Source organism: Nonomuraea fuscirosea, assembly GCF_035917475.1.
Taxonomy (GTDB): Bacteria; Actinomycetota; Actinomycetes; order Streptosporangiales; family Streptosporangiaceae; genus Nonomuraea; species Nonomuraea fuscirosea.
In genome coordinates this window covers 1769367-1824868 of sequence record NZ_CP109074.1, presented here as the reverse complement: position 1 = coordinate 1824868, position 55502 = coordinate 1769367, and the positions used below count along the sequence as shown (strand labels likewise).

Genomic DNA, 55502 nt, shown 5'->3' with positions numbered 1-55502 from the left:
CCACGGACCTGTCGCCCAAGGGCCGCGCGGCCCGGCACCTGTCGCTGGTCGTCTGGGCCTCCACGATCGGCTCCGTGGCCGGCCCGAACCTGGCCAAGCCCGCCGACCAGATCGGCATGCGGCTCGGGCTGGTGGAGAAGGCGGGGCCGTTCGCGTTCGCGGCGCTCGCCTTCGCGCTGGCGCTGATCGTCGTCATCGGTTTCCTCCGCCCCGACCCGCTCACGCTGGCTCGCGAGGTGAACGGCAGCAAAGACCCCGGCCCCGGACGCAACCGGACGATCAGGACCGCGTGGCTCACCCTGCGCACGACCCCGATGGCCCGCCGCGCCCTGGTCATGATCGCGGTCAGCCACACGGCGATGGTCTCCGTCATGTCGATGACTCCGGTCAAACTGCACCACGACGGCTCGAACCTGGACGTCATCGGCCTCGTGATCAGCCTGCACATCGCCGGCATGTACGTGCTGTCGCCCGTCGTGGGCTGGCTGGCCGACAAGGCGGGCAAGGTGCCGGTGCTGGTGCTCGGCATGGCGCTGCTGCTGAGCGCCGCCGCCCTCGCCGGCACGGCTGGGCACCGGGTGTGGCAGGTCACGGCGGCCCTCGTGCTGCTCGGCCTGGGCTGGTCCTGCGGCCTGGTGGCCGGCTCCGCGCTCGTCTCGGAGTCGGTCCCGCTGGAGGGCCGCCCCGCCGTCCAGGGCCTGTCGGACCTGATCATGAACGTCTGCGGCGCCACCGGGACGATCGTCGCCGGGGCCATCGTCGGCATGCTGGGCTACGGCATGCTCGGTCTGGTCGTGGGCATCATGGTCGCCGCCGCCGGCCTGTGGCTCGTCGCCGTCCGCCGCCACCCCACCCCCGACCACCCCTGACCCAGCCGCCGCCCCACCCCCGACCCAGCCCCCGGCCCTTGGCGCGCCACCCTCGACCGCCGGCCCCGCGCGCCCGGCATCGGCTCTGGGCGGAGCGGCCGGTCCGCGTCCGGGTCAGCTGCCAGGGGTCACTTGGCGTCGGCGTAGGAGGAGACCGCGACCGCCTCCATCGGGAACCGTACCGGCGTCTGCCCGAACAGCAGCCGGCTCGCCTCGGCGGCCGACTCTGTCACCGCCGCCATCACCTCCCCCGCCTGCTCCGCCGGGCAGTGCACCATCACCTCGTCGTGCTGGAAGAACACCAGCCGGGCCGGCTCGGGCAGCCGCCCGCGCAGCACCGCCAGCAGCGCCAGCGCCCACTCCGCCGCCGTGCCCTGCACCACGAAGTTGCGGGTGAAGCGGCCCCGGTCCCTGGCCGCGCGCGCACCCTCGGGCCCGGACACCAGCTCCTTCCATTTCGCCGACGGCGGCGGGCTGGTGCGGCCCAGCCAGGAGCGGACGATCCGGCCCTCCTCCCCAGCCTTGGCCGCGTCCTCGACGAACTGGTAGGCCTTCGGGAAGCGCTGGCGCATCACGGCCAGCAGTTTGGCGGCGTCGCCACTGGTGCCGCCGTACATGGCGGACAGCATCGCGATCTTGGCGTGGTCGCGCTCGCCCCCGAACGCCTGCGCCAGCGCGGAGTAGAGGTCGATCTCCCCGGCCGCCCTGGCCAGCCCCCCGTCGCCGGCCATCGCGGCGAGCACCCTGGGCTCCAGCTGCGCCGCGTCGGCGACGACCAGCACCCATCCGTCGTCGGCCATCACCACGCGCCGCATCACCTTGGGGATCTGCAGCGCCCCTCCCCCGCTGGTGGCCCACCGCCCGGACACGACCCCGCCCACCACGTATTCGGGCCTGAACCGCCCGCCGCGCACCCACTGGTCGGCCCACGCCCACCCGTGCGCGCTGAACAGCCGGGCCAGCTCCTTGTAGGCGAGCAGCGGCGCGACCGCCGGATGGTCGATCCGCTTCAGCTCCCACGACCGGGTCGTCTTCAGCGCCACCCCCGCGCCCTTGAACGCCTTGACCAGCTGCTGCACCGAGTCGGGGTTGACCGGATGACCGAACGCCGCCGCCACCTCGTCGGCCAGCGCCTGCAGCTTGGCCGGGCGCATGCCGTGGACGGGACGCGGCCCGAGCAGCTCGGTCAGCAGCGCGTCGTGCACGTCACGGCGCCAGGGCATGCCCGCCTGCGACATCTCGGCCGCCACCAGCGCGCCCGCCGACTCGGCCGCCACCAGCAGCCGGAACCTGCCCGGCTCGGGCAGCGCGGCGATCCGCCCGAGCTGGTCGGCCAGCACCTCGGCGACCGCCTCCGCGCCGAGCGGCTCGGGCGCGAACAGCGTGCCGGGCGCGTCCGGCTGATCGTCCGGCACGGGCAGGCCGTGCAGCCTGGCGTGGGCGGCCCTGGCCGAGCGGGGCTCGCCGTAGCGGCCCTCGAAGGCCAGCAGCAGCCCCTCGGTGAGCGCGAGGTCGTGGCAGCGCGCCACCCGCACACCGCGCTCCAGCAGCGGCGGGTACGCCTCGCGCGTGTCGGCCCACACCCACCGGGGCCCCCGCGCCGCCTCGACCTCCCGCACGACCCCGGCCATCCCATCCGGACCGCCGGCGGGCACCTCGGCGAGATCACCGGCCCGGCCACCCGCGGAATCACCGTCGGGAACGCCGGCCCGGCCACCGGCGGGACCGGCCGCGGGAGGACCCGGCGTCTCCCCGACCGGCAGCAGCCTCTCCCCCGCGACCACGACGTACACGAGGTCAAGAGTGCCAAACGCCTCCGACAGAACGGCCGCCAGGTGGCCGTCAGACGGTCAGCGGGATGCGCACTTCGTCCTCCAGCGGCGGCTCCAGCTCCTGCGCCAGGCACCCCGTGGCCCCGAAGCAGCGCAGGGTGAGCGCGTCGGAGGTGACCGTGACGTGCAGGAACTGCTTGAAGAACGGCGGCGTGTCCCAGTCGGACAGCTCGGACAGGAACCGGTGGAACACCTTGTCCACCGGCAGCCGCAGCGGCCACGGCCAGGCCCCCAGCAGCCGGGCCGCCCACCGCATCCGCCGGGTGATCCGCACGGGCCCTGCCATGGTCCTGACCGGCTCGTTCCTGATGCGCTCCGACATGATGCAGGCCGCCTCGGACGGCGTCAGGTAGAGCCATCTCATCCGCAGCCGCTTGGCGTAGAGCTGGCTGTAGAAGGACAGGGAGTCGCCGCGCAGCGGGTAGCACCTGAAGTCGTCCTCGTGGACGCCGGCCACGTCGACCCGGTCGATGATGTGGGTGGCGTGCATGAACGCGCCGCCGCCTCCGGTCACGACGTACTGGATCATCCTGCCGTCGTCCAGCCTGACCGGATAGCGCTGGTAGTTGTGCACGTCGCCGCCGATGGCCGCGACGTACCGGTGCGCCGGGTCGCGCACGATGTCGTCGATCGTCCCGCCGCCCTCCAGCCGCGACGGCTTGTACACGTTGCCGGTGTAGATCGGCTTGCCGGTGACGAGGATCTTCGGCCTCGGGTCGCGGGAGACGCGGCGCAGCCACTCGGTCTGGGCCCGGTCGATCTCGTTGCGGATGCCGGTGTCGACGCCCACGATCAGCAGGCTGTCGCTCTCGATCGCCCAGTACGGCCCCGGCTGCGCCGCCGGCGGGCCCGCCTGCTGCGACGTCTTGCCCCGCAGCTTGCGCGCCTCGGCCAGCGCGGCCTCGTCGATCGTCTCCGGCTTGCGCCACAGCACGCCGCGCAGCCCCCGGTCCGGCTTCGGCTTCAGCGGCGGCGCGTCGCAGAAGACGCGCATGAAGCCGCCGAGGCCGTCGTACCAGTCGTGGTTGCCGGGGATGGCGTAGATCGGGGCGTCATAGTCCTGGTACGGGCGGAAGAACTTGTCGCCGTATTCGTTGCCCGATCCCGTCGGATAGATCACGTCGCTGGCGATGACCGCGAAGGACGTCTTTTCCCCTATTTTCAGCAGGCCCGGAACAACGGAGTACTGCGACGCGTCTCCCTCACCCGTATCGCCCAGCAACAGGAAAGTGAAATCTCCCCCTACCGGCGGCTTGATGCGAAATTCCTGGTCAATCCCCCGCGCTTCCTGCGCCTCCACCCAGCGCGCCCGGACCTGTCCGGAAGGATCACCGAACAATCCCGCGAGGATCTCGTTGCGCGAGCGCCAGAGCGTCCCTAAATTGAGCCAGGAGAAACCACGGCGATCCGGTCTGAGCTGCGCGAACGTCCCCGTCTGCGCACAGGCCCAGCCGGCCCCCTCCTCGGAGATCCGGGACGACGACTGCTTTCCGCGTTCGGCCGCAACTTCCACCATGACCACATCTTTACGGTGATCTACCATTCGCGCATCCTGAACGCTCCGTACCGTAAGGAACACACAAGGTGCGCAATGGTGTAGCCTCACCCCCCAAGCAAGCGGTTGGGACCGCCCAGGGAGGCTCCCATGACGCGTAACGGCCCGGACGACGCGACCCGGAAGGGCACTTCGGAAATGGACGCCATCGTCGGCCTGCTCGCCTTCGCCCAGACCCGGCCGCGCTGGAGCGGCAGCACCGCCCTGGACAGCGCGAGCCAGGCGATCGCGAGGAGCAGGGCGCTGGCCAGGAAGTCCCCCGGCGAGTACACCGAACTGCTCGCCCGCTGCCTGCGCACGACCGCCAAGCTGCAACTGCGGTGGGGCCGGGCGACCGAGGCGCTGCCGCTCGCGCAGGAGGCGGTGGCCGTCGCCCGCCCGATCGGCGGCGGCCCCCTGGTGCTCTCGCTGGTCTGCCTGGCCACGGCGCTTGAGGCCCTGCACCGCTACAGCGAGGCCGCCGCCACCATGGCCGAGGCCGAACAGGTCCCCAGGACCGACTGAACCGCCCAGGAGACCTGGTGGAGAACTACGGCGGGGGGATGAGGGCGCCGGGGTTGAGGATGCCGGCCGGGTCGAGCTCGGCCTTGACCGCGCGCAGGACCGCCGCGCCGAGCGGACCGATCTCGGCGCCGTACGCGTCGCGGTGGTCGCGGCCCACCCCGTGGTGGTGGGTGATGGTGCCGCCCGCCTCGACGATGGCCGCGTTCACCGCCGTCTTGGCCCGCTCCCACTGCGCGACGGGGTCGGAGCCCTGCGGGGTGACGACGGTGAAGTACAGCGAGGCGCCGGTCTCGTACACGTGCGAGATGTGGCACATGACGAGCGGCGGGTGCGCCGGATCCAGCGCGCCGAGCAGCGCGAGCCTGACCGCGTCGTAGAGCCGGGGCAGGTTCGCCCAGAACCCGGCCGTCTCCAGCGTCTCCACGGTGGCTCCGGCCGCGAGCAGGGAGTCGCGCAGGTACGGCGCGGAGAAGCGGCCGTGCTCCCACGCCCGCCCAGGCTCGGGCCCGAGCGGCTCCCCGCCCATCCGCGCCAGCACGGCCGAGGCGGCGGCGTGCCGCTGCCCGATCGCTGCCCCTTCATACCCGGCGATCAGCAGACACCCGGAACCGCCCGATCCACCCGATCCACCCGGACCGCCGGGATCATCCGACCCACCCGAGCCGCCCGAGCCCTCCGAAGGGCCGGAGCCGCCCGAGGCGCCGGAGCCGCCTGAGCCGATCGAGTCGGGCTTGGCCAGGCCGATCAGGGTCTCGGTCTCGTCCGAGAGCCGGAGCACCGCCGGCAGCGGCCCCTCCTGGGCGAGCGCCCGCACGGCGGCGGAGCCGGCCGTGAAGGACGGGAACCGCCAGCCCTCGTAGCGGCGCTCGGCCGGCGACCGCCGCACGCGCAGCCGCAGCGACGTGATGACCCCGAAGGCGCCCTCCGAGCCGAGCACGAGCTGGCGCAGGTCGGGCCCGGCCGCCGACTTGGGCGCCCGGCCGAGGTCGAGGGTGCCCGACGGGGTGGCCAGGGTGAGGCCGACGACCATGTCGTCGAAGCGCCCGTAGCCGGCGGAGGCCTGGCCGCTGGAGCGGGCCGCGGCGAAGCCGCCGAGCGTGGCGTACTCGTACGACTGGGGGAAGTGACCGAGGGTCAGCCCGTGCCCGGCCAGCAGCCGCTCGGCGTCGGGAGCCCGCACTCCCGGCTCGAACTCGGCCACCATCGACTCGGTGTCCACCGACCGCAGCCGGTCGAGCCGGCCGAGGTCGAGCGCGATCACCCCGGTGAAGCCGGAACGCGCGGCGGCGAGCCCGCCGACGACCGAGGTGCCGCCGCCGAAGGGCACGACCGCGATCCGCTCCCGCGAGCAGAGCCGCAGCAGCTCGGCCACCTCCTCGTGCGAGCCGGGCAGCACGACCGCGTCGGGCGCGGCCGAGCCGTCGCCGGCGCGCATGAGCAGCAGGTCGGGGGTGGACTTGCCGCGCGTGTGCCGGACGCGGTCCTCGTGCCCGGTCCGCACGTGCCCGGCTCCGGCGATCTCGGCGAGCGCGCCGAGCAGCGGCTCGGGCAGGGCGACCGGCGCGAGCCGCACCGACTCCAGGCCGGCGGCGGGCGTGGCGGGCGCGCGCACGCCGAGCAGGTCGCGCAGCAGCCCGCGGACGCTCTCCGGAAGCTCGCGCGCCTGGGCGGGGTCGCCCCAGCCGGACCACAGCATCGGTTCTCCAGTCACGCATACACTGTGACACATGACGTCGATTCGTCACAACGACGAGGTTCTGGACGCGGCCCGCGACTGCGTGCTCGCCTACGGGGTGCGCAGGACGACGCTCACGGACGTGGCGCGCAGGGCGGGGGTGTCGCGGATGACGCTCTACCGCCGCTGGCCCGACGTGCGCACGCTGGTGGCCGACGTGATGACCAGGGAGTGGGTACGGGTGGTGGAGGGGCTGGACACCTCCGACCCGGTACGCGCGGTCGTGTCGGGCGTCAGAGGGCTGCGCGGTCACCCGCTGTGGCGCAAGATCGTGGAGGCGGACCCTGAACTGCTCGTGCCGTACCTGCTCGACCGGCGCGGCGCCACCCACGAGGCGGTGCTGGAGGTGCTGGAGCCGGTGGTCGGCGACGCGCGCAGGGCCAGGGCGGTGCTGCTGGTCGCCCAGTCGTTCCTGCTGTCCGCCCCGACCATGCTCGACCCCGTGACGCTCGACGAGCTCGACGACGAGCTCGCCGCCCTGCTGGAGGCCTACCTTGGATAGCTCGCTGAACGCCGCAAGAAGGTCCCTGGAGCTGCGCCGGGTGGCCGGCGAACGGGTGGACGTGCTGGTGGTGGGGCTGGGCGCGACGGGCGCGGGCGCCGCGCTCGATGCCGCCTCACGAGGGCTGAGCGTAGCGGCGATCGACGCGCACGACCTGGCGTTCGGCACGTCCAGGTGGAGCTCCAAGATGGCGCACGGCGGGCTGCGCTATCTGGCCAAGGGGCAGGTGGACGTCGCGTACGAGAGCGCGGTCGAGCGCGGGATCCTGCTCCGCAGGACGGCTCCGCACCTGGTGAAGGCGCATCCGTACCTGCTGCCGCTGACCCGGGCGGTGTCGCGCAGGCAGGCGGCGCTGGTGATGGCCGGCTACCGGCTCGGCGACGGGCTGCGGGCCGCCGCGCGCACCTCCCGCCGCCTCCTGCCGGGCCCGTCCCGGCTGAGCGCGGCCCGCGCCCACACGCTGTCGCCCGTGCTGGCCGTGGACGGGCTGCGCGGCGCGCTGCTGTCGTGGGACGGGCGGCTGCTCGACGACGCCCGCCTCGTGGTGGCCCTGGCGCGGACCGCCGCCGGGCACGGCGCCCGCGTGCTGACCAGGTGCCGCGCGCTGCGGCTGACCGGCGGGGGCGCGGACGTGCGCGACGAGCTGACCGGCGAGGAGTTCACGATCCGCGCCAGGGTGGTGATCAACGCCACCGGGGTGTGGGCGGGCACGCTCGACCCGGCGGTGGAGCTGCGCCCGTCCCGCGGCACGCACCTGGTGCTCGGACCCGGCACGCTGCCGGGGCAGATCGCGGGCATGCACCTGCCGATCCCCGGCGAGACCAACCGGTTCGCGCTCGTGCTGCCGCAGCGCGACGGCCGCGTCCACGTCGGGCTGACGGACGAGCCGGTGGAGGGACCGGTCCCCGATGTGCCCGAGGCGCCCGAGAAGGACGTCAGAGCGCTTCTGGAGGTGTTGAACGGGGTTCTTGAGGTTCCGGTGACCAGAGAGGCGGTCGCGGGCGTCTACGCGGGCCTCAGGCCCCTTCTGGCGGCCGACGGGAGGACGGCCGACCTGTCCAGGAGGCACGCGGTGCTCACGGACGGCGGCGTGGTGACCGTCGTGGGAGGCAAGCTGACGACATATCGGCGCATGGCCGAGGACGCGGTGGATCGAGCGATCTCGTACGGGAACCTCCGGGCCGGACGGTGCCGCACCCGAAAGATCCCGCTCGTGGGAGCGGGCCCGGTGCCGTCAGGGGTGCCGGCGAGCCTGGCCGAGCGCTACGGCGCGGAGGCCGGAGCCGTGCACGAGCTCGTCAAGAGACACCCGGAGGAGGTCGGGCTCGGCCTCACCGAGGGCGACCTGCTCTGGTCCCTGCTGCACGAGGGGGCGCTCGACGAGGGCGACCTGCTGGACCGGCGGACCAGGATCGGCCTGGTCGGGCGGGACAGGGACCGTGCCCTGCCCGCGACACGGGCCGTGCTCGACCGGATCTCGTCCGCCTGACCCATCCGATCCGTTAGGTTAGTCTTACCTAAGTCGGATCGGGGAGAGGGCAGGCACGTTGGCGAGGGGCTGCGAACATCCCGCGGGATGTCACACAGGGGAGGTGCCCACGCTGGCCAGCGCCACCGTGGGAGCCAGGCTGTGGCTGCTCATCGAATACACCGGAGCCTGGCCTTCGCGCCTGGAAACGCTCGAACTTCCGGGAAAAATCTCAGAACTCGTCCGCCGGGCCCTCGAACGCGGTATCAGGCCCCAGCTGATCCGCCGTCCAGGCAGGCGAACCCGCCCGCAGGAGCAGGGGATCCGTGTGCTAGTGGGCTACGCGGCGGGGCCGAACCCCTGGTTGGCCTCGGGTGTCGTCGCAGGTCCCGACGATCTTGACCTGGACGCGCTGGTGGCCGGAGTGGTCCCGGAGTCCTGCATACTTGAAGACGAGCCGGTATTTCTGGTCTGCACGCACGCCAAGCGCAATGTGTGCTGCGCCCGCATTGGACTACCCCTCGCTCGGTCGCTGGCGGAAAACCTGCCGGACAGAGTATGGGAAACGTCACACGTTGGCGGCGATCGGTACGCCGCCAACCTCGTGTGCTTGCCACACGGAATTTTCTACGGCAGCATGTCTCAGGCTGCTGCGTTGGCAGCGGCTAACGCGTACCGGTCGGGCGAGGTCATTCTCGACCGCTACCGGGGACGCGCAGGCATCCCTGAGCCATTGCAGGCCGTCGAGCACTTCGCCCGAGCCCATACGGGAGAGTGCTCCGTCGGCGCGGTGGCCGTGGAATCCTCCAGGACGGACGGCGACGTCACCGAAGCCATTGTGCGCATCGGGGACGTCCGGCTCCAGGTTGTGGTCGAGCCATCGGCGTTCACGGCGCCGTGTGGCACCGCTTCGGCTTGCGCCGAGACGATCACCACCTACCGGCTGGTTTCGCTGGACAGGCTCACGCCTGTGCGGTACGCCACGCCCGCTCTCGCCTGAGCAGGGAACATCACGGCCCTACGTTGCGTTGGAACAGTGACGCCAAAAGCGTCCAATGCGGCTCAATTACCGAAATACCTCTCACGAAGGTGGTTTTCTCATGTCTCAGGTACGTCGGCAGCTCGCCCGCCCGCGCCCCAGCTGGGGTTGGCAGGATGATGCCGCGTGCCGGGGTGAGGACCTCGTGCTCTTCTTCGGCCCCGACGGGGAGCGGCAGCCCGAGCGTGACGTACGAGAGCGGAAGGCCAAGGCGATCTGCGCCCAGTGCCCTGTCCGCAACGAGTGCCTAGATTACGCGCTCTCGCGGCCCGAGAAGTACGGCACGTGGGGCGGTCTCAACGAGGACGAGCGGGCGAGCGAGCGTCGCCGTCGCATGCGCCGCGCGGCCAGCGCCGGCATCTCCGCCGCCTGACACACCCGGCAGCGTCACCATCGCGTGATCACGCAGTTGTCCCGATGAACCAGAGCCTGGCCAGCCAAGCACAGGCTCTGGCGAACCCGGTCGGGACAACTGCCTGATCAGGCGACCACAATCATCAACCCCCCGCTTCACGTGCCGAATCGGCGGCGAGCGGGAGGGAGCACATGAATCGGACCGCGGGCGCCAGCCGCGGTCCGAAGTCATTTCCAGGGTCGTCTCCGGCGAGCACGACCGGCTCCGGCGCGGCGGGGCAGGCGGCTAGGGTTCCTGGCATGCCGGCATCAGATACCGCATCCGTGACCGCGGACGACCTGGACGAGATCGTGCGTCTGGCCGTCGAGCTCCTCGCGGACACCACAGAACCCGCCTGGAACGCCAAGGCGGGCGACCTCGAATGGACCTGCTGGGAGACCGCCGAGCACCTGGCCGACGACCTGTTCGCCTACGCGGTCCAGCTCGGCCTCAGCACGGGGCCGCTGGACGTCTACGTCCCCTTCGCCGCCGAGAGCCGCCGGCCCGGCGGACCGCGCAACTCCGTGCACGCCGACCGGGCCTCGGGTGTCAGCGGGCTGATGCAGGTGCTGCAGGCGAGCGGCGCGCTGCTGAGCGCGATGGTGCGCACGGCCCCTCCGCACGCGCGCGCCCATCACACCTTCGGGCCGGCGGACGCGGCGTCCTCGGCCGCGATGGGCCTGGTGGAGACCCTGGTGCACACGCACGACCTGGCGCGGGGGCTGGGGCTCGACTGGGATCCGCCCGCGGAGATCTGCGCGAGGGTGCTGAACAGGCTCTTCCCCGACGCTCCGCGCGGCACCGAGCCATGGGCCACGCTGCTGTGGGTCACGGGCCGCGCCGAGCTGCCCGGGCGTCCGCGCCTGACACGGTGGCGCTGGTACAACGAGCCGCCGTCACAGACTCCGTGACCGAAACCCGCCGCCGGTACGACCGTAACCGGGCGACGGCGTTGCTCCGTCAGACGATGAGATCGTCGAACTCGCCGTCCTTGGCTCCCAGGACGAACGCGGTGATCTCGGCCTGGGTGTAGACCAGGGCGGGCCCTTCGGGGAAGCGCGAGTTGCGCATGGCGATCTCCCCGGTGGGCAGGTTCGCGACCTCGACGCAGTTCCCGTTGGGATTGCTCCGCTTGCTCTTGCGCCAGACGACGGGAAGGCGGCCGGCGGACGTTCCGTTGTGGAACTCATGCATGGGGACGGCTCCTCGCGATCTTACGGATGCACGTGCATCCGCGTTTGCGAGCTGACAATACGGCAGCACGGAGAGCTCCATATACCGGACGACCAAAAATCACGGTATGGAGTGGATCACAGGGATATCCAGGACCTCATCCAGATATGAGCCGCTCCAGGAAGCGCCTGGTCGCCTTCGGCTCCTCCGCCTGGATGCTGAGCCGGTCCATGACCTCCATGTACTGGTCAGAGTCGGCGGGTTTGTCCAGGTAGAGGGCGCTGGTGAGCTGCTCCATGTAGACGACGTCGGGCAGCTCGCGCTCGGGGAAGCGCAGGATGCTGAACGGCCCGCCGGCCGCCGCGTGACCACCGCGCTCGAACGGCATGATCTGCACGGTGATGTTCCGCTCGGCCGTCATGTCGAGCAGATGGGCGATCTGCCCCCGCATCGTCTCCGAGCCGCCCAGGGTCCGGCGCACGACGGCCTCGTCGATCACCGCCCAGATCGTCAGGCCGCTCTCCAGCCGCTTCTGCCGCGTCGTGCGCAGCGTCACCCGGCGGTCCAGCTCGGCTCTGGACGCCTTCTCGTGGGCCAGCTCGATCACCGCCCTGGCGTAGGCGGGCGTCTGCAGCAGGCCGGGCACGAACTGGTTCTCATACGTACGGATGCTCGACGCGGCCCCCTCCAGGCCGATGTAGACCTCGAACCAGGAGGGCAGCAGGTCGCCGTACTGGTGCCACCAGCCGGGGGCGTTGGCCTGCTTGGCCAGGGCGAGCAGGGGCTCACGCTCGGCCGGGTCGGTGACGCCGTAGAGGGTCAGCAGGTCGGCCACGTCGCGCTGCTTGAAGCTGACCTGGCCGAGCTCCAGCCGGCTGATCTTCGCGTGAGATGCGCGAATCGAGTATCCGGCGTCCTCCCGCGAGATACCCTGCTCCGTACGGAGCCTGCGCAGTTGGGTCCCGAGCAGGATCCGCAGCACTGTCGGGCTTCCCGGCGAATGGCGGAGAAGCTGCCCTTCCGCGCTCTGTGCGCTCACTGCACCGCTCCTAGGTCATCTGCACGTGCAGATGCGATTCGCATCCGTAAACGATGAAAAGTCTTGCATCGGTAAGCGCTCCCCGTAAAGATGGGCATTGGATCACCAGACCGCGCTTCGGGGGCCAGAATGACGACTTTCGACGCTCGGCCGCAAGCCGCCACCGGCACCCGGCCACCCGTGTGGCTTACGCCCATCCTGGTGGAAGGGCGTGCCGGGGAGTGTGATGCCGTCTTCCCCTTCCACCAGCGCACCGCTCTCGAACCCGCCTGCGTGGCCATGGCGCGGCGCTTCGTCGACCAGACGCTCGGCTCCTGGGGGGCGCTCGAGCTGGCCTTCGATACCCAGCTGGTGGTCTCCGAGCTGGTCACCAACGCGATGCGGCACGGCGGCGGCGCCGCGCAGTTACGGCTGGTCTCGCACGAGGCGCAGCTCGCATGCGTGGTGAACGACCACAGCAGGACCGTCCCCGTGACCTCGGCGCCCGACGTGTTCTCCGAGTACGGACGCGGCCTGCGGCTGGTGGACGCCCTCTGCACGACGTGGGGGTGGCTCTCCCCCGGCGGCTCCGGCAAACTCGTCTGGGCGGTCATCGCCGGCTGACCGGCACGAAAGGACTGAGCGCCGAAGGACCCGGTCTGAAAGGGCCTCAGTCCGTACTGCCTCGGTCCGGACGGCCCCGGTCCAGGCGTTCAGCAGGTCTCAGGCCCGGTCCAGCAGGCGCAGGACGTCGGCGTCGGTGAGCTGTTCGAAGTGCTCGTACCACTGGCCGACCGCCCTGAAGTCGATGGGCGTGAGCAGCACCACCACCTCGTCGGCCTCCGCGCGCAGCGACTCGACGGTCTCCGTGGCCCCGACGGGGACGGCCAGCGTCACCTTCGCCGGCCGGGCCCCGGCGACCGCTCTGAGCGCCGCCCGCGCGGTGCTGCCGGTGGCCAGGCCGTCGTCGACCACGATCACCTCCCGGCCTTCGAGCGCGGGCAGCGGCCGGTCGCCGCGGTAGGCGCGGACGCGGCGGGCCAGCTCGCGCCGTTCGTCCTCCACCACGTGGGCGACGGACTCGGGCGTCAGGCCCAGGCGGCTCAGCAGCGTCAGGTCGAACACCGGCTCGCCGCCCTCGGCTATCGCCCCGACGCCCAGCTCGGGCGTCGGGGGATAGCCGATCTTCCTGGTCACCAGCACGTCGAGCGGCGCGCCGAGGGCCCGCGCGATGGGCGCGGCCACCGCCACGCCGCCGCGCGGCAGGGCCAGGATCACCGGGTCGTGCGCGTCCTGCAAGCGTTCGGCCAGCAGGGCTCCCGCCTCGGCCCGGTCCGCGAAGTACTCCATCAAACTCTCCCGAGGGGACTATCGCCTTCAGGCGACGGGGGAATCGGAAGCGGGAGGGCCGTCAAGCTCCGAGCGTGCAGTGACTTGTCAGGTCTGCGCATCAGAGATCTCCGTTCATTAGATGGATGGCGCTGTCATAGTGATCGTGTGACTCGCCAGGTGTGCACTTCCCCGGGCGTGGCGTACGACCTCGGATATCACGTGGTGTGGTGCCCGAAGTACCGCCGCCCGGTCCTTGAGGGGCGGGTGAAGGACCGCCTGGAGGAGTTGATCCGGGCCAAGGCCGACGAACCCGGGTGGGAGATCGTGGCGCTCGAGGTGATGCCGGAGCACGTGCATCTGTTCGTCAAGTCCCACCCGAAGAACTCGCCGTCGTACGTGGCCAACCAGTTCAAGGGGTTCACCTCCCACCACCTGCGTGCCGAATTCCCTCACCTGCGTTCCCCGTTGCCCACCCTGTGGTCACGGTCCTACTTCGTGGCCACGGTCGGCGCGGTGCCGGCCGAGACGGTCCAGCGCTACATCGACACGCAGGACGAGCGGCCCTCCAAGGGCGGTGGCCGTGCGTAGGTCGTACACGTTCCTGCTGCGTCCCACCGCACGTCAGGCGGCGGCGCTCGCGGCATGCCTCGAGGACCACCGGCAGCTCTACAACGCCGCTCTGGAGCACCGGCGCACCGCCTACGCCAAGGCGGGCGCGAGCGTCCGATACGGAGACCAGTCGGCCGACCTCAAGCACATCCGCGCCGACGACCCGGACGGCCAAGGCCGCTGGTCGTTTTCCTCGCAGCAGGCCACGCTGCGGCGACTTGACAAGGCGTTCCGCGCGTTCTTCGACCGCGTCAAGGCGGGCCGCACGCCGGGCTACCCCCGCTTCAAAGGGCGTGGCTGGTTCGACAGCGTGGAGTGGCCCAAGGACGGCGACGGCTGCCGGTGGGACTCCCAGCCCGAGCACCCCGCCGCGACCTACGTCCGGTTGCAGGGCATCGGGCACGTCCGTGTCCACCAGCACCGCCCCGAACACGGAAGAGTGAAGACGATCAGCGTCAAGCGCGAGGGCCGCCGCTGGTACGTGCTCGTGTCGTGCCAGGACGTACCCGCTCAGCCCCTGCCCGCGACAGGTGCGGTCACCGGTATCGACATGGGCGTGGCGTCGCTGGTCACCACCTCCGACGGCGAACACGTGCTCAACCCGCGTCACCTGGCGGCGACCGCTGACCGTCTCACCGTCGCGCAGCGGGACCTGGCCCGCAAGCAACGCGGATCCAAGCGCCGCCGTAAGGCCGTCGCCCAGGTCGCCGCCCTGCACGCCAAGGCCCGCCGCCAGCGGCTCGACGGGGCACACAAGACCGCGCTGGCGCTGATCCGCAACTACGACGTGATCGTGCACGAGGACCTGCGGATCACCAACATGACCCGCTCGGCGTCCGGCACGATCGAGGCCCCCGGCCGCAACGTCGCCGCCAAGGCCGGTCTCAACCGGAGCATCCTGGACGCGGGTTGGGGGGTGTTCCTGACGATCCTCGCGCACAAGGCTGAAAGCGCCGGTCGAGAGCTGATCGCGGTGAACCCCGCCGGCACCTCCCGCACCTGTGCCCGATGCGGGCACTGCGCGAAAGAGAACCGCGTCACCCAAGCGGAGTTCGCCTGTACGGCGTGCGGGCATGCCGCGCACGCCGACGTGAACGCGGCGGTCAACATCCTCAGGGCAGGGCTTGCCCTTCGCCGGGCTGCGGAAGCGGCTTAGCGAGAAGCCGCTCCCTTCAGGGAACGGAGGAGTCACGACCTGTGCTTACCCGCTGACAGCCGCTCCTCGCCTCCCCCCGGGCCAGCGATCGGCAATCCCTTTCACGGCATCGGTGAAGACGCCGTGAAAGGGAAATACCGTGCCAGCGCCGGACAGCGTCCTGTCGGGGTCGTGACAGAGCACCCTGTCTGAAGCGCCATTTCCGGCCGCCACGCCAGAGAGCGCTCTTTCAGCCCTTCAAGGCGCCTCCTCAGCGGGCTGTCATGGGCGGTTGCGGCCTGAGCGGCGCATCTCCTTGGTGATCACCTTCCACTTGTTCTGCTGCTCCTTACGCAGCCGCGCGTCGGTCCTGGAGGCCATCCAGGCGGCCTCCCGCTGGAGCTTGCGCCAGCTCTCCAGCCGCCGCTCCGGCAGCTCGCCGCTCTCCAGGGCGGCCAGCACCGCGCAGCCGGGCTCGCCGTTGTGGCCGCAGTCGCCGAACCTGCACCGCTCGGCCAGCGCCTCGATGTCGGCGAAGACGAGGTCGACGCCCTGGCCGATGTCGTAGAGGCCCACCCGGCGGATGCCGGGCGTGTCGATGATCAGCCCGCCGCCGGGCAGCGGGATCAGCTCGCGGTGCACCGTGGTGTGCCGGCCGCGCCCGTCGGCCGCGCGTACGTGCTGGGTCTCCATGACGCCGTCGCCGGCCAGCGCGTTGACGAGGGTGGACTTGCCCGCCCCCGACGGGCCCAGGATGACGGCGGTGCGCGAGCCGCCGAGGTAGGAGGCGGCCAGCTCGACGCCGTCGCCGAGCAGCGAGGAGACGGCGTGCACGTCGACGCCTGGAGCGGCGACGCGGACGTCGTCGAGCAGGCCGTCGAGGCCGTCCTCGAACAGGTCGGACTTGGTGATGAGCACGACGGGCGTGCCGCCGGACTCCCAGGCCAGGGCGACCAGGCGCTCGATGCGGCCGAGGTCGGCGAAGTCGGTCGAGTGCATCGACGGCTCGGCCACGAAGACGACGTCGACGTTGGCCGCGAGCACCTGGCCCTGGCCGTCGCCGGACAGACCCCCGACGGAGTCGCGGCTGACGCCGCCGCGGACGAAGGCGGTGGTCCTCGGCAGGACCTCGTCGAGCTCGTAGCGGCCCTCGGGCAGCCATCGGAGCGCGACCCAGTCGCCGACGCACGGCAGTGCGACCGGGTCGGCGGCGGAGGCGCGGCGAACGCGGGCGCCGTATCTGGCGTGATGCTGGCCGTCCGCGGCGATCACCTCGGCGGCGCCGCGGTCGATGCGGGCCACGCGGGCGGGCACGGTTTCGGCCGGCAGCTCGGCGGCGCGCAGGTCGCTCCAGCCGAGCAGGGAAAGGTCGTGAGACAACGCAGTGAACCTTTGTTTCGAGAACGAAGAGGAAAGAAAGGGCTGCTCAGGTGAGCGCCCGGAGGTGGACTGACGGCACGCTGAAAACGGCGACCCGCATAGGTCCTCACCTCCTCGATCTCGAACTGTCGTCGGGGCGACTCTACGCAGACTGCCGCCGCCGATGCAATCGCATTAACTTCGGCGATTCGTTGAACCGCGGCCTGGCCACTGGCCGTACCACCTCCCGACGGACTGAGAAAGGGGAATGATGCGAATCAGCACGTATCCCCCGCCCTCGGCCGAGGAAGCCGCCCCGATGGGGAAGCCGCGCCTACGACACTGGATCCGGCGCGTACGCCCGGACGACGAGGTGGTCGTGTCCGCGCTCTACCGGGAATATCACAGGCCCCTGCTGGCATTCGTGATCCGGCTGACCGCGGGCGATCGGCAGTGGGCGGAAGACGTGGTGCAGGAGACCATGATCAGAGCGTGGCGCAGTGCGGAGCGGCTCGACCCCGATTCCGTCTCGCTGATGCCCTGGCTCGCCACGGTCGCCAGACGTATCGTGATCGATGACCGGCGACGCCGGGATGCCCGGCCGCGGGAGTCGGGCGACGGACCGCTGGAGAGCATGCCCGTGCCGGACGAGATGGAAGGACTGCTGCACCAGGTGGTCGTGTCCGAGGCGCTGAAGGCGTTGTCGCCGGCCCACCGCGAGATCCTCAACGAGACGATCCTGCGGGACCGGTCGGTCAACGACGCCGCCAAGGCGCTCGGCATCCCGGTGGGCACCGTGAAGTCCCGGGTTTACTACGCCGTACGCGCGTTGCGGATCGCACTTGAGGAGAGGGGGGTGACGGCGTGAGTTCGAGAGTCGAGCACACGGATGTGGGGGCGTACGCGCTCGGACTGCTGGACGAGGACGACAGGCTGGCCTTCGAGGCCCACCTCCTCGGCTGCTCGCAGTGCCGGTACGAACTGTCCGACTTGGCCGGCGTGGCCAACGTGCTGCACGGGATCGGGCCGGTCCATGATCTCGGCCCCCCTACCGTTGACCTCCCCTCCGGCGGGGAGGACGACGTGGTCGGCCTGCTCCGGCGCAAGAAGGCGGCCGACAGGCGGACGCGCAGGGGGACGTTCGTGATCGGGATGGCGGCCGCGGTCACGCTGGTGGCGGGCGGCCTGACGATCGGCACGCAGCTCGACGCGGGTGAGGCGGCGCCGGTCGCGCAGGGCCACGGCGGCCACATGGGCACCGACATGGGCCCGGCCGAGCAGTTCTACACCGAGGGCCGGCCCATCGAGGGCAAGGGCGTCGACGGGGTCACCGGCGGGCTCGTCGTGGAGTCCAAGGGGTGGGGCACGCACGCGGCGCTCAAGCTCTCCGGGGTGAAGGGGCCGCTGGAGTGCGAGCTGATCTCCGTCGGCAAGTCGGGTGAGCGCCGGGTGATGACCGGGTGGTCCGTACCTCCAGCCGGGTACGGAGTGCCGGGATCGCCCACGCCGCTCTACATGCACGGCGGCAGCGCGACGCCGCTGAAGGACATCGACCACTTCGAGGTGGTCACCTCGGCCGGTAAGAAGTTGCTCACCGTCCAGGCCTGACCGGTTCTCGGGAAGCCCTTCCACCGCTGGTGGGAGGGCTTTCTCGATTTATCGGCAGAAATCGCGAAATATCCGCTCGACGGGGTGAACCTTCCCGGCTTCGGGCGCGTACTGCCTGCCGTACTGACCGGAATATCAGAGTCCTTGACGAGGTGCCGTAATGTCCAAGCGAAGAATCCTGGTTCCCGCGCTGCTGGCGGCGGGAGCGCTGCTCACGGGGCCCGTGAGCCCGGCGCAGGCCGCCGACGACGTCTATCTCGCGGCCGGCCTGCGTGGCGCGAGCGAGGTCGGAGCCCCCGGCGACGCGGACGGCTCCTCGACGGTCGTGCTCAAGGTCAGCGGGAACCAGGTGACGTTCGCGGCCCGGTGGAACGGGATCGGCGTGCCCACCGCGGGCCGCGTGCACGCGGGCGCCAAGGGCACGGAGGGCGACGTCCGGCTCGACTTACTTCCCGGTTCACTGCCCGCCTCCGCGCTGGGCGTGACCGGCACCGTCACCGCGAGCGCCGACGTGGTGGACGCGCTCGTCGGGAACCCGGGCGGCTTCTACGCCAACCTGTCCGACGCCGCCCACCCCAAGGGCGCCGTACGCGACCAGTTCCACCGTCTCAGCAGGCCGATCGACCTCAACGGCGTCCTGCACGGCGGCGACCAGGCCACGATCTCCGCGAGCACCGGCACCCAGGCGGGCGGCCGGGCGACCTGGTGGCTGCGTCCCGGCGGCTCCTCGATCGCCTACACCGTCACCTGGTCGGGCCTCGGCCGGGTGACGGCCGGGCACCTGCACAAGGGCGCGCCGGGACGGCACGGCGCCGTGGCGGCGGAGCTGTTCACCGTCCCCCGGGGCCTGCCCGCGAACGTGACCGGCGTCACCGGGGAGACGCCGGTCGCCCCGAAGGTGGCCAAGCACATCGCCGCCGGACCCGGCGGGTACCACGCCGACCTGCGTACCGCCGAATCCGGCGACGGCGGGGCGGCGGCCCGGCTGTCGGGCGCGGCCTTCACCCATCCGCGCGGATTCACCGCCGAGGTGCTGCGCGGCAGCCAGATCTACGCCTGCACGGAGCTTCCTGCGGGCGGCTACGGCTTCACCCAGCTCGGCGTGACGGCCACGCTCAAGCGCGGCATCGAGCACACGTTCGTCACACCCGCCTCCGGGCCGCCGCAGTGGGTCGCCCCCGACGGCAGCGCGGTGCGCGGCGCGGTGTTCTCCAGGACGCCGAACGGCGCGCACATTCCCGAGCTGGTCCTCGACGCCACGCAGGCGGGCGCGGGCGCCGGGCTGCTGGCGCAGGCCACGCAGATCCTGCGGCTGAACACCACGGGCGGCGTCGCCCCCGCCGGCACCTGCGAGCCGGGCGCCGAGGTGAGCGTCCCGTACGGGGCCGACTACGTCTTCCTCGGCTGAGTCGAGGCCGTGGCGGGGACGGTTCTGTCCCGTGCCCGCCGACGGCCGTTCCGGCCGAACCGGCCTGGTCAGCCGGTCGGCCGCCGCGACGGGGTGACTCCGGCCAAACCCCGGTCGCGACCAGCGCCCCGCCGCACACGGAGCCCGTGCGGCGGGGCGCTCCGCCGTTCCAGGGCCGGAATTCCCGGCGCAGGGTCAGACGAGGCCCGGAGATCCGGCGCCGGGCCGGACCAGGCCGGAGGTCCGGCGCCGGGTCAGACCAGGGCGGAGGCGTCCGCGACCGGGAAGAGGCAGGCGGCCGTGTGGCCGGGGTCCTCCTGGGCGGCCAGCGGCGGGCGGGTGTGCGCGCACTCGTCGCGGGCCGCCGGGCACCGGGTGCGGAAGCTGCATCCCGACGGCGGGTCGGCGGGCGACGGCGGGTCGCCCCTGAGCACGATGCGCCGCCGCGTCCGCTCCACCTGGGGATCGGCGACGGGCGCCGCCGACAGCAGACTGTGCGTGTACGGGTGCCGCGGCGCGGTGAACAGCGTCTCGGTGTCGGCCAGCTCGACGATCCGGCCCAGGTTCATCACGGCGACGCGGGTGGCGATCTGCCGCATGATCGACAGGTCGTGGGAGACGAACAGGTACGTCAGCCCCCGCTCGGCCTGCAGCCGCTTCATCAGGTTGACGATCTGCGCCTGGATGGAGACGTCGAGCGCGCTGACCGGCTCGTCGCAGATGACCAGCTTGGGCTCCAGCGCGAGAGCTCTGGCGATGCCGATGCGCTGCCGCTGCCCGCCGGAGAACTCGTGCGGGAACCGGTCCTGGCTGCCCGCCTCCAGCCCGACGGCGTCGAGCAGCTCGGCCACGCGGTCGCGGGCGGCGGCCGAGCGGCGGCGCACCCGGCCGTGGGTGATCAGGGGCTCGGCGACGATGTCGCCCACGCGCATGCGGGGGTTCAGGCTGGCGTACGGGTCCTGGAGGACGATCTGCATGTCCTCGCGCACGGACAGCAGCTCCCGCTGCCGCAGCCCGAGCAGTTCCTTGCCGTCGAACCAGATCTCGCCCCCGCTGGCCTCGACCAGCCGCAGGATGAGCCGGGTCAGCGTGGTCTTGCCGCAGCCCGACTCGCCGACCAGCCCGAGCGTCTCGCCGGGGCGCACGTCGAACGAGACGTCGTCCACGGCGACCACCTTCGAGCGGAACTCCTTGCGCACGCCGCGCAGCGACAGCAGCGGCGGCGGCAGTGGCGGCAGTGGCGGCAGTGGCTCTGCCATTCAGAGACTCCCTTCCAGCAGGCAGGCGGCGCTGTGCCCCGGGGCCCGCTCGGTCAGCGGCGGCACCGTCGAAGAGCACTCGGGCAGGGCCAGCGCGCACCGGGGATGGAACGCGCAGCCGCCCGGCGGCGAGAACAGGTTCGGCGGGCTGCCGGGGATCGGGTCGAGCGGGGCTCCGCCGGGGACGTCGGAGCGGGGCATGGAACGCAGCAGCGCCCTCGTGTACGGCATCCGGGGCGCCGCGAACACCTCGTCCACGGCGGCCAGCTCGACCGGGCGCCCGCCGTACATGACCAGGACGCGGTCCGCGCAGCGGGCCACCACGCCGAGGTCGTGCGTGATGAGCACGATCGCCATCCCGAACCGCTCCTGCAGCCCGGCGAGCAGCTCCATGATCTGCGCCTGGACGGTCACGTCGAGCGCGGTCGTGGGCTCGTCGGCGATCAGCACCTTGGGCCGGCAGGCCAGCGCGATCGCGATCATCACGCGCTGCCGCATGCCGCCGGAGAACTGGTGCGGGTACTCCCCCGCCCGCTGCTCGGGGTTGGGGATGCCGACCTCGCGCAGCGCCTGGACGGCCTGGACGCGGGCCTGCGACCTGGACAGGCCCTGGTGCAGGCGGAGCGACTCGGCGATCTGCGCCCCCACGCTCTTGAGGGGGTTGAGGCTGGTCATCGGGTCCTGGAAGACCATGGCGATCTCGTTGCCGCGGATCGCGCGCATCTCCCGCTCCGGCAGCTTCAGCAGGTCCCGGCCGCCGGCCAGGATCTCGCCGCCGGTGTAGTGGCAGGGCGGGGTGGGGTGCAGGCGCAGGATCGACAGGGCGGTCGCGGTCTTGCCGCTGCCCGACTCGCCGACGACGGCCAGGGTCTCCCCCGCCTCGACCGACAGCGACACGCCGTTGACCGGCTTGACCGTGCCGGCGTCCAGGCGGAACTCGACGTGCAGGTCGTTGATCTCCAGCACGCTGCTCATGCGATCATCGCCTCCGGGCTCGGACGGGACGCGCCGCTCATACCAGGCCCTCCCTGAAGATGCGCAGCAGCTCGGCCGGGTCGGCCTGGACGGTGCCGGCCGGCGGGCGGGCCGCCTGGGCGAGGGCGGAGGGCTGCTTGAGCGCGCCGCCCGTCACCACGCTGACCACCGTGTCGCTCTCCGATACCCAGCCCTGGGCGCGGGCGCGCAGCAGGGCGGCGGTGGAGGCGGCGGCGGACGGCTCGGCCGACACGCCCTCCTCGCCGAGCAGCCGCATGGCCTCGAACAGGTCGTTGTCGTCCACGGCGACCACCCGGCCGCCGGATTCGTACACGGCGCGCAGCACGCGCGAGCCGCCCTGGATGGGGGCGTCGCCGGCGATGCTCTGGGCGACGGTCTTGTTCGCGTCGCCGTGGCGTCCCGCGGCCGTCTTGCCCTCGGCGAACGCGCGCACCAGCGGGGCCGAGGCGGCGGGCTGGACGCCGACCATCTTCGGCAGCCGGTCGATCAGGCCCAGCGCGCGCAGTTCGCGAAAGCCCTTCCAGGCGCCGTAGAGGCCGCCGCCGGTGCCGACGGGGTGCACCATCACGTCGGGCGCGCGCCAGCCGAGCGCCTCGCAGATCTCGTACGCGTACGTCTTCATCCCCTCGTGCCGCACGGGATTGATGAAGTTGACGAAGCAGTAGAAACCCGCCTCCGACAGGGCGCTCACCCCGGCGAAGATCTCCAGGCTGGAGCGGTAGCGCAGCCGCAGCACGCGCGCGCCGGTGAGGCTGATGGCGGCGATCTTGGACTCGTTGGCCACGTCCTCGACCAGGACCGTGGCCTCGATGCCGGCTCTGGCGGCGTAGGCGGCGAAGGAGGCGCCGGCGTTGCCCGAGCTGTAGGTGAACGCCTGCTTGACGTCCAGCGCCCGGGCGAAGCCGACGGCGACGGAGAAGCCGCGGTCCTTGAAGCTGCCCGTGGGCATGAGGGTGTCGTTCTTGATCAGCAGGTTGGGCAGGCCCACGTGGCGGCCGAGCCTCCTGGTGGGCATCAGCGGGGTGTCGCCCTCGCCAAGGTGGAGGGGCTCGGCGCCGCGCGGCAGCGGGAGCAGGTCCGCCCACCGCCACAGGCCGAGGTCGCGGCGGGCGGCGGCCCGGTCCGTGATCCGGCGGGCGTCGGCGGAGCCGAGGTCGTAGCCGATCTCCAGCAGGCCGCCGCACGCCTCGCAGAGGAGGGCGGGCTTGTCCAGCGAGAAGGTGGCGTGGCAGTCGTCGCACTTGTAGTGGGTGGCGAGGTTCATCGGTGGTATGCCTTCGGGTCGGCGACGTCGCGGAGCAGGTCGCCGGTGACGTTGATCGCGAGTGTGGTCATCATGATGGCAGCGCCGCTGAAGACCGCGATCCACCAGGCCCCGCGCAGATAGAGCTGGCCGTCGGCGAGCATGCTGCCCCATGTGGGGACGCTGGGCGGCACGCCGAGCCCCAGATAGCTGAGCGACGCCTCCGCGACGATCATCGCGGCCACCTGGAGGGTGCCGATGGTGGCCAGGGGGGCGACGATGTTCGGCAGGAGGTGACGCACCATGATCTGCGGGCCGGTGTCGCCGATCGCCCTGGCCGCGGTGACGAACTCGCGTTCCCTGAGCGAGAGCACCTCGGCGCGGACCACGCGGGCGTACGACACCCAGCCGGTCAGGCCGAGCACCAGGATGAGGAAGAGCAGGCTCGGGCCGAGCACCGCGATAATGGCCAGGGCCAGCAGGATCGAGGGGAAGGCGAGCTGCACGTCCGCCAGGCGCATGAAGACTTGCTCGCGCCACCCCCGGTAGTAGCCGCTGACGACCCCGACGGCCGCGCCGACCACGCCCGACAGCAGCGTGGCGGCCAGGCCGACGAGGAGGGAGACGCGGGTGCCGTACATGACCCGGCTGAGCACGTCGCGGCCGAGCTTGTCGGTGCCGAGCAGGTAGCCGGGCTCGCTGCCGTCCATCCAGAACGGCGGGCGCAGCTTCAGCTGCAGGTTCTGCAGGTTCGGGTCGTGCGGCGCGATCAGCGGCGCGAAGACCCCGACCAGGACGACGAGCGCGATGACGCCCACGGCGACCTTGGCGGCGTGGTTGCGGCGCAGGGCGCGCAGGGTTGCGGTGAGCATCAGGACAGCCTCACGCGGGGGTCGAGCAGGGCGTAGGACAGGTCCACGATCAGGTTCACGATGACGAACACGGCCGCCAGGAACAGCACCGTGGCCTGCATGAGCGGATAGTCGCGGTAGGTGATCGCCTCGACGGTCAGCCGGCCGATGCCCGGCCAGGAGAAGACCTGCTCGGTCAGGATGGCGCCGCCGAGCAGGCTGCCGACCTCCAGGCCGACCACGGTGACGACCGGCAGCGAGGCGTTGCGCAGCCCGTGCGCGGTGACCGCCTTGACGCCGGACAGGCCCTTGGCCCTGGCGGTGCGGATGTAGTCCTCCCCGAGCACGTCGATCAGCGACGAGCGGAGCAGCCGGGCGATCATCGCGGCCGAGTAGAGGCCGAGCGTGATCGCGGGCAGCACCAGGTGGGCCGGCGAGCCGGTGCCCGAGGCGGGCAGCCACTGCAGGTTCACCGCGAAGATCAGGATGAGCAGGATGCCGACCCAGAACGCCGGGGTGGACTGGCCGACCAGGACCGAGGCCATGACCGAGGTGTCGGTCGCGCTGCCCCTCCTGACCGCGGCCACGATCCCGGCCGGGATCGAGACGATCAGGGTGAACGCCATCGCGGCCACGGCCAGGTCGATCGTGAGCGGCAGGCGCTCCATGATCACCTCGAACGCGGGGCGGTGGAAGAACACCGACTGGCCGAAGTCCAGGCCGAGCAGGCCGGTCATGTACGAGACGTACTGGTCGAGCAGCGGCCGGTCGAAGCCCAGGCTCGCCCTCAGCGCGCGCTCCTGCTCGATGGTGGCCTCGGGCGGCAGCATCTGCTGCACCGGGTCGCCGGCCAGCCGGACGATGAAGAACGCCACCGTGGCCACGCAGAACAGCACGAGCAGGGTGTGGCCGACCCTCTTGGCGATGAATCCGATCATGAGCCGGCGAGCTTGGCGGTCGCCATGGCGAGGGTGCCGTTGGCGTTCGTCTTCCACTGGACCCGGTCGCTGACGGCGTACAGGATGCTCGCCTGATACAGGTAGAGGAACGGCGACTCCTCGATCATCAGCTTCTGCAACGCGGTGAACGCCTCCTGCCGGGTGTCCGGGTCGACCGACTGCTCTTCGGTGTCGATGAGCTTGTCGGCTTCCGGGTTGTTCCAGCGGCTCTGGCGGCGGTCGTGGCGGACGAACGACTGCAGGTTGCTGGAGGCGTCCATGGTCCAGCCGGAGTTGCCGACGAAGTACATCTCGCCCAGCGCCTTACGGTTGTCCGAAACCAGGCGGCCCTTGAACGTGGCCGGGTCGAGCAGCGACACCTCCGCCTTGACGCCCACCTCGGCGAGCTGGCCGGAGATGGCCTGCGCGATGTCCTTGTCGGCGGTGGAGGACGACAGCTTGAGGGCGAAGCCGCCCGCGTGTCCCGCCTCGGCGAGCAGGCTCTTGGCCTTGGCCACGTCGTGCTGGAACGGCTGCACGGAGGCGTCGAAGCCGAAGGCCTGCTTCGGGATGAGCGTAGGGGTGCGCTCGGCGGCGCCGTTGAGCACCGACTTGATCAGCGTGTCCACGTCGAGGGCGTGGTTGAGCGCCTGCCGCACCCGCTTGTCCTTCAGCGGGCCCTCTTCGGTGTCGAGCGAGACGAAGAACGTGCGCACGCCGGGCGAGGTGACGACCTTGAACCCGGGCGCGTCGCCGAGCTGCTGCGCGGCGTCGGGGGTCAGGCCGGTCACCACGTCCAGCTCCCCTGACTGCAGCGCGGCCAGCGACGACGACGGGTCCGGCATGACCTTGAAGGTGAGCTGCTCGACGGAGGGCTTGCCGTTCCAGTACTTGGGGTTGGCCTTGAGCGTGATCTGGCTGTCGCGCTGCCACTGCTCGAACGTGAACGGCCCGGTACCGACCGGGTGCTCGGCGAAGAACTCGTCGCCCTTGTCCTTGATGTACTTCGGCGGCACGATCACCCCGCCGAACAGCGACAGCTTGGCCGGCAGGATCGGGTCGGGCTCCTTGGTGACCAGGTCCACGGTGTGCGGGTCGATCACCTTCGCGCCGGTGACCAGGCGCAGCTCCACGATCGGGGACTGCGTGGCGGGGTCGATGAGGCGTTCGATGCTGTAGGCCACGGCGGCGGCGTCGCACGGCTCGCCGTTGTGGAAGGTCACGTTCTCGCGCAGGTGGAAGCGCCAGGTCTTGTCGTCCTTCGACTCCCAGCGCTCGGCCAGGCCGCCGACGAGCTGGTCGCTCGTGTCCCTGACGGTGAGCGTGTCGAAGACGTTGATCAGCACGTTCATGGAGGGCAGGTCGCCCTGCTTGTGCGGGTCGAGGGTGGTGGCGTCCGAGGCCAGCGAGACCCGCAGCGCGGTCGCGGCGGCGCCCTGACCGCCGGTCGACGGCTTGGTGCTGGCGCAGGCTCCGAGGGAGAGCGCCGCCGCGGCGAGGCCGCCGAGCTTGAACAGATCCCGGCGGGTCGGCAATTCGCGGACGGACATGAGGTCCCGCCTCCCTTTCGTACGTTTCACATGGTGAAATCTCGTATCACGTGGTTGAATATGGCTCGTTTCGGATATGTCCGTCAAGGCTTTTGGGTCAGGTGACAATGAACTCGGTGGAGAAGACCCTGGTCGTGCTGGGGGCGCTGGCCGGGCACGATCAGCCCCGCCGCCTGGCCGACATCGCCCTGCGGACCGGCATCAACAAGACGACCGTGCACCGGATCCTGCAGATCTTCATCGCGCAGGGGTACGCCGTCTCGCACGGCGACGGCACCTACGCCTCGGGACCGGCCATCCTCGCGCTGGCCGGTGCGGCGCTCACCGATCGCGACATGACCACGCTGGTCCGGCCGATCCTGGAGAACCTGCAGCGCAACACCACGCACACGGTGCACTTCGCGATCCGCAGCGGCTCGTCGGCCGTCTATCTGGCCAAGGTGGAGTCGCAGCAGCCGTACCGGATGGCCTCGCGGGTCGGGACGCAGATCGCGCTGCACTGCACGGCGATCGGCAAGGCGATCCTGGCGCACCTGCCCGAGGAGCAGGTGCGCGCCGTGCTGGCGGCCACCGCGCCGCTGATCAGCAACACGCCGAAGACGATCGTGGACCCCGACCTGCTGATGGCCGAGCTGGAACGGGTGCGTCAACGCGGGTACGCGGTCGACGACGAGGAGAACGAGACCAACGTGCGGTGCGTCGGGGCGGTCGTCCACGACGCGGCCGGCACGGCGGTGGGCGCGGTCAGCGTGGCGGGGCTGACCCTCAACCTGAACGAGGACGACGTGCCGCTGCTCGGCCCGCTGGTGGTGGCCGCCGCCGCCCGGGTCTCGGCGGCGCTGGGGAGGAACACATGACGGTGCCGCGATCCGCAAGCCCGGCGGCAGGAGGTCCATCGCCGGGCCCGGCGCTGAGCACGGCGACGGACTCGACGCCTGGCGCGGGCAATCCGGCCGGCGGGGCGGGGCGGGTGCTGGCGCGGGCGCGGGAGGCGGGCGTGTTCTCGGGGGCCGCGTGGGCGTGGGGCCGTTCGGGCGGTCCGGTCGAGCTCGGCACCCTCGGCACGCTGAGCTGGGACGGCGACCCGGTCGGCGCGGACACCCTGTGGGACCTCGCCTCGGTCACCAAGCCGATCGTCGGCCTCGCGGTCATGGCCCTGGTGGAGTCGGGCGAGCTGACCCTGGACGACCGGGTGGCGCACCACCTGCCGCGCTACGAAGGCACTGACAAGGCGGACATCACCGTGTCCGAACTGCTCACTCACACCTCGCGCATCCCGGGCCGGCAGCCCCTCTACCGCCGCTTCCCGACCCGGGAGGAACTACTGGACGCCCTGGTCGACCTGCCGCTGCGCGCGGAGCCGGGGATGGAGTACAGCTCCCAGGGTTTCATGATTCTCGGGCTGATCGCGGAGAGCGCCTCGGGGACGTCCCTCGACCGGCTCGTACGGGACCGGATCACCGCGCCCCTGGCCATGGACGCCACCACCTTCGTGCTGCCGGAGCGGGACCGGGCCAGGGCGGCGGCCACCGAGGACTGCCCGTGGCGCGGCCGGGTCGTCCAGGGGACGGTGCACGACGAGAACGCCGAGGTGCTCGGCGGCGTGGCCGGTCACGCGGGGATGTTCGGCACGGTGTCCGACCTGGCCCGGCTGGGCCGCTGGCTGTGCCGGGGCGGCGGCGGCCCGCTCGCGCCGCGCACGCTGAGCGTGATGACCGGCACCCGGGTGCTCGGCCGCACGCTGGCCTGGCAGGCGCACGAGCCCCCGCTGAGCAGCGGCGGCGACCTGCTCACCACGGCGGCCTACGGGCACAACGGGTTCACCGGGACGAGCCTGTGGGTGGACCCCGAGCTGGACTTCTTCGCCGTGCTGCTGACCAACCGGGTGCACCCGGCGCGCACCTCGGACGCGATCGGCCGCGTCCGCAGAACCTTCCACAACGCCGCCGTCACGGAGGCACTGTCATGACCCGGGACCGCAACCCGACCGAGGACCTGACGACCACACCCCTGCGCGTGATCGGCTCCCCGTCCCCGGCCCGCCTGACGATCTCCGACGGCACAGCACGCCTGACCCCGCTGCCCGAAGCAGGCGACCGACCGCGCACAGAGCAGGCCGAGGAACGGTGGACCGGGGAACCGTGGGCCGCCGGTCAGGCCCGGGACCAGGACCGGCAGGCCGGGGAGCTGTGGGCCGGGCCGGGATGGGTGGATCTGCACGCGCACGTCTACGACGCGATGACCGAGATCAGCCTGCCGCCCGACCGGGTCGGCCTGGACGCGGGCGTGCACGTGCTGGCCGACGCGGGCAGCGCCGGTCAGGCGACCATCGACGGCCTGGTCCGTTACGTCCTGCCCACGGCCAGGACCCGGGTGCGGGCCTGGCTGAACATCGGCTCCCACGGCCTGGTGCACCTGCGGGAGACCGCCGACCCGTCGTTCATCGACGTGGACGCCACCCTGGCCGCGATCGAGCGGCACCGGGACGTGGTGTGCGGGGTGAAGGTGCGTTCCAGCGGCGCGATCGTGGGCGCGATGGGCCTGCAGCCGCTCCAGCTCGGCCGCCTGGTCGCCAGGGAGGCGGGCCTGCCGCTGCTGGTGCACGTGGGTGAGGCGCCGCCGCTGATCGGCGACGTGCTCGACCTGCTGGAGGCCGGCGACGTGGTCACCCACTGCTACCACGGCAAGACCGGCACGCCGTGGACCTCCGGCGGCGCTCCGGCCCCGGCGCTGGCCCGCGCCCTCGACCGGGGTGTGCTGCTGGACGTGGGGCACGGGGCGGCCAGTTTCAGCTTCGAGGTGGCGGCCCGCGCGCTCGCGGCCGGCTTCCCGCCGCACACGATCAGCACGGACATCCACGTACGCAACGTCGGCGGCCCGGTGCACGACCTCGCCACCACGATCACGAAGCTGCTGGCCTGCGGGATGCCCCTGGAGGACGCGATCGACGCGGTCACGACGCGACCGCGCGACATCCTGCGGATGCCGGAACCCTGGCTGAGCGCCGACGGCACGATCCACCACGCCACGCTCTTCCGCGTCACCACCACCGCCCCGGAGCACCGCGTCTACCGGGACGCCAAGGGCGACACCCTCACCCCGAAACAGCACGTCATCCCGGTAGCCACGATCAGAAACGGCACCCTCACCAGGACCTCACCGGCGCCCGGGGGGTGAACCACCGTCACGGCCCGCTTTGCGCCGTGACGGCGGCCGACCACGTGCGGGTCAGAGGGCGTCACCCTGGAGGCCCTCAGCCCCGTGCGGCGGGCGGCGCCAGGCCGGCACCGCCGTAACAGATGAAGCTCTTGACCTTAAAGACCCGGCGCGGGGAACTGCGCGGTGAGCTCGCTGACCTCGTGGTGGACGCGCGTGATGACGGACTCGGCATCCCCCTTGGCCAGGGCGGTGACGACCTCGTCCATCCAGGCGCCGATCTGCCGCATCTCGGCCTCGCCCATGCCGCGCGAGGTCACCGACGGCGTGCCGATGCGGATGCCGGACGGGTCGAACGGCTTGCGCGTGTCGAACGGCACCGTGTTGTAGTTGGTCTCCAGGCCCGCGCGGTCGAGCGCCTGGGCGGCCGGCTTGCCGCCGATGCCCTTGGGCGTGAGGTCGAGCAGGATGAGGTGGTTGTCGGTGCCGCCGGAGACCAGGTCGAACCCGCGCGAGGCGAGCTCGTCGGCCAGGGTCTTGGCGTTGGCGACCACCTGGTGGGCGTAGTCGCGGAACGACGGCTGGGCGGCCTCGTGCAGCGCGACCGCGATGGCGGCGGTGGTGTGGTTGTGCGGGCCGCCCTGCAGGCCGGGGAAGACGGCCTTCCTGAGCGCGGTGGCGTGCTCGTCGCTGTCGGCCATGAGCATGGCACCGCGCGGGCCGCGCAGCGTCTTGTGCGTGGTCGTGGAGATGACGTCGGCGTGCCCGACCGGCGACGGGTGGGCGCCGCCCGCGACCAGGCCGGCGATGTGGGCGATGTCGGCGGCCAGCACGGCGCCGACCTCGCGGGCGATCGAGGCGAAGCCTTCGAAGTCGATCGTGCGCGGGATCGCGGTGCCACCGCAGAAGATCAGCTTGGGCCGGTGCTCCAGCGCGAGCTGCCGGACCTCGTCGAGGTCGATGCGGCCGGTGTCCTGGCGCACGCCGTAGCGGACCGGGTTGAACCACTTGCCGGTGGCCGAGACGGACCAGCCGTGGGTGAGGTGGCCGCCGAACGGCAGGCCCATGCCCATCACGGTGTCGCCGGGCGCCAGGAAGGCCATGTAGACGGCGAGGTTGGCGGGCGAGCCGGAGTAGGGCTGCACGTTGGCGTGGTTGACGCCGAACAGGGACTTGGCCCGCTCGATGGCCACGGTCTCGATCTGGTCGATGACCTGCTGGCCCTCGTAGTAGCGCTTGCCCGCGTAGCCCTCGGAGTATTTGTTGGTCAGCACGGTGCCGGTGGCCTCGAGGACGGCCTTCGACACGTAGTTCTCGGACGCGATCAGCTTGACGGTGTCGGACTGACGACGCTCTTCCGCCTTGATGAGCTCGGCGATCTGCGGGTCGACGCTAGCGAGAGAACTCATGACTCTCCTGTCATCGTTGACGAGTTGCGAAGACCCAGGCGCACGGCCTCCGCTCCTTTCGCTCCCCGGTGGTCGATCCCACCCAATGCGCCAGTCGCGTCACGCCCTAGACGATAGCGGATGCGAGCAGGCGCTCATTTCGTGGTGATCAGGAAGTTCTCGAAGCGACCGAGGTTCTTCGAGGTCCAGGTCGACCGTGGTCGCCGTCTTGGGGACGCCGCCGAAGACGGCGAAGAAACGCCGTGTCCGACCGGCCGCCTCCCGGCGGCCGGCTATTTGGCGCGGCCCACGCCCGGCCAGAGCCGGTCGACCTCCGCGTTCAGGATCGCCCCGATGAGCACGGCCAGCGCGGTGATGTAGAGCCACAGCAGCAGCGCGATGGGCGCGGCCAGCGACCCGTACACCGAGACGGGCGAGAACCAGGCGGCCAGGACCGCGCGCAGCACCGCCGCGCAGAGGATCCACAGGAACAGCGCCAGGATGGCCCCGGGCAGCTCGCGGTACCACTTGGTGCGGACGGGCACGCTCACGTGGTAGAGCACGGTGAGGAACAGCACCGAGCCGATGATGACGACCGGCCAGTAGAGCAGGTCGATGAGGCTGCCGTAGTCGGCCGGCAGGGCGTCCTTGATCAGGGTCGGGCCGACGACCAGGATCGGCATGACGATGATCCCGATGATCAGCCCGATGACGTAGAGGCCGAAGGACATCAGCCGGGTGCGGATGATGCCGCGCTCCTCCCCCAGCCCGTAGGCGACGGAGATGAGGTCGACGTAGACGTAGAGCGCCCTGGAGCCGGACCAGAGCGACAGCAGGAAGCCCAGCGAGATGATCGACACCTTGCCGGCGTCGTCGCTCAGCACGTCGGTGATGAGCGGATTGATCACCTTGTCGAGGGCGTCGTCGGTGAACAGCAGCCCGGCCTGGTCGATCACCCAGGTCTTCACCTGGGTGACCACCGTGGGGCCCAGCCAGGTGCCGAGCTTGCCCAGCACGCCGATCAGGCCCAGCACGAACGGCGGCAGCGACAGCAGCGCGAAGAACGCGGCCTCGCCGGCCAGGCCGGTCACCCGGTAGGTGACGCCGGCGTTGGTGGACGCGCGCACGATCGCCCACGACTTGGTGTCGAGCACCCAGTTGAGCCGCGCGCGGGCATGGGAGACCAGGCCGCGCTTGGGCCGGGAAGGCGCATCGGTGGACGTCATGGCACCCAACGGTTATTCGCAGTGACTCTTCGGCACAGCTTACGTCCCCCGGGCCACCTCTAGCCGTCCGGTCGCCGCCGGTCGTGCTCAGTCGTTGTCGACGATGCGCGCGCCCAGGGGCAGGAGGGAGACCGGGATGAGCTTGATGTTGGCCACGCCCATGGGGATGCCGATGATGGAGACGAACAGCGGGATCGAGGTGACGACGTGCCCGATGGCCAGCCAGATGCCGGCCACCACGCACCAGATGATGTTGCCCAGCAGCGAGAAGACGCCCGCGTCGGGGTCGCGCACGACCGTCCGGCCGAACGGCCACAGCGCGTACGCCGCGATCCTGAACGAGGCGATCCCGAACGGGATCGTCACGATGAGGATGCAGCAGATGACGCCGGCCAGGGCGTAGCCCATCGCCAGCCAGACGCCCGCGAACACCAGCCAGATGACGTTGAGGATTGTGCGCATGCTCACAGCATGTCACCGATCATGAGACCGGCGTCATCCGGCGGAACCCTGGCCTCACCCCGACTTGGGCGCCCGGCCCTTGCCAGGGCCGCCGGCGAACGCCTGGGCGATCTCCATCCAGGCCCGCGCCGGGCCGGGGGTGGTCTCCAGGCCGGTGTCCGACAGGTGGATGCGCTGGGTCACGACCAGGCAGAAGTCGAGGATCGTGCCGCGGACGAGGCCGGTGGCCTCCTCCGGCCCCGCCGTCCAGGTGCCGCCGCCCGGCAGGCTCAGCTCCACCCGTACGGGCTCCTCGGGGACGGGCAGCGCGCGTACGGCGAAACTGTAGGGCCGGGCCCTGAACCCGATCGTGGCCACGTGCCTCAGCCGCTCCGTCGGCTCCCTGACCACGCCGAGCGCGTCGGCGACGTCCTGACCGTGCGCCCACGTCTCCATGAGCCGCGCGGTCACGAACGAGGCCGCCGACATAGGCGGCCCGAACCACGGCAGCCGGTCACGGGCGTCCAGCGTCCCGAACACCTCAAGGGAGCGGGCCCTGGAGGCGTCGAACCAGGCGCGCAACTCGCCCGGCGGCATCCCCCGCATCGCCTCGGCCACGTCGTCGACGGAGCCGAACCGGCCGAGCAGCGCCTCGTAGCCGCCCGGGTCGGTGGCGGCGAGCACGGCCGCGTCGTCGAACCAGGCAAGATGGCTCACCTGGTCACGGATCGCCCAGCCCTCGGCGGGGGTGGGCCGCTCCCAGTCGTCGTCCCGCAGGGGCTGGAGCAGTTGTTCGAAGGAGGCGGTCTCGGCGCGCAGGTCGCCGAGCAGCTCGGCCATGAGGTCCATAATGCAAGCGTGATCTGCGAGAGCTGCAAGGACAAGCGTCACGAGGACTGCCGCGGCGGCTCATGGTGCGACTGCCAGCACAAGACCGAGGAGCAGCCTCAGGAGTCGGACCTGGACTGGCCACGTCAGGGGTGAACCATCCCACACTCTGGACCCCGTCTTGGACATCCCGGACAGCCAGAGTAATCTCGAATCATGCCAGCGGACCCCATGCTCGTCGGTCGACGCCACGTCGATCTTCAGCGTGTCCGCAGTGCCATCTGTTGCGACGCCCGCTAACTCACTTGTTTCTCTACCGCTGAGCGCGTCGCACTCTTCCTCTCCAGCCCTGCCCTCGATGACGAGGCCAGGTGGGAACACTGCAGCGCGCCCATGAATCGAAGGACGCGCAATGAGCACCCCTGCCAGCCGCACTCCTGCCAGCCGGCACCACAAACGCCCGCGCGGCGAAGGCCAGTGGGCCCTCGGCTACCGCGAGCCGCTCAACAAGAACGAAGAGAACAAGAAGAACGACGACGGCCTCAACGTCCGCCAACGGATCATCGACATCTACGCCAAGCGGGGCTTCGACTCGATCGACCCGGCCGACCTGCGCGGACGCATGCGCTGGTACGGCCTCTACACCCAGCGCAGGCCCGGCATCGACGGCGGCAAGACCGCCATCCTTGAGCCTGAAGAGCTCGACGACCGCTACTTCATGTTGCGCGTGCGCATCGACGGCGGCCAGCTCGACCTGGCCCAGCTGCGCACGATCGCCGACATCTCCAACGAGTACGCCCGCGGCACCGCCGACATCACCGACCGCCAGAACATCCAGCTGCACTGGATCGAGATCGAGTCGGTGCCCGACATCTGGGAGCGGCTGGAGGCCGTCGGCCTGTCCACCACGGAGGCGTGCGGCGACACACCGCGCGTGATCATGGGGTGCCCGCTCGCCGGGATCGACACCGGCGAGGTGCTCGACGCCTCCGAGCAGATCACGGAGATCTACGACCGGGTCGTCGGCAACCCCGCCTACTCCAACCTGCCGCGCAAGTTCAAGACGGCGCTGAGCGGCTGCCCGGCGCACTGCACGGTGCACGAGATCAACGACGTCGCGTTCGTCGGCGTGGTCAACGAGCGGGGCGAGGCCGGCTTCGACCTGTGGGTCGGCGGCGGGCTGTCCACCAACCCGATGCTGGCCAAGCGGCTCGGCGTGTTCGTCAGCCCGGACAAGGCCGCGGACGTGCACGAGGGCGTCGTCGGGATCTTCCGCGACTACGGCTACCGGCGGCTGCGTCACCGGGCCCGGATCAAGTTCCTGGTCAACGACTGGGGTCCGGAGAAGTTCCGCGACGTCCTGGAGACCGAATACCTCAAGGAGCGGCTGCCCGACGGGCCCGCGCCCGAGCTGCCCCGCGACAACCGGCGCGACCACGTGGGCGTCTACCCGCAGAAGGACGGCAACTTCTACGTCGGCTTCGCGCCCAAAGTGGGCCGGGTCGACGGCGACACCCTGCACCGGATCGCCGACATCGCCGAACGGCACGGCTCCGACCGGGTCCGCACCACCGTCGAGCAGAAGATGGTCGTCCTCGACATCGCGCCCGACCGGGTCGAGTCCGTCGTGGCCGAGCTGGAGGCGGCCGACCTCCAGGTCAACCCGTCCACCTTCCGCCGCCAGACGATGGCCTGCACCGGCATCGAATACTGCAAGCTCGCCATCGTCGAGACCAAGGCCACCGCGATGGACCTGATCGACGAGCTGGAGCGGCGCCTGCCCGACTTCCAGGAGCCGCTGACCATCAACGTCAACGGCTGCCCCAACTCCTGCGCCCGCATCCAGGTGGCCGACATCGGCCTGAAGGGGCAGCTCGTCGTCGACGAGAACGGCGACCAGGTCGAGGGCTACCAGATCCACCTCGGCGGCTCGCTCGGCGTCAACGCCGGGTTCGGCAGGAAGGTCCGCGGCCTCAAGACCACCGCCAAGGCACTGCCCGACTACGTGTCGCGCGTCGTGTCCAACTACGACAGCCAGAAGAAGGAAGGCGAATCGTTCGCCGACTGGGTCCAGCGAGCGGACGAGGCCGACCTGAAATGACCACACGAGCGGTCCCCTTCCACTGCCCCTACTGCGGCGACGAGGACCTTGAGCCCTACCAGGGCGACGGCGGCTGGTACTGCCGCGCCTGCGCTCGTGCCTTCAAGCTGAAATTCCTGGGAATCGGAGTGAAGATATGACGCTGGTCGACATCGAGGTCGGTTTGAGAGAGCAGCGCGACGCGCTCGACCTTCAGGACATCGTCGAGTCCGCCGCGCTGTTCCTGGAGGACGCCCCCGCCCGCGAGATCATCCGCTGGGCGGCGGCCACGTTCGGCGACCGGCTGTGCCTGACCTCCTCGATGAGCGACGCGCTCCTCATCGACCTGGTGAGCAGGGTCAAACCCGGGGTGGACGTGTTGTTCATCGACACCGGCTACCACTTCGCCGAGACGGTCGGCACGCGGGACGCCGTGCGGCAGGTCTATGACGTCAACGTGATCGACGTCAAGCCGTCGCGGACGGTCGAGGAGCAGGACCGCGACCTCGGCCCGCGCCTGTTCGGCCGCAACCCCGACCTGTGCTGCTACCTGCGCAAGGTGGAGCCGCTGAACCGGGCGCTGGAGCCGTACCTGGCCTGGATCTCCGGCATCCGCCGCGACGAGGCGACCAGCAGGACCGACACCAGGGTCGTGGAGTGGGACGCCAAGCGGCAGATGGTGAAGGTCAACCCGATCGCCTCCTGGACGCAGGAGGACGTCGACAACTACATCGCCGACAACGGGGTGCTCATCAACCCGTTGCACTACGACAACTACCCGTCGATCGGCTGCGCCCCGTGCACGCGGCAGGTCGCCGAGGGTGCGGATCCGCGCAGCGGTCGCTGGGCGGGCCTGGGGAAGGTCGAATGCGGCATTCACCTGTGATCCCCAGTGGGGGACCCGTCCCGTTGGCAGGCGGGACGGCCCCCGGCGGCGTGCCACTGGTGGCGGTGGCCCACGGGTCGCGAGACCCGCGCGCCGCCGCCACCGTGGCCGCGTTGCTCGGCCAGGTGCCGCTGGACGTCCGGGTCGCCTATCTCGACCACAGCGCTCCCACGCTCGGCCAGGCGCTGCGCGGCCTGGACCGGGCCGTGGTGCTGCCGCTGCTGCTCACCGAGGCCTACCACAGCCGGGTGGACCTGCCGGCCGCGCTGAACGAGGTGCGCGCCCGCGAGCCGCGCCTGCTCGTCCACTACGGCCGCACGCTCGGGCCGCATCCCGCGCTGCGCCGCGCGCTCGAACGGCGGCTGAGCGAGGCGGGCGTGACCGTGGGCGACCCTGACACGGCGGTGGTGCTGGTCTCGGCGGGTTCCAGCGACGCCAGGGCGAACGGGGTCGTCGCCGCGCTGGCGCGGGGCTGGCGGCGTTCCGGCTGGTGGACCGTCACGGCCGCGTACGCCTCCGCCGCCCGCCCCTCTCCCGCCGAGGCCGTGGCCGCGCTGCGGCGGGCGGGAGCGCCGAGGGTGGTCGTCGCGCCGTACCTGCTGGCTCCCGGTTACTTCGCCGACAAAGTGCGGCGGGAGACGCTGGAGGCGGGCGCCGAGGTGGTGGCGGACGTGCTCGGGCCCGCGCCCGAGCTGGTGGACGTGCTGCTGGAACGGTACGAGGCGGCTCAGCGGCAGCCAGTGCCCCTGGCGGGCTGACTCAGTAGCCTCGGCCCAGGTCGCGGTGGGCGTCGCGGATCTGCCGGTTCAGCTCGCGGGTGTCGGCGCGCAACTGGCGGCTCAGCTCGCGCCAGTCCTCGCCGTGCAGCCGCCGCCAGTGCTCGCGCCAGGCGGTGATGCGGCGCTGCAGCGGCTGGGCGTGCGAGTCGCCGACCACCTTGACGTCACCCATGATCGCGTACGCCTGCACCCGCACCACCGGCACGTTCATGCCGGGAGGCGCCTGGTCGACTTTGACCTTCTTGTCGCCCATGATCGCCATGCCGTCGAGGTCCACGTTCACCCCGTCGGGGACGATGATCTTGACGTCGCCCATCACGGAGACCGCCAGGATCTCCACCCGGTCGGTGCGCACCTCGGCCTCGCGCAGGTCCAGCACGACGTCGCCCATCACCGCGACGGCGCCGAGCTCCTGGTCGATGCGCCACGTGCCGCGCCGCTTGGAGTCGCCCATGACGCCGACGAACCAGCGCCGCTTCCTGCCCTCCGCGGGGGCGGCGGGGACGGGCGCCCGCGTGCCGCCCGCGGGCAGGTCCTGGGTGAGCATGGCCAGCTCGGCGTGGGTGGTGGCGGTGTAGGCCGCCTCCGTCCTGTCCGTCAGCTCGACGAGCGAGAGCCGGCCCTCGACCGAGGCCACCCGGAGCTGCTCGACGACGGCCTCGCGCTCGGCGTCCGACGCGCGGACGTCACCGGGATCAGTCATACTCGCAACATATCGCGTTTCGAGCGCCTTGAAGCTCCTACTTTGGTAGGAAACGCGACATCCAGCGAAGTATGCAGGTTCGGCATCGCGATTGAACCCCGGCGGGGGCCGCGTGCGTACCACGCCATGACACGGGGCCCTGGCTTGGTCCGGGGCGCGGCCGGACCAGGCTAGGGTCCCTGTCATGCATGAGGAACAGCTCTACCGCGCGGCGATGAACGGCGAGATCGAGACCGTCGGCAAGCTGCTCGCCTCCGGCGTCGATCCCAACACGCCCAGCGAGGGCGAGGAGGGCGGGCTGCCGCTGTGCGCGGCCGCCGCCAGGGACCGCACAGAGGTGGCCAGGGCGCTGCTGGAAGCCGGCGCCCAGGTCGACGGCCGGGAGGACGGCGGCTGGACGGCCCTGCTCTGGGCCGCCACCAACGGACAGGCCGCGGTCGCCCAGGTGCTGATCGAGGCGGGCGCCGACGTGGACGTCACCAACGACGACGGCGACACCCCGCTCACCCTGGCCGCCAGGCGGGGCGCGCTGGGCGTGGTGCAGGCGCTGCTGGAGGCCGGGGCCGACCACCAGAAGTACGACGGCGAGGGCGACTCACCGCTGGAGATCGCCGGCGCGTGGGTGGGCGTGCACCTGGAGAGCGCGCTGATGGACCAGTTCGAGCAGGACGACTGGGAATACGTGGTGGCCCGCCAGTACGCCAAGGACGGCACCGAGCTGATCACCGTGGCGGGACGCTCGGCCGACGGCTCCGAGAGCGACCAGGTGCAGGCCCAGCGGGGCCACGCGGCCGTCGCGACGCTCCTGGAGGAGGCGGCGGGCGTCCACACCCCGGTCGAGCGGCTCGTGGCGCGGGCGCTGGCCCACCGCGACATCGACGAGGACGCCGAGACCTGGTGGATCGTGGCCGACACGCTGAACAGGCGGGACGACGAGGAGACGTACGACGCGCTGACCCGGCTGTGCCTGAGCGAGGACGCCAGGGAGCGGGAGTTCGGTGTCGACGCCATCGCCCAGTTCGGGTTCACCGAGGACGGGGAGAAGCCGTACCTCGACCGGACCCTGCCGCTGCTGCAGAAGATGGTCACCACGGAGAGCAACCCGCAGGTGCTGCGCTCGGTGCTCGCCGGGCTGGGGCATCAGGGCGATCCGCGGGCGCTGCCGTACGTGCTCGACGTCATCGGGCGGCCCGGTCACCAGCGCACGATGACCGACCCGATCGCGCTGGCCGACGTGCTGCCGCCGGACGACGAGGAAGCGCTGGCGCTGCTCATCTCGATGACCGAGGACGACGACTCCGAGATCCGCGACTGGGCCACCGCCGGCGTCGCCGGGCTGGCCGCCGACACGCCCGGGATCAGGGAGGCGCTGGCCGCCCGGCTGACCGACACCGACCTGCGCACGGTGGCCGAGGCGACCCGCGGGCTGGCCCTGCGCGGCGACGAACGGGCCGCGCGGGGGGCCGAGCGGGTGCTGGCGGAGAGCGACGACGAGTACGCCAGAGAGCTCGTCACCCGCCCCGCCGGCGAATAAGCCCGGCCGCCGCCGGTACGGCCTGTCAGCGCGCCCCTGGCGCCGCCCGCCCGGTCCTCCACCGGCGAGCCCTGGCGCCGCCTGCCGGGGCCCGTACGGGGGCCGTCGCGTCAGTCGCCGTTGAGCACGCGGACCACCCAGTCGAGGGTCCCCGTGCTCAACGCCTCCTCGGCCAGCCGCTTGCCCGTCGTGGTCGTGAGGGCGGCCAGGGAGCTGTCGATCCACCCCTGCACGTTCTGGTGCCCCTGCTCCCGGTATTCGACGGCCTGGATGAGGCACTCCAGCTTGTCGGCGTCGCGCGCGCAGACGGCCTCCAGGCTGGCCTTCTCCTCGTACTCGCCGACCGCGTCGCCGACCATCTCGGCCACCTCCGCGGGCACGCCCCGCATCTGGTCCGCGGTGACGTCCTCGTTGGAGGGCGGCTTGAGGTAGCGCTTGCCGATGTACGGGATGTCGGTGATGCGGGTTTCCTGCGTGTCGTGGAACAGGCTCATGAACGCGGCCCGCTCCGGGTCGGCCCCTTCGAGCCTGGCGATCACGCTGGCGATGACGGCGGCGCGGAAGGAGTGCTCGGCGATGCTCTCGGGGTCGCGTACGCCCGCCACCAGCCAACCGGTCCGCTTGTAGCGCTTGAGCAGCCCGAACTCGTACAGCAGGCCCGCAAGACCCGTCACTTCGTCCGTCACGAGGACCCCCCTCTCGTCATGGGCCGAGCCTAGACGACGACCTCCACGATCGCCGCGACACGCGTGCTCCCGGCCGGCCTTCGTTCATCCCTCGTCGTCGGCGCCGAAGGGCAGCCAGTCGCCCCAGTCGTCCCGGTCGTCCTTGTCCGGGTTCTCGGGCTTGACCGGCTTGATCGGCCTGACCCGGTCCTCCTTGACCGGCCGCTCGGGCTCCATCCGCACCGGCTCCTCGCGCACGGGCTCCCGGCGTACGGGCTCGCGCCGGTCGACGTGGTGGTGCCTGTTGTGCGACTCGAAGTCGTGGTGGTGGCGGTAGCCGTGGTGGTGGTGATGCCGGTGGCATCTGCCGCCGCACCAGCGGGGACCCCAGTCGCGGCGGCCGCACCAGTGGCCGTACCCGCACAGCACCGGCTTCTCGCCCGAGACCCATCCGACCGCGCTCGGGACCGCGGCCGTGCTCGCGCCGGCGACCCCCTGGCCGACGGGGAGGAGCATGAGTCCGGCGACGGCGCCGGCCGCGGCCAGTGCCGCGATACGCCCGCGGCGCGAGTTATTCGAATAAACGTGCATTTTTTCCGCCCTGGGTAGATCGACCCGGAGTCCTGGAACGCGCATTTCTCGGCGTACTCGGACATGGGTCGGCATACCCAGACGCAGAATCTCCTTTACCTCTACGAACTCCAACAACCCGTCAAATCATCGCCGTTCACCAGGAAGTCGCGATATTCGGAAATCCTGGTTTTGTGGGAAATACGGTAATTGGCGTAGCGGCAATTCGTCCCTTTTGTAGGGTTAAGGGCCGGAAAGGGCGGGGGCCGCATGGAGGATGTCCCTGGCCAGGGGAAGGTCTCCGTCCAGCTCGGCGGGGAACTCCCCCGGATCCCCCCTGCCGCCGAGCAGGAAGCAGAACTTCACCACGTCCGCCGTGATGCGCACGTCCGGTTCGCCCGGTGCCGTGTCGCCGACGCCCAGGGCGACCCGCCACTCGCCGCCACCCTCGCCCGTCAGCGTCACGTGCGCCGTGCGGCCGGTGCCGTCCAGACCGGACAGGAACATCGTGAGAGGCAGCAGGCGGGCGCAGAGGTCGGCCTGGAGGTGGATGTGACCGGCGATGGGGTCGGGCAGCCGGATCTCGGCCATCTGGGCCGCGTCGACCGTGTGGATCCACGTCTCCAGGCTCCTGGCCAGGATGTGGTCGCTCGCCACCACCTCCAGGCCGTCCAGCGTGGTCGGGGTGGCGGGCGGCAGCTCGGCCAGGTGGCGGCAGAGGGCGTCGGCCTGGGCGCGCCAGTCCCGCCTGGTCTGCTCGGGGCTGCGGGCACGTTCGTAGGCCTGGAGGTCGTCCGTCCGGCTCGCCGAGTCGGCCGCGCCGATCGGCGGGCCCAGCACGGGGGCTCCGACAGCGGCGGCCAGCAGGCCGTCCTTGGCGGCCAGGTGGGCGACGAGCTCCTGCAACGTCCAGCCCTCGACGATGACGCGGGACCAGTCGTCCTCCGCGGCCGAGGCCAGCAGGGCGTCCATGGCGGCCACGCGGCCGGCGTACGGCTCGGCCCAGGCGGCGGTGGGGGCCGCGGGCCTGCGCCGGGCCCTGGCCCCGGACAGGAGCTGGGGTCGCAACGAGTGGGCCGGCACCGCCGGGTCCTCCATCATCGCGTCCAGATAGAGACGCTCGACGGGGTCCATCACACCTCTTCCTGCGCGTGCGTGGACGCTGGGCACGTGCGCGGCGGCCCTGCGTCCGTAAGACTGCTTCCCGCGTGCGCGAACACCGGGCTCGCGAACACCGGGCTCGCGTGCGCCGGTCCAGCGTGCGCCGACCGCGCGTGCGGCGGGCCCGCGTCCGGCGTGCCGCTCGCGTGCGCGAACGCCCGCCCGGCGGGCGGCGGCGCGGTGGTCATCACACTTCCTCCTCGGCGAGCGCGTCCGCCAGGCGCCGCAGCGCCAGCCGGATGCGCGATTTGGCCGTGCCCTCCGGCACGCCCAGTTCCTCCCCGACCTGCCGGTAGGTCCTGCCGCCGAAGTACGCCAGCTCGACCGCTTCCCGCAGGCCGTCGGGTAACGACGTGACCGCCTGCCGGACCCGTTCCGCCTCGTCGGCGGCGAGCACGGTGTCCTCCAGCCGCACGGGCTCGCGCTCGAACAGCCGCGGGCCGAGCGCCGAGACCCTCCTGCGCTCCTCGGCGCGTACGTGGTCCACCGCGCGCCGGTGGGCGATCGTGGCCAGCCAGGCGCGCAGCGTGCCCCGCTCCGGGTCGTAGGCCAGCGGGCGCTCCCAGAAGACGAGGAACACCTCCTGTGTGATGTCCTCGGCGATCACCCGGTCCCTGGTGACCCGCAGGGAGAGACCGAAGATCAGCGAGGAGAGCCGATCGTAGACCTCACCCAGAGCGGACTCATCGCCGCCGACCACGCGCTGATGCAGCAGGCGGTCGTCGTACGGTGCCTCCACTGGCACCACACTCCCGTTTGATCCGGACCAAGGCGGCGGGTGCGCCGCGACCCGAGCATGTCATTATTCGCGGCAAATGTGCAGCCGGATGACGGTCGGCGGGCCTGTTTCGCCACGCGATAAGGTCGGAAGTCCATACAGGAGGGAGCACAACGCCATGGCCACCACACGCACCGCGACCACGCAGTGGAAAGGCGCCTTGCTCGACGGTTCGGGCACGGTCTCGCTCGACACCTCGGGAGTCGGCACGTTCGAGGTTTCCTGGCCGTCGAGGGCCGAGGCGGCCAACGGCAAGACCTCGCCGGAGGAGCTGATCGCCGCCGCCCACTCGTCCTGCTTCTCGATGGCGCTGTCCCACGGGCTGGCCGGGGCCGGCACGCCGCCCGAGTCGCTGCGGACGAGTGCCGACGTCACGTTCCAGCCGGGTGAGGGCATCACGGGCATCGTGCTCACGGTGCAGGGTCACGTGCCCGGCCTGACCGCCGAGCAGTTCCAGGAGGCCGCCGAGACGGCCAAGGCCAACTGCCCGGTGAGCAAGGCCCTGGCCGGCACGACGATCACGCTCAAGGCCGAGCTGCTCTAGTCTCCCGTCCGCCACGGAGCCCCTGCCGACGTGGGGTTCCGTGGCCCGGGAGCAGAGCGTTCTCTCCATGACACGACCAAGACCGCTTCAGCGTGCGACAATTGGGCCACATGCGTGAGGTCTGGCCGGGCGAGCCCTATCCACTCGGCGGCACCTGGGATGGCGTGGGCACCAGTTTCTCGGTGTTCTCCGAGGTCGCCGAGCGGGTCGAGCTGTGCCTTTTCCACGATGACGGCTCCGAGGAGCGCGTCGAACTGCCCGAGGTCGACGGGTTCGTCTGGCATGGCTATCTGCCGGGCATCCAGCCGGGCCAGCGCTACGGCTACCGCGTCCACGGGCCCAACGAGCCGTCCCACGGCCACCGGTGCAACCCGGCCAAGCTGCTGCTCGACCCCTACGCCAAGGCCATCGACGGTGAGCTGACCTGGAACCAGGCGCTGTTCCCCTACTACTTCACCGATCCGACCCGGCGTAACACCGAGGACAGCGCGCCCTACATGCCGAAGAACGTGGTGATCAACCCGTTCTTCGAGTGGGGCAACGACCGGTCGCCGCGCATTCCGTACCACGAGACCGTGATCTACGAGGCCCACGTGCGCGGGCTCACCATGCGGCACCCCGACGTGCCGCCCGACCTGCGCGGCACGTACGCCGGCATCGGGCATCCCGCGATCATCGAGCACCTGTTGTCGATCGGGGTCACGGCGGTCGAGCTGATGCCGGTGCACCACTACGTCCCCGAGCACTTCCTGGTGGCGCGCGGGCTGACGAACTACTGGGGCTACAACACCATGGCCTACCTGGCGCCCCACGGCCGCTACTCCAGCTCGGGGACACGGGGGCAGCAGGTGCTGGAGTTCAAGGCCATGGTGCGGGCGCTGCACGAGGCAGGCATCGAGGTCATCCTCGACGTGGTCTACAACCACACGGCCGAGGGCGACCACATGGGGCCCACGCTGGGCTTCAGGGGCATCGACAACGCCGCCTACTACCGGCTGCACGACGGCGACCGGCGCTACTACCTCGACTACACGGGGTGCGGCAACTCGCTCAACGTGCGCTCGCCGCACGCGCTGCAGCTCATCATGGACTCCCTGCGTTACTGGGTGCTGGAGATGCACGTCGACGGGTTCCGCTTCGACCTGGCCTCGGCGCTGGCCAGGGAGTTGCACGACGTCGACCGGCTCAGCGCGTTCTTCGACCTGATCCAGCAGGATCCGGTGATCTCGCAGGTCAAGCTGATCGCCGAGCCGTGGGACGTCGGTCCCGGCGGCTACCAGGTGGGGAACTTCCCGCCCCTGTGGACGGAGTGGAACGGCAAATATCGCGACATCGTACGAGATTTCTGGCGGGGCACTCACTCGGCCCTGCCCGAGTTCGCCTCCCGCCTGACCGGCTCCGCCGACCTGTACGAGTCCTCCGGCCGCCGTCCCGTCGCCTCGATCAACTTCGTCACCTGCCACGACGGCTTCACCCTCGCCGACCTGGTCTCCTACGACCACAAGCACAACGAGGACAACGGCGAGGACAACCGCGACGGCACCAACGACAACCGCTCCTGGAACTGCGGCGCGGAGGGCCCGGTCGAGGACCCGCAGATCGTCACGCTGCGCCGCCGCCAGCGCCGCAACTTCCTGGCCACGCTGTTCCTGTCGCAGGGCGTGCCCATGCTGTCCCACGGCGACGAGATCGGCCGCACCCAGCGCGGCAACAACAACGCCTACTGCCAGGACAACGAGCTGGCCTGGGTGGACTGGTCGATGGTGCGGGCCGAGTCCGACCTGCTCGACTTCGTCCGCGTGCTGTCCAAGCTGCGCCGCGAGCATCCCGTCTTCCAGCGCCGCCGCTTCTTCCACGGCCGCCACCCCGACGACGGCAAGCGGGACCTGGTCTGGCTCACGCCCGGCGGGCGCGAGATGACGGCGAGCGACTGGCACATCAGCTACGCCAAGTCGCTGATGGTCTATCTGAACGGCGAGGCGATCACCGAGCCGGGACCGCGCGGCGAGAAGATCGTCGACGACTCCTTCCTGCTGCTGATCAACGCCCACCACGAGAACATGCCGTTCACGCTGCCGGGCGAGGAGTTCGGCGCGGCGTGGCTGCCGGTGCTCGACACCAACCACGACACGGTGGAGGACGCGTTCCTGGACGAGCGCTGGCTGCCGAACGCCGTGGTGGCCGTCACGGCCCGCTCGCTCCAGGTCCTGCGCCAGCCCCGTCAGTCGAAGCCCTAGCCCAGCCCTGGATCGGCCCTGGATCGGCCCTGGACCAGCCCTTGGCCGGCTCTGGGCTACGGGATCCGCGCCCCCGCAAATCCCTGCGACCGATTGTCGGTGTCGTGTGCCAAGGTAGAGGAGTGCGGCGCATCTATCCCGACATACAGGACAACCCGGACATCGTGCAGGCGTACGCCTATCCCGAGGGCCGTCCGTGGCTGCGGCTCAACATGGTGTCCAGCGCCGACGGCGCGGCCTGGCTCGACGGGCGCTCCGGCGGGCTGTCCAGCAAGGGCGACAAGCGCATCTTCCAGACCCTGCGCGGCCTGGCCGACGTCATCGTCGCGGGCGCCGCGACCGTGCGCAAGGAGCGGTACGGCCCGGTCCCGCCGCGCGAGGCGTGGGCGGAGATCAGGCAGGGCCGGCCCGAGGTGCCGCCGATCGCCGTGATCACCCGCAGCCTCGACCTCGACCTCGACGGCGAGCTGTTCACCGGCGCCCCCAGCCGGACCATCGTGATCACCTGCGAGGCCGCGCCCGGCGACCGGCGCAAGACGGCGGCCGAGCGGTCCGACCTGATCGTGGCCGGCGAGGACGGCGTCGACCTGCGGGCGGCCGTGGCCGCGCTGCACGACCGGGGCCTGACCAGGGTGCTGTGCGAGGGCGGTCCCCGGGTCAACGCCCAGCTGTCCGCCGACGGCCTGGTCGACGAGCTGTGCCTGTCGATCAGCCCGCTGCTGGTCGGAGGCGGCGCCGCGCGCATCCAGAACGGCGAGCCGGCCCAGACGGCACTTGAACTGAGCCAGGTGCTGGAAGAGGCGGGGGTCCTCTTCTGCAAGTACACGAGGGAGCAGAGCCATGACCGAGCCGACGCCTGAGCCTGAAGCGGCCAAGACGCCCGAGCCTGAGCCTGGAGCGGCAGCGAAGCCCGAACCGGAGCCTGAGCCGGAGCCGGTGCCCCATCTGCCGGTGCGGCCGCCGGTGCCGCCGATGCTGGCCAAGCCGGTCAAGGCCATGCCCAAGCAGGACGGCACACTGTTCTACGAGCCGAAGTGGGACGGCTTCCGCTGCATCGTCTTCCGCGACGGCGACGAGGTCTATCTGGGCAGCCGCAACGAGCGGCCGTTCACCCGCTACTTCCCCGAGCTGGTCGAGGCGGTGCGGGCCGAGCTGCCCGACAGGGTCGTCGTGGACGGCGAGATCGTGCTGCCCATGGGGACCCAGCTCGACTTCGACGCGCTGCAGCAGCGCATCCATCCGGCCAAGTCGCGGGTGAGCATGCTGTCGGAGCGGACGCCGGCCCAGTTCATCGCGTTCGACCTGCTGGCGGTGGGCGACGAGTCGCTGCTGGAGGCGCCGTTCGCGGAGCGGCGGGCCCGGCTGGAGAAGCTCTTCCCCGAGGAGAAGGTCGGCTCCGTCCGGCTGACGCCGGTCACGACCAGCGAGGAGCAGGCGGGCGAGTGGTTCGAGATGTTCGAGGGGGCGGGCCTCGACGGCATCATCGTCAAGCCGGGTGACCAGCCGTACGTGCCCGACAAGCGGACGATGTTCAAGGTCAAGCACGAACGTACCGCCGACGTCGTCATCTGCGGCTATCGGGAGCACAAGACGGGGCCGATCGTGGGCTCCCTGCTGCTCGGCCTCTACGGCGACGACGGGCGGCTGCACCACGTGGGGGTGGCGGCCTCGTTCCCGATGAAGCGCAGGGCGGAGCTGGTCGAGGAGATCAGGCCGTACCTCGCGGAGCTGAGCGAGCATCCCTGGGGCCACTGGGCCGAGCAGGCGGCGGCCAACGCCGGCCAGCCTGCCGCCGGGCCCGCGACGGGCGGGCAGCGGGTGCCGGGGGCGGTGTCGCGGTGGAACGCCAAGAAGGACCTGTCGTTCATCCCGCTGCGGCCGGAGCTGGTGATCGAGGTGGCCTACGACCAGATGGAGGGCGACCGGTTCCGGCACACCGCGCAGTTCCGCCGGTGGCGGCCCGACCGCACGCCCGAATCGTGCACTTATGAGCAGTTGGAGCGTCCAGTCAGTTACAACCTCGATGACATCCTTGCCCGATAGCCCATAATCCCGTTATATCTCGACATATGACCACTGGAGATGAACTACGAGCCGCCGTGTCCGCGCGTCGCGACCTCGGGCCGGAGTTCGAGGACGCGGTCGTGGAGTCGTTCCTCGACCGGGTGGGCACCGAGATCGAGCGCCGGGTGGACGAACGCGTCGCCCAGATCACCCCGGAGCAGCCCGCCAAGGTGGCCCGCCCGGGACCGACGGAGGCCCAGCGCCTGGCCCTGGCCATCGTCTCGATGGCCCTGGGCACCATCATGACCCTGGTCCTCGTGTTCGCGGATCGGGCGTACGGGCTCATCTGGATCTGGCTCGGGATCATCGTGGTGAACTCGATCTACAACTCCAACAAGAAGAGCTGACCCGCCACCGGCACCCGGCCCACACGGCCTCAGGTGCCCTCCCGGCCGGCCGTTCTCACGTGGCCGGGCCGGCTCGCTGATCCGGCCGACCGACTCGCCCGGGATGACCGGACACGGACCAATGACAGGACGCACCGGGCAACCGGCCCGTTCCAGCGGCCGGGTCGGGCCGGATGATCCCAGGCGGCTTTCAGCTTGTCGAGTGCGCGCGCGGCCTGGCTGCGCACCGTGCCCCTGGACACCCCCAGCGCTTCGGCGATCTCCTCGTCGGAAAGATCGCAGTAGTGGCACAAGACGATGACCGCGCGCCGGCGCGGGGGCAGTCGCGTCACCAGGCGCCACAGCCCCGGTTCGCCGTCGAAGCGGGCGATGTCCGCGTCGGCGCTACCCTCTTCCGGAATGCTGACGACCAGACGTTCACGCTTGATCCGGCGCCAGGCGCTGATGTGCAGCCGTGCCATGGTGATGCGGACGAAACCCTAGGGGTCGTGCTTCTTCCGCACCCTCGACCAGGAACCGCTGAGCTTCAGCAGCGCCTCCTGGGCGAGGTCGGCGGCGTCGTGCGGGTTTCCGGTGAGCACGAGCGCGCAGCGCAGCAGAGCCGGCCCGCGGATCCGCACGTCGGGTGCGGGCTGGTCAGGCGTCGAGCCAGATGAGACCGGCGAAGCGGCCGCCGGGGTGTTCGCGGCGGTGGGAGTAGAGCTCCTGCGACTCGATCGTGCAGCGGGCGTCGTGGCGTACGTCGGGGACGCCAGCCGCCCGGAGCTGGGACTCGATGCCGGCCCGCAGGTCGAGTGCGGGCGTCTCCCAGGAGGTGGTGGACCAGGTGGCGGGCACCTTCGCGGCGACCTGGTCGCGCAGGTCGGCGGGCACCTCGTAGCAGCGGCCGCACGCGCCCGGGCCGATCAGGGCGGCCATCCTGCCGGGCTCCGCGCCCTTGGCCGCCATCGCCTCCACCAGGGCCGTGGCGATGCCGGCCTCGGTGCCGGGGCGGCCGGAGTGGGCGGCGCCGATCATCCGCGTCACGGGGTCGGCCACCAGCACGGCCGGGCAGTCGGCCCCGAGCGAGGCCAGCGCCAGGCGGGGCTCGGTGGTGAAGACGCCGTCCAGCATGGGCGGGTCGTCGCCGAACGGCTCGCTCACGTAGGCGACGTCGGCGCTGTGGACCTGGCGCATGAAGACGATGGCGCGCACCCCCAGCTCGGCCGCCACGCCCTCGCGGTTGGCCCGCACGGCGGCCGGGTCGTCGCCGACCATGCCGCCGAGGTTGCGCGTGCCGTAGGGAGGAGCGCTGACTCCTCCGTCGCGGTCGGTGATGGCGACGTGGACACCGGGGGCGAGCTGCATGCCTCCGATCTTAGGCCGAGCACAGGGCACGGACCCGCCCCACCGCCCGCGAACCGGCGCGACCCTCCACGGGCCGGGGCGGGCGGTCAGCGGCCCTGCCAGGTGGGCTGCTGCTTGATGAGGAAGGCGGGGACGGCGGTGTGGAAGTCGTCGCTGCCGAAGACCGTGGCCACGAAGCCGGCGGAGTGGGCCTCCTCGGCGGTGAACATGCGGGCCCGGAGCAGCATGTCCAGGGTTCTGGCGGGGCCGAGGTGGTGGACGAGCAGCGAGTACGTGTTCGTGACTCCTCCGTTCCCTGAAGGGAGCGGCTTCTCGCCAAGCCGCTTGCGCAGCCCGGCGAAGGGCAAGCCCTGCCCTGAGGACGTTGACCGCCGCGTTCACGTCGGCGTGCGCGGCATGCCCGCACGCCGTACAGATGAACTCGGCCTGGGTGACGCGGTTCTCTTTCGCGCAGTGCCCGCACCGGGCACAGGTGCGGGAGGTGCCGGCGGGGTTCACCGCGATCAGCTCTCGACCGGCGCTTTCAGCCTTGTGCGCGAGGATCGTCAGGAACACCCCCCAGCCCGCGTCCAGGATGCTCCGATTCAAGCCGGACTTCTGCGCGACGTTCCGGCCGGGGGCCTCGATCGTGCCGGACGCGCTGCGGGTCATGTTCGTGATCCGCAGGTCCTCGTGCACGATCACGTCGTAGTTGCGGATCAGCGCCAGCGCGGTCTTGTGTGCCCCGTCGAGCCGCTGGCGGCGCACCTTGCCGTGCAGCGCGGCAACGCGGGCCACCGCCTTGCGCCGCCGCTTGGAGCCCCGTTTCTTGCGGGCGAGGTCGCGCTGCGCCGTCGCGAGACGTTCGGCGGTTGCGGCCAGGTGGCCGGGGTTGGCCAGGTGTTCCCCGCCGGAAGTGGTGACCAGCCAGGCCACACCCATGTCGATCCCGGCTACCGCGCCCGTGGCGGGAAGCGGCTCGGCGGGCACCTCGTCACACGACAGGACCACATACCAGCGGTTGCCTTCCCGCTTGACCACGATCGTCTTCACCCGGCCCTTGACCGGCCGGTGCTGATGCACCCGGACGTGCCCGACGCCCTGCAACCGGACGTAGGTCGCGGCGGGGTGCTCAGGCTGGGAATCCCACCGGCAGCCGTCGCCGTCCTTCGGCCACTCCACGCTGTCGAACCAGCCCCGGCCCTTGAACCGGGGGTAGCCCGGGGTGCGCCCGGCCTTGACCCGGTCGAAGAACACGCGGAACGCCTTATCCAAGCGGCGCAACGTGGCCTGCTGGGAAGAGAACGACCACCGGCCCTGCCCACCGGGGTCATCGCCGCGGATGTGCTTCAACTCGGCCGACTGGTCTGCGTATCGGACACTCACGCCCGCCCTGGCGTAGGCGGTGCGCCGGTGCTCCAGCGCGGCGTTGTACAACTGCCGGTGCTCCTCCACACACTGCGCGAGCGCGGCGGCCTGCTTGCTGGTGGCGCGCAGCAGGAACTTGAACGACCGGCGCACCCCCACCCCTCACGTTCGGTAACGAGACAACCACGCTATCGCCTTGCACCGACAAAACCCGGAAGGAAATCTGTGATGCGCGGACCTGGCAGGTCAAGGCACACTCGGACCTTGACGGCCCTCCCGCCCCCGATTCCCCCGTCGCCTCAAGGCGACGGCCCCCTCGGGAGGGGCTGATGGACAGGCAGTTGCCGAGCGTCCTCGCGATAGGGACGCCGAAGCTCGATCCCGATACGGCCAGGCGCAGGTCGCAGGCGGCGGCCACGATGAGGCCCGCGCCCACGTAGTAGGCCCTGGACGACGGCCACGGTGGGCCGGACCGCCACGCCTTCGGCGAGCGTCTCGCCGGTGGCGAAATGCTGGCCCGCCTCCCGGATGGCCGACACTTCACTTAAGTCGGGTTTGCTCCATTGTGTACCGAAGCATGGCAGCTGGGTGGTGCGCATGTCGGTGGGCGGGGTGGAGCTGGGATGGTGGGGTGAGGACGACACCGGCCGGCGCACCATGCTCGGCCGCGCTGACGTGATCTATGACGAGGAGGCTCTCTGATGACCACCCTGGCCGAGCTCCACGCGTTGATGGAGCGCCTGGGACACCCGGTGGTGCCCGCGCAGGCGCCCGCCGTTCCGGTAGCGTCCCGGTTCGCGGACGGGGCTCCGTACCGGTTCGAGATTCCCAGCGTCGAGGGACCGGACGTGCTGGAGGCCGTGGTCGCCGAGGCCGACCGGCTCGGCGTGCCGGTCGCGAGGACCTCGCAGGGCAGCGGCGTGATGATGCTGACCGACGACGAGATCGGGCGGATGGCCAGGCTCGGGGCCGAGCGGGGCATCGAGGTCAACCTGTTCCTGGGGCCGAGGGCCGCCTGGGACACCGGTGGCCAGGCCAAGCTCACCCAGGCCGTGGGCGCGGCGGCGCGCGGGAACGCGATGGTCGCGGCCTGCCTGGCGGACGCGCTGCGGGCCTGTTCGCTGGGCATCCGCAGCCTGCTCGTGGGCGATCTCGGCACGCTGGACGTGCTGCGGGAGCTCAAGGCGGACGGGACGCTGCCGCCGAACCTGGTGCTGAAGACGTCCGTGCTGATGCCGCTGACGAACGGGCCGACCGCCGCCGTCTACGAACGGCTCGGCGCGACCACGGTCAACGTGGGCACCGACCTGACCGTGCCGCACCTGGCCGAGATCCGCGCGGCGACCCGGTTGCCGATCGATCTCTATCTGGAGGTGCCGGATGATCAGGGTGGGTTCGTCCGCTTCTATGAGGCGGTGGAGATCGTGCGGGCCGCCGCTCCCGTCTACCTGAAGATGGGGCTGCGTAACGCGCCCAACATCTACCCCTCCGGCGGGCATCTCGGGGTGGTGCCGAAGGAGCTCGGCCGCGAGCGGGTCCGGCGGGCGGCGCTGGTGCAGCGGCTGATCGAGCAGCTCGATCCCGAGCTGGCCAAGCCGTCCCAGACCTCCGACCTCGGGGTGCCGGAGCTGTAGCCGCGTCCCGGCCTCGGCGTGCCGGGACCGTAGGCGCCTCTCCGGCCTCGGCGTGCCGGGACCGTAACCGTCCCCGACCGCGGACCCGGGCGTGCCGGGTCCGCGGCCCGGCACGGCTCAGTCGTGCAGGCGGTGGATCGTGAGGGGGCCGCCTTCCCAGCGGCCGATGGCCTCCTCGTCGGCGAAGGCCAGCACGCGCATCATATTGCCGCCGTCGCTCGCCTCCACGCTGCGCCGCAGCCGGGCGGCGAGGGCGGGCGACAGTTTGGTGGTGCCGGCCTCGACCGTGTCGCCGTAGTGGTGGCTGAAGGCGACGCCGGCGAACCCGGCGCGGGCCAGCAGCGTGCGTACGGTCTGCGAGGAGTAGAACATCAGGTGGTTCTTGGTGAAGCCGCTCCACTTCGACCCGTACGCCTTGAGCAACAGCGAGCGGGCGTTCACCGTCAGGACGAGCAGCACCCCGCCGGGCGCCAGCAGGCTCCTGAACAGCTGGAAGTCCTCCAGCGGCCGGGGCAGATGCGCGAGCACCGACCACAGCGTGATCACGTCGAACCCGCCGGCGGCGATCTCCGGCACGTCCCCCGGCGCGCCGAAGTAGGTGCGGGCCCGGCTCAGCCGTTCGTTGGCCTGGGCCACCGACTCGGGCGACAGGTCCACGCCGTAGGCGTCGAAGCCGCGCCGCTCGGCCAGTTCGAGGAAGAGCCCGACGCCCGAGCCGAAGTCGAGCAGCCGCCGCTCCTTGCCCTCGTCGAACACGGGCGCCAGCGCCTTCATGGTCAGGTCGTAGCGGCGCTGCCGGTTGGCGGCGTACTTGCCGGTCAGGAAGGTGCTGTAGCCGGTGGAGTACAGGTCGCCGAGGCGTTCGGGGCGGACGTTGGGGTTGCGGTAGAGGAAGCCGCAGGAGGGGCAGCGGACGACGTGGTAGCGCCAGCCCTTGCCGCCGGTCGGCTCGAAGAGCGGCTGCTGGCGCGACTCCCCGCACATCATGCAGTCGAGGAACTCCTCGATCTCGCCCAGCGGGCGCAGCCGTTCGTAGGCGGCGCGCGACATGATCGGCGCGCGGGCGATCAGCCGGCGCCACTGCGCCTCGCGGATGAGCCGCTCTCCCGGCCGCACGTAGACCCGCTGTTCCCAGGGGACGCGGTCGTAACGGGAGCCGTACACCAGTCTGGCCAGGATTCTGTTGGTCATCGCCACCACCCTTCGTGCGGTTGTGCCCGAGCCGTCCCCGTCTAAGCGTCCGCGTTCGGCCGCTTTACGTGATCTTTCAGGCTTTCTCCGGCCTGGCCCCTCGAAACGAGCAAGCATATGCTTGGTCGCGTGCCTGACTACCGCAACCTGATCGGCGGCGAGCTCGTCCCCGCCGCACGCCAGATGGACACCGTCAACCCCGCCACCGGCGAGCCCTGGGCGCGCATCCCGGCCGGCGGGGCCGCCGAGGCCGAGGCGGCCGTCGCCGCGGCCACCCGCGCCTTCCCCGCCTGGTCGGCACTGCCCGCGGCGGCCAGGGCGCACGTCCTGCGCAAGGTGTCGGAGCTGTTCGGCCGGCACGCCAAGGAGCTGGCCGAGCTGGAGACGCGCGACAACGGCCGGATCCTGCGCGACACGCTGAAGCGGGACCTGCCGGGCATGGCGTACCTGTGGCAGCTGGCCGCCGGGCAGTGCCTCGACGCGGTCAAGGGCGACACGGTCGTGCTGGGGCCGGACGCCCTCGGGCTGACGCGGCGCGAGCCGTACGGGGTGGCGGTCTGCATCATCCCGTGGAACTCCCCCATCTCGACCTTCTCGGCCAAGGCCGCGTACGCGCTGGCCGCCGGGAACACGGTGATCGTCAAGCCGGCCGAACAGGCGAGCGCGTCGGTGCTGCGGCTGGGCGAGCTGCTCGCCGACGTCTTCCCGCCCGGCGTGCTGAACATCGTCAGCGGCCTGGGCGAGGAGGTCGGCGACGCCCTCGTCCGCCACCGCGGCGTGCACAAGGTCAGCCTCACCGGCTCGACCGAGACCGGCCAGGCCATCACCAGGGCCTCGGCCGACGCGCTGAAGCCGCTGACGTTCGAGCTGGGCGGCAAGTCCCCCAACATCGTCTTCCCCGACGCCGACCTGGACGCCGCCACCCTGGGCGTCACGGTGAACTCCGTCTACACGGGCAACGCCGGACAGGTGTGCGTGGCGGGCTCACGCATCCTCATCCACCGCTCGATCTGGTCGGAGATGCTCGGCCGGATCGAGCGCGCCTGCGCGGACCTGGTCCTCGGCGACCCGCTGGACCTGGCGACGACGATGGGACCGATCGTGTCGGCGGGGCAGTACGAGCGGGTGACGTCGTACCTGGAGCTGGCCGAGAAGGAGGGCGCGCGGCTCGTCTTCGGCGGGCGGAGCGGCGCCGAGGTGGTGCCGGCGCTGCCCGGCGGCTACTGGGTGGCGCCCACGCTCTACACGGCCGAGGACAACGCGCTGCGGGTGTGCCAGGAGGAGATCTTCGGGCCGGTGGCGGTGGCGCTGCCGTTCTCGACCGACGAGGAGGCGCTGGCGATCGCGAACGACTCCCCGTACGGGCTGGCGGCCGGTGTCTGGACCCGCGACCTGGGCCGGGCCCACCGGTTCGTCCGCGATCTTCGCAGCGGCACGGTGTGGGTGAACACCTTCCGCCAGATGCCTCCGGGGCTGCCGTTCGGCGGGGTCAAGGACAGCGGGTACGGCCACGATTCGGTCCTGGAGTACACCCGGGAAAAGGCAGCCATTATCCAGATCTAGTCGGATACATTTACCCCTCATGAGCGAGGGGATCAAGGACACGTCAGGGCTGTCGGAAGCCGCCGCGCAGTCCCGGGCATCGGTGCTGCGCAGCCGGGCCGAATCGTACATCGCCCTGTCACGGCACGACGCCGCGATCGCGGATCTGACCGAGTCGATCGCGCTGGTGCCGGACAACGCGAGGGCCTGGCGGCTGCGCGGGGAGAGCCATCGGGTGATCGAACGGTACGACACCGCGCTCGACGACTTCGACGAGGCGCTGAAGCTGGAGCCGGACAGCGCGTACGCCCTCGGCTCGCGCGGCCAGACCTACGCCGCCATGGGCCGCCTGGAGGAGGCGATGGCCGACTTCGAGCACGCGCTCACCCTGTCGCCCGACTCCCTGTGGATCCTGGAGGCGAAGGCGGACGCCCTGGTGGACCTGGACCGGCTGGACGAGGCCCTGACCGAGCACGGCAAGATCATCGCGTTGAACGAGGAGCTGGCGTACTCGTGGGTCGCCCGCGGCGACCTCTACCAGCGGATGAACTTCTACCCGGAGGCGATCGACGACTACACCAAGGCCCTGGAGGCCGACCCGGACTACGTGCGGGCGCTGAGCCGCAGGGGCGAGGCGCTGCGCATGGCCGACCGCTACGAGGAGGCGCTCGCCGACC

At 71.2% G+C, this 55502-nt stretch carries 57 protein-coding genes and 1 riboswitch (2 of these 58 cut by a window edge); of the genes, 30 read left to right on the top strand and 27 right to left on the bottom strand.

The window, feature by feature from the left end; all coding sequences use genetic code 11:
• A protein-coding gene (locus OIE67_RS08195) for an MFS transporter (RefSeq protein WP_326638210.1) crosses the window boundary here: on the top strand, positions 1–869 show its 3' portion. 409 nt of this gene lie to the left of the window's left edge; the window shows 869 of its 1278 coding nt (coding positions 410–1278); the start codon falls outside the window, past its left edge; it ends in the stop codon at positions 867–869.
• A gap of 128 nt (positions 870–997) precedes the next feature.
• On the opposite strand, the gene OIE67_RS08190 is transcribed toward OIE67_RS08195, so the two are convergent.
• Complete coding sequence (locus OIE67_RS08190; RefSeq protein ID WP_326645257.1) at positions 998–2500, bottom strand: bifunctional 3'-5' exonuclease/DNA polymerase; 1503 nt, start codon at positions 2498–2500, stop codon at positions 998–1000.
• Between the two features lie 211 nt (positions 2501–2711).
• A complete protein-coding gene (locus tag OIE67_RS08185) occupies positions 2712–3923 on the bottom strand; it encodes a metallophosphoesterase family protein (protein WP_326638208.1) in 1212 nt (403 codons plus the stop codon).
• A 423-nt stretch (positions 3924–4346) separates the two neighbouring features.
• Here OIE67_RS08185 and OIE67_RS08180 point away from each other — a divergent pair, with 423 nt between their 5' ends.
• Positions 4347–4760 (top strand): tetratricopeptide repeat protein, encoded by a 414-nt coding sequence (locus OIE67_RS08180; RefSeq protein WP_326638206.1) that lies wholly within the window; start codon positions 4347–4349, stop codon positions 4758–4760.
• A gap of 25 nt (positions 4761–4785) precedes the next feature.
• Here the strand turns inward: OIE67_RS08180 and OIE67_RS08175 are convergent, their stop codons facing one another.
• Positions 4786–6456: an FAD-binding oxidoreductase gene (locus OIE67_RS08175; protein ID WP_326645255.1), complete on the bottom strand. Its 1671-nt coding sequence runs from the start codon at positions 6454–6456 to the stop codon at positions 4786–4788.
• A gap of 31 nt (positions 6457–6487) precedes the next feature.
• Between OIE67_RS08175 and OIE67_RS08170 the strand changes: the two genes are divergently transcribed.
• From OIE67_RS08170 to OIE67_RS08150, 5 genes are all read left to right on the top strand, one after another.
• Complete coding sequence (locus tag OIE67_RS08170; protein WP_106234274.1) at positions 6488–6997, top strand: TetR/AcrR family transcriptional regulator; 510 nt, start codon at positions 6488–6490, stop codon at positions 6995–6997.
• Positions 6990–8486, top strand: coding sequence for a glycerol-3-phosphate dehydrogenase/oxidase (locus tag OIE67_RS08165; protein ID WP_326638203.1), 1497 nt, complete (start codon positions 6990–6992; stop codon positions 8484–8486). Before OIE67_RS08170 ends, OIE67_RS08165 begins: the two co-directional genes overlap by 8 nt.
• 103 nt (positions 8487–8589) lie before the next feature.
• Positions 8590–9465 carry a sucrase ferredoxin gene (locus tag OIE67_RS08160; RefSeq protein ID WP_245955467.1) on the top strand — a complete coding sequence of 292 codons (876 nt, stop codon included), beginning with the start codon at positions 8590–8592 and terminating at the stop codon, positions 9463–9465.
• Between the two features lie 100 nt (positions 9466–9565).
• A complete protein-coding gene (locus tag OIE67_RS08155; RefSeq protein WP_080036407.1) occupies positions 9566–9877 on the top strand; it encodes a WhiB family transcriptional regulator in 312 nt (103 codons plus the stop codon).
• Positions 9878–10158: 281 nt separating this feature from the next.
• Complete coding sequence (locus OIE67_RS08150; protein ID WP_326638192.1) at positions 10159–10809, top strand: maleylpyruvate isomerase N-terminal domain-containing protein; 651 nt, start codon at positions 10159–10161, stop codon at positions 10807–10809.
• Between the two features lie 49 nt (positions 10810–10858).
• Here OIE67_RS08150 and OIE67_RS08145 read toward each other — a convergent pair whose 3' ends face one another.
• The gene (locus OIE67_RS08145; protein ID WP_106234268.1) at positions 10859–11092 is read right to left on the bottom strand and encodes a DUF397 domain-containing protein; all 234 of its coding nucleotides are present in this window, start codon (positions 11090–11092) and stop codon (positions 10859–10861) included.
• Positions 11093–11228: 136 nt separating this feature from the next.
• The gene (locus tag OIE67_RS08140; RefSeq protein WP_326638189.1) at positions 11229–12110 is read right to left on the bottom strand and encodes a helix-turn-helix domain-containing protein; all 882 of its coding nucleotides are present in this window, start codon (positions 12108–12110) and stop codon (positions 11229–11231) included.
• A gap of 201 nt (positions 12111–12311) precedes the next feature.
• Here OIE67_RS08140 and OIE67_RS08135 point away from each other — a divergent pair, with 201 nt between their 5' ends.
• Positions 12312–12713 carry an ATP-binding protein gene (locus OIE67_RS08135; RefSeq protein WP_326638187.1) on the top strand — a complete coding sequence of 134 codons (402 nt, stop codon included), beginning with the start codon at positions 12312–12314 and terminating at the stop codon, positions 12711–12713.
• A 99-nt stretch (positions 12714–12812) separates the two neighbouring features.
• On the opposite strand, the gene OIE67_RS08130 is transcribed toward OIE67_RS08135, so the two are convergent.
• Entirely contained in the window at positions 12813–13439 is a 627-nt protein-coding gene (locus OIE67_RS08130) for a phosphoribosyltransferase (protein ID WP_326638185.1), read from the bottom strand.
• A 159-nt stretch (positions 13440–13598) separates the two neighbouring features.
• Here OIE67_RS08130 and tnpA point away from each other — a divergent pair, with 159 nt between their 5' ends.
• Together tnpA and OIE67_RS08120 are read left to right on the top strand one after the other, a co-directional pair.
• Positions 13599–14009, top strand: coding sequence for an IS200/IS605 family transposase (gene tnpA / locus OIE67_RS08125; RefSeq protein WP_456094165.1), 411 nt, complete (start codon positions 13599–13601; stop codon positions 14007–14009).
• Positions 14002–15186 carry an RNA-guided endonuclease InsQ/TnpB family protein gene (locus tag OIE67_RS08120; protein ID WP_326638181.1) on the top strand — a complete coding sequence of 395 codons (1185 nt, stop codon included), beginning with the start codon at positions 14002–14004 and terminating at the stop codon, positions 15184–15186. The genes tnpA and OIE67_RS08120 overlap by 8 nt, the downstream gene beginning before the upstream one ends.
• Before the next feature lie 261 nt (positions 15187–15447).
• On the opposite strand, the gene rsgA is transcribed toward OIE67_RS08120, so the two are convergent.
• Entirely contained in the window at positions 15448–16545 is a 1098-nt protein-coding gene (gene rsgA / locus OIE67_RS08115; RefSeq protein ID WP_106234262.1) for a ribosome small subunit-dependent GTPase A, read from the bottom strand.
• A 298-nt stretch (positions 16546–16843) separates the two neighbouring features.
• Here rsgA and OIE67_RS08110 point away from each other — a divergent pair, with 298 nt between their 5' ends.
• The 3 genes from OIE67_RS08110 to OIE67_RS08100 all read left to right on the top strand — a co-directional run bounded on the left by OIE67_RS08110 (position 16844) and on the right by OIE67_RS08100 (position 19540).
• Positions 16844–17392, top strand: a complete 549-nt coding sequence (locus OIE67_RS08110; protein ID WP_245955465.1) for a sigma-70 family RNA polymerase sigma factor — start codon at positions 16844–16846, stop codon at positions 17390–17392.
• Positions 17389–18132, top strand: coding sequence for an anti-sigma factor family protein (locus tag OIE67_RS08105; RefSeq protein ID WP_326638178.1), 744 nt, complete (start codon positions 17389–17391; stop codon positions 18130–18132). Before OIE67_RS08110 ends, OIE67_RS08105 begins: the two co-directional genes overlap by 4 nt.
• Before the next feature lie 160 nt (positions 18133–18292).
• Positions 18293–19540: a CHRD domain-containing protein gene (locus tag OIE67_RS08100; protein ID WP_326638176.1), complete on the top strand. Its 1248-nt coding sequence runs from the start codon at positions 18293–18295 to the stop codon at positions 19538–19540.
• A gap of 254 nt (positions 19541–19794) precedes the next feature.
• Here the strand turns inward: OIE67_RS08100 and OIE67_RS08095 are convergent, their stop codons facing one another.
• Genes OIE67_RS08095 through OIE67_RS08070 form a run of 6 tightly spaced genes read right to left on the bottom strand, consistent with a single transcriptional unit; the run spans position 19795 to position 26377 of the window.
• Positions 19795–20799, bottom strand: a complete 1005-nt coding sequence (locus OIE67_RS08095) for an ABC transporter ATP-binding protein (RefSeq protein ID WP_326638174.1) — start codon at positions 20797–20799, stop codon at positions 19795–19797.
• Entirely contained in the window at positions 20800–21774 is a 975-nt protein-coding gene (locus tag OIE67_RS08090) for an ABC transporter ATP-binding protein (protein WP_326638172.1), read from the bottom strand. It abuts the gene before it with no gap.
• 37 nt (positions 21775–21811) lie between these two features.
• A complete protein-coding gene (locus OIE67_RS08085; protein ID WP_326638170.1) occupies positions 21812–23059 on the bottom strand; it encodes a threonine synthase in 1248 nt (415 codons plus the stop codon).
• Complete coding sequence (locus OIE67_RS08080) at positions 23056–23910, bottom strand: ABC transporter permease (protein WP_106234252.1); 855 nt, start codon at positions 23908–23910, stop codon at positions 23056–23058. Before OIE67_RS08080 ends, OIE67_RS08085 begins: the two co-directional genes overlap by 4 nt.
• Positions 23910–24827: an ABC transporter permease gene (locus OIE67_RS08075; protein WP_326638167.1), complete on the bottom strand. Its 918-nt coding sequence runs from the start codon at positions 24825–24827 to the stop codon at positions 23910–23912. The genes OIE67_RS08080 and OIE67_RS08075 overlap by 1 nt, the downstream gene beginning before the upstream one ends.
• On the bottom strand, positions 24824–26377 hold the full coding sequence (locus tag OIE67_RS08070; protein WP_326638165.1) for an ABC transporter substrate-binding protein: 1554 nt from the start codon (positions 26375–26377) through the stop codon (positions 24824–24826). Before OIE67_RS08070 ends, OIE67_RS08075 begins: the two co-directional genes overlap by 4 nt.
• Before the next feature lie 116 nt (positions 26378–26493).
• Between OIE67_RS08070 and OIE67_RS08065 the strand changes: the two genes are divergently transcribed.
• The 3 genes from OIE67_RS08065 to OIE67_RS08055 are packed head-to-tail and all read left to right on the top strand — an operon-like array spanning position 26494 to position 29554.
• The gene (locus tag OIE67_RS08065) at positions 26494–27234 is read left to right on the top strand and encodes an IclR family transcriptional regulator (protein WP_326638163.1); all 741 of its coding nucleotides are present in this window, start codon (positions 26494–26496) and stop codon (positions 27232–27234) included.
• Entirely contained in the window at positions 27231–28346 is a 1116-nt protein-coding gene (locus OIE67_RS08060; protein WP_326638161.1) for a serine hydrolase domain-containing protein, read from the top strand. The genes OIE67_RS08065 and OIE67_RS08060 overlap by 4 nt, the downstream gene beginning before the upstream one ends.
• Positions 28343–29554: a hypothetical protein gene (locus OIE67_RS08055; protein WP_326638159.1), complete on the top strand. Its 1212-nt coding sequence runs from the start codon at positions 28343–28345 to the stop codon at positions 29552–29554. Before OIE67_RS08060 ends, OIE67_RS08055 begins: the two co-directional genes overlap by 4 nt.
• Positions 29555–29691: 137 nt before the next feature.
• Here the strand turns inward: OIE67_RS08055 and glyA are convergent, their stop codons facing one another.
• The 4 genes from glyA to OIE67_RS08035 all read right to left on the bottom strand — a co-directional run bounded on the left by glyA (position 29692) and on the right by OIE67_RS08035 (position 33437).
• Entirely contained in the window at positions 29692–30942 is a 1251-nt protein-coding gene (gene glyA, locus OIE67_RS08050) for a serine hydroxymethyltransferase (RefSeq protein WP_326638157.1), read from the bottom strand.
• A gap of 25 nt (positions 30943–30967) precedes the next feature.
• Positions 30968–31050: riboswitch (ZMP/ZTP riboswitch) on the bottom strand.
• Between the two features lie 164 nt (positions 31051–31214).
• Entirely contained in the window at positions 31215–32147 is a 933-nt protein-coding gene (locus tag OIE67_RS08045) for a YihY/virulence factor BrkB family protein (protein WP_245955462.1), read from the bottom strand.
• Positions 32148–32234: 87 nt separating this feature from the next.
• The gene (locus OIE67_RS08040) at positions 32235–32609 is read right to left on the bottom strand and encodes a YccF domain-containing protein (protein WP_326638154.1); all 375 of its coding nucleotides are present in this window, start codon (positions 32607–32609) and stop codon (positions 32235–32237) included.
• 54 nt (positions 32610–32663) lie between these two features.
• Positions 32664–33437: a TIGR03084 family metal-binding protein gene (locus OIE67_RS08035; RefSeq protein ID WP_326638152.1), complete on the bottom strand. Its 774-nt coding sequence runs from the start codon at positions 33435–33437 to the stop codon at positions 32664–32666.
• 9 nt (positions 33438–33446) lie between these two features.
• Between OIE67_RS08035 and OIE67_RS08030 the strand changes: the two genes are divergently transcribed.
• From OIE67_RS08030 to OIE67_RS08015, 5 genes are all read left to right on the top strand, one after another.
• Positions 33447–33572, top strand: a complete 126-nt coding sequence (locus tag OIE67_RS08030) for a hypothetical protein (protein WP_326638150.1) — start codon at positions 33447–33449, stop codon at positions 33570–33572.
• Positions 33573–33632: 60 nt separating this feature from the next.
• Positions 33633–33716 (top strand): putative leader peptide, encoded by an 84-nt coding sequence (locus tag OIE67_RS55385; RefSeq protein ID WP_311132608.1) that lies wholly within the window; start codon positions 33633–33635, stop codon positions 33714–33716.
• Between the two features lie 112 nt (positions 33717–33828).
• A complete protein-coding gene (locus OIE67_RS08025; protein ID WP_326638148.1) occupies positions 33829–35517 on the top strand; it encodes a nitrite/sulfite reductase in 1689 nt (562 codons plus the stop codon).
• Positions 35518–35653: 136 nt separating this feature from the next.
• Positions 35654–36382, top strand: coding sequence for a phosphoadenylyl-sulfate reductase (locus OIE67_RS08020; RefSeq protein WP_106234236.1), 729 nt, complete (start codon positions 35654–35656; stop codon positions 36380–36382).
• On the top strand, positions 36364–37140 hold the full coding sequence (locus tag OIE67_RS08015; RefSeq protein WP_407674832.1) for a sirohydrochlorin chelatase: 777 nt from the start codon (positions 36364–36366) through the stop codon (positions 37138–37140). Before OIE67_RS08020 ends, OIE67_RS08015 begins: the two co-directional genes overlap by 19 nt.
• Position 37141: 1 nt before the next feature.
• Here OIE67_RS08015 and OIE67_RS08010 read toward each other — a convergent pair whose 3' ends face one another.
• On the bottom strand, positions 37142–37864 hold the full coding sequence (locus OIE67_RS08010) for a DUF1707 SHOCT-like domain-containing protein (protein WP_106234232.1): 723 nt from the start codon (positions 37862–37864) through the stop codon (positions 37142–37144).
• 184 nt (positions 37865–38048) lie between these two features.
• On the opposite strand from OIE67_RS08010, the gene OIE67_RS08005 reads away from it, so the two are divergent.
• Entirely contained in the window at positions 38049–39398 is a 1350-nt protein-coding gene (locus OIE67_RS08005; protein ID WP_326638143.1) for an ankyrin repeat domain-containing protein, read from the top strand.
• A gap of 110 nt (positions 39399–39508) precedes the next feature.
• On the opposite strand, the gene OIE67_RS08000 is transcribed toward OIE67_RS08005, so the two are convergent.
• From OIE67_RS08000 to OIE67_RS07980, 5 genes are all read right to left on the bottom strand, one after another.
• Positions 39509–40084 carry an HD domain-containing protein gene (locus tag OIE67_RS08000; RefSeq protein ID WP_106234231.1) on the bottom strand — a complete coding sequence of 192 codons (576 nt, stop codon included), beginning with the start codon at positions 40082–40084 and terminating at the stop codon, positions 39509–39511.
• 84 nt (positions 40085–40168) lie between these two features.
• Positions 40169–40654 (bottom strand): hypothetical protein, encoded by a 486-nt coding sequence (locus tag OIE67_RS07995; RefSeq protein ID WP_326638140.1) that lies wholly within the window; start codon positions 40652–40654, stop codon positions 40169–40171.
• 222 nt (positions 40655–40876) lie between these two features.
• Positions 40877–41767, bottom strand: coding sequence for a maleylpyruvate isomerase family mycothiol-dependent enzyme (locus OIE67_RS07990; RefSeq protein WP_326638138.1), 891 nt, complete (start codon positions 41765–41767; stop codon positions 40877–40879).
• Positions 41767–41985 (bottom strand): hypothetical protein, encoded by a 219-nt coding sequence (locus tag OIE67_RS07985; RefSeq protein ID WP_326638136.1) that lies wholly within the window; start codon positions 41983–41985, stop codon positions 41767–41769. Before OIE67_RS07985 ends, OIE67_RS07990 begins: the two co-directional genes overlap by 1 nt.
• On the bottom strand, positions 41982–42539 hold the full coding sequence (locus OIE67_RS07980; protein ID WP_219911586.1) for a sigma-70 family RNA polymerase sigma factor: 558 nt from the start codon (positions 42537–42539) through the stop codon (positions 41982–41984). The genes OIE67_RS07985 and OIE67_RS07980 overlap by 4 nt, the downstream gene beginning before the upstream one ends.
• 151 nt (positions 42540–42690) lie before the next feature.
• On the opposite strand from OIE67_RS07980, the gene OIE67_RS07975 reads away from it, so the two are divergent.
• From OIE67_RS07975 to OIE67_RS07955, 5 genes are all read left to right on the top strand, one after another.
• On the top strand, positions 42691–43116 hold the full coding sequence (locus OIE67_RS07975; protein WP_106234224.1) for an OsmC family protein: 426 nt from the start codon (positions 42691–42693) through the stop codon (positions 43114–43116).
• Positions 43117–43226: 110 nt separating this feature from the next.
• A complete protein-coding gene (glgX, locus tag OIE67_RS07970) occupies positions 43227–45353 on the top strand; it encodes a glycogen debranching protein GlgX (RefSeq protein WP_106234222.1) in 2127 nt (708 codons plus the stop codon).
• Between the two features lie 122 nt (positions 45354–45475).
• Positions 45476–46213 (top strand): pyrimidine reductase family protein, encoded by a 738-nt coding sequence (locus OIE67_RS07965; protein WP_326638130.1) that lies wholly within the window; start codon positions 45476–45478, stop codon positions 46211–46213.
• Complete coding sequence (locus OIE67_RS07960) at positions 46194–47396, top strand: ATP-dependent DNA ligase (protein WP_326638128.1); 1203 nt, start codon at positions 46194–46196, stop codon at positions 47394–47396. Before OIE67_RS07965 ends, OIE67_RS07960 begins: the two co-directional genes overlap by 20 nt.
• 26 nt (positions 47397–47422) lie before the next feature.
• Positions 47423–47764: a hypothetical protein gene (locus OIE67_RS07955; protein WP_326638126.1), complete on the top strand. Its 342-nt coding sequence runs from the start codon at positions 47423–47425 to the stop codon at positions 47762–47764.
• A 29-nt stretch (positions 47765–47793) separates the two neighbouring features.
• Here OIE67_RS07955 and OIE67_RS07950 read toward each other — a convergent pair whose 3' ends face one another.
• From OIE67_RS07950 to pgeF, 3 genes are read right to left on the bottom strand one after another with little or no spacing between them, the layout of a single operon-like run.
• Positions 47794–48225 (bottom strand): sigma-70 family RNA polymerase sigma factor, encoded by a 432-nt coding sequence (locus OIE67_RS07950; RefSeq protein WP_326638124.1) that lies wholly within the window; start codon positions 48223–48225, stop codon positions 47794–47796.
• An 18-nt stretch (positions 48226–48243) separates the two neighbouring features.
• Positions 48244–48384, bottom strand: a complete 141-nt coding sequence (locus OIE67_RS07945; RefSeq protein ID WP_326638122.1) for a sigma factor — start codon at positions 48382–48384, stop codon at positions 48244–48246.
• 16 nt (positions 48385–48400) lie between these two features.
• Positions 48401–50611 (bottom strand): peptidoglycan editing factor PgeF, encoded by a 2211-nt coding sequence (gene pgeF / locus OIE67_RS07940; protein ID WP_326638120.1) that lies wholly within the window; start codon positions 50609–50611, stop codon positions 48401–48403.
• A 548-nt stretch (positions 50612–51159) separates the two neighbouring features.
• On the opposite strand from pgeF, the gene OIE67_RS07935 reads away from it, so the two are divergent.
• Positions 51160–52092 carry a U32 family peptidase gene (locus OIE67_RS07935; RefSeq protein ID WP_106234210.1) on the top strand — a complete coding sequence of 311 codons (933 nt, stop codon included), beginning with the start codon at positions 51160–51162 and terminating at the stop codon, positions 52090–52092.
• 117 nt (positions 52093–52209) lie between these two features.
• Here OIE67_RS07935 and OIE67_RS07930 read toward each other — a convergent pair whose 3' ends face one another.
• The gene (locus OIE67_RS07930; RefSeq protein WP_326638117.1) at positions 52210–53283 is read right to left on the bottom strand and encodes a class I SAM-dependent methyltransferase; all 1074 of its coding nucleotides are present in this window, start codon (positions 53281–53283) and stop codon (positions 52210–52212) included.
• Between the two features lie 129 nt (positions 53284–53412).
• Between OIE67_RS07930 and OIE67_RS07925 the strand changes: the two genes are divergently transcribed.
• Positions 53413–54846 (top strand): aldehyde dehydrogenase family protein, encoded by a 1434-nt coding sequence (locus tag OIE67_RS07925; RefSeq protein WP_245955455.1) that lies wholly within the window; start codon positions 53413–53415, stop codon positions 54844–54846.
• A 19-nt stretch (positions 54847–54865) separates the two neighbouring features.
• Positions 54866–55502 carry the 5' portion of a tetratricopeptide repeat protein gene (locus OIE67_RS07920; RefSeq protein ID WP_106234207.1) on the top strand. The gene runs 239 nt beyond the window's last position, so the window shows 637 of its 876 coding nt (coding positions 1–637); its start codon is at positions 54866–54868; its stop codon lies off the right edge, out of view.

Bases quoted from the DNA above. Each gene is read 5' to 3' on its own strand.
- OIE67_RS08190 (WP_326645257.1), bottom strand. From the start codon at position 2,500: ATGGCCGGGGTCGTGCGGGAGGTCGAGGCGGCGCGGGGGCCCCGGTGG.
- OIE67_RS08180 (WP_326638206.1), top strand. From the start codon at position 4,347: ATGACGCGTAACGGCCCGGACGACGCGACCCGGAAGGGCACTTCGGAA.
- OIE67_RS08175 (WP_326645255.1), bottom strand. From the start codon at position 6,456: ATGCTGTGGTCCGGCTGGGGCGACCCCGCCCAGGCGCGCGAGCTTCCG.
- OIE67_RS08170 (WP_106234274.1), top strand. From the start codon at position 6,488: ATGACGTCGATTCGTCACAACGACGAGGTTCTGGACGCGGCCCGCGAC.
- OIE67_RS08155 (WP_080036407.1), top strand. From the start codon at position 9,566: ATGTCTCAGGTACGTCGGCAGCTCGCCCGCCCGCGCCCCAGCTGGGGT.
- OIE67_RS08150 (WP_326638192.1), top strand. From the start codon at position 10,159: ATGCCGGCATCAGATACCGCATCCGTGACCGCGGACGACCTGGACGAG.
- OIE67_RS08145 (WP_106234268.1), bottom strand. From the start codon at position 11,092: ATGCATGAGTTCCACAACGGAACGTCCGCCGGCCGCCTTCCCGTCGTC.
- OIE67_RS08130 (WP_326638185.1), bottom strand. From the start codon at position 13,439: ATGGAGTACTTCGCGGACCGGGCCGAGGCGGGAGCCCTGCTGGCCGAA.
- OIE67_RS08110 (WP_245955465.1), top strand. From the start codon at position 16,844: ATGGGGAAGCCGCGCCTACGACACTGGATCCGGCGCGTACGCCCGGAC.
- OIE67_RS08100 (WP_326638176.1), top strand. From the start codon at position 18,293: ATGTCCAAGCGAAGAATCCTGGTTCCCGCGCTGCTGGCGGCGGGAGCG.
- OIE67_RS08095 (WP_326638174.1), bottom strand. From the start codon at position 20,799: ATGGCAGAGCCACTGCCGCCACTGCCGCCACTGCCGCCGCCGCTGCTG.
- OIE67_RS08090 (WP_326638172.1), bottom strand. From the start codon at position 21,774: ATGAGCAGCGTGCTGGAGATCAACGACCTGCACGTCGAGTTCCGCCTG.
- OIE67_RS08085 (WP_326638170.1), bottom strand. From the start codon at position 23,059: ATGAACCTCGCCACCCACTACAAGTGCGACGACTGCCACGCCACCTTC.
- OIE67_RS08080 (WP_106234252.1), bottom strand. From the start codon at position 23,910: ATGCTCACCGCAACCCTGCGCGCCCTGCGCCGCAACCACGCCGCCAAG.
- OIE67_RS08075 (WP_326638167.1), bottom strand. From the start codon at position 24,827: ATGATCGGATTCATCGCCAAGAGGGTCGGCCACACCCTGCTCGTGCTG.
- OIE67_RS08070 (WP_326638165.1), bottom strand. From the start codon at position 26,377: ATGTCCGTCCGCGAATTGCCGACCCGCCGGGATCTGTTCAAGCTCGGC.
- OIE67_RS08060 (WP_326638161.1), top strand. From the start codon at position 27,231: ATGACGGTGCCGCGATCCGCAAGCCCGGCGGCAGGAGGTCCATCGCCG.
- OIE67_RS08055 (WP_326638159.1), top strand. From the start codon at position 28,343: ATGACCCGGGACCGCAACCCGACCGAGGACCTGACGACCACACCCCTG.
- glyA (WP_326638157.1), bottom strand. From the start codon at position 30,942: ATGAGTTCTCTCGCTAGCGTCGACCCGCAGATCGCCGAGCTCATCAAG.
- OIE67_RS08045 (WP_245955462.1), bottom strand. From the start codon at position 32,147: ATGACGTCCACCGATGCGCCTTCCCGGCCCAAGCGCGGCCTGGTCTCC.
- OIE67_RS08040 (WP_326638154.1), bottom strand. From the start codon at position 32,609: ATGCGCACAATCCTCAACGTCATCTGGCTGGTGTTCGCGGGCGTCTGG.
- OIE67_RS08035 (WP_326638152.1), bottom strand. From the start codon at position 33,437: ATGGACCTCATGGCCGAGCTGCTCGGCGACCTGCGCGCCGAGACCGCC.
- OIE67_RS55385 (WP_311132608.1), top strand. From the start codon at position 33,633: ATGCCAGCGGACCCCATGCTCGTCGGTCGACGCCACGTCGATCTTCAG.
- OIE67_RS08025 (WP_326638148.1), top strand. From the start codon at position 33,829: ATGAGCACCCCTGCCAGCCGCACTCCTGCCAGCCGGCACCACAAACGC.
- OIE67_RS08020 (WP_106234236.1), top strand. From the start codon at position 35,654: ATGACGCTGGTCGACATCGAGGTCGGTTTGAGAGAGCAGCGCGACGCG.
- OIE67_RS08015 (WP_407674832.1), top strand. From the start codon at position 36,364: ATGCGGCATTCACCTGTGATCCCCAGTGGGGGACCCGTCCCGTTGGCA.
- OIE67_RS08010 (WP_106234232.1), bottom strand. From the start codon at position 37,864: ATGACTGATCCCGGTGACGTCCGCGCGTCGGACGCCGAGCGCGAGGCC.
- OIE67_RS08005 (WP_326638143.1), top strand. From the start codon at position 38,049: ATGCATGAGGAACAGCTCTACCGCGCGGCGATGAACGGCGAGATCGAG.
- OIE67_RS07995 (WP_326638140.1), bottom strand. From the start codon at position 40,654: ATGCACGTTTATTCGAATAACTCGCGCCGCGGGCGTATCGCGGCACTG.
- OIE67_RS07990 (WP_326638138.1), bottom strand. From the start codon at position 41,767: ATGGACCCCGTCGAGCGTCTCTATCTGGACGCGATGATGGAGGACCCG.
- OIE67_RS07975 (WP_106234224.1), top strand. From the start codon at position 42,691: ATGGCCACCACACGCACCGCGACCACGCAGTGGAAAGGCGCCTTGCTC.
- glgX (WP_106234222.1), top strand. From the start codon at position 43,227: ATGCGTGAGGTCTGGCCGGGCGAGCCCTATCCACTCGGCGGCACCTGG.
- OIE67_RS07960 (WP_326638128.1), top strand. From the start codon at position 46,194: ATGACCGAGCCGACGCCTGAGCCTGAAGCGGCCAAGACGCCCGAGCCT.
- OIE67_RS07955 (WP_326638126.1), top strand. From the start codon at position 47,423: ATGACCACTGGAGATGAACTACGAGCCGCCGTGTCCGCGCGTCGCGAC.
- OIE67_RS07950 (WP_326638124.1), bottom strand. From the start codon at position 48,225: ATGGCACGGCTGCACATCAGCGCCTGGCGCCGGATCAAGCGTGAACGT.
- OIE67_RS07935 (WP_106234210.1), top strand. From the start codon at position 51,160: ATGACCACCCTGGCCGAGCTCCACGCGTTGATGGAGCGCCTGGGACAC.
- OIE67_RS07930 (WP_326638117.1), bottom strand. From the start codon at position 53,283: ATGACCAACAGAATCCTGGCCAGACTGGTGTACGGCTCCCGTTACGAC.